This window comes from Streptomyces sp. NPDC058872 (assembly GCF_042743065.1).
Lineage (GTDB): Bacteria > Actinomycetota > Actinomycetes > Streptomycetales > Streptomycetaceae > Streptomyces.
Genome location: NZ_JBHYMK010000014.1, coordinates 1 through 56206 on the forward strand (window position 1 = coordinate 1; position 56206 = coordinate 56206).

Annotated in this window: 50 protein-coding genes and 1 pseudogene (1 of these 51 cut by a window edge); 24 read left to right on the plus strand and 27 right to left on the minus strand. The window is 72.7% G+C overall.

Annotated features, from left to right (window positions below; genetic code table 11):
* Window positions 1-889 precede the first annotated feature (889 nt).
* The gene (locus ACFW22_RS11250) at window positions 890-1915 is read left to right on the plus strand and encodes a LacI family DNA-binding transcriptional regulator (protein WP_386401649.1); all 1026 of its coding nucleotides are present in this window, start codon (window positions 890-892) and stop codon (window positions 1913-1915) included.
* Window positions 1916-2005: 90 nt separating this feature from the next.
* Here the strand turns inward: ACFW22_RS11250 and ACFW22_RS11255 are convergent, their stop codons facing one another.
* Entirely contained in the window at window positions 2006-4774 is a 2769-nt protein-coding gene (locus ACFW22_RS11255; protein WP_386401651.1) for a glycosyl hydrolase, read from the minus strand.
* A gap of 320 nt (window positions 4775-5094) precedes the next feature.
* On the opposite strand from ACFW22_RS11255, the gene ACFW22_RS11260 reads away from it, so the two are divergent.
* The 4 genes from ACFW22_RS11260 to ACFW22_RS11275 all read left to right on the plus strand — a co-directional run bounded on the left by ACFW22_RS11260 (window position 5095) and on the right by ACFW22_RS11275 (window position 9890).
* Complete coding sequence (locus tag ACFW22_RS11260; protein ID WP_386401654.1) at window positions 5095-6399, plus strand: extracellular solute-binding protein; 1305 nt, start codon at window positions 5095-5097, stop codon at window positions 6397-6399.
* A gap of 209 nt (window positions 6400-6608) precedes the next feature.
* Window positions 6609-7574, plus strand: a complete 966-nt coding sequence (locus ACFW22_RS11265) for a carbohydrate ABC transporter permease (protein WP_386401656.1) — start codon at window positions 6609-6611, stop codon at window positions 7572-7574.
* Complete coding sequence (locus ACFW22_RS11270; protein ID WP_386401659.1) at window positions 7571-8437, plus strand: carbohydrate ABC transporter permease; 867 nt, start codon at window positions 7571-7573, stop codon at window positions 8435-8437. The genes ACFW22_RS11265 and ACFW22_RS11270 overlap by 4 nt, the downstream gene beginning before the upstream one ends.
* A 49-nt stretch (window positions 8438-8486) precedes the next feature.
* Window positions 8487-9890, plus strand: coding sequence for a GH1 family beta-glucosidase (locus ACFW22_RS11275; protein WP_386401661.1), 1404 nt, complete (start codon window positions 8487-8489; stop codon window positions 9888-9890).
* A gap of 63 nt (window positions 9891-9953) precedes the next feature.
* Here ACFW22_RS11275 and ACFW22_RS11280 read toward each other — a convergent pair whose 3' ends face one another.
* From ACFW22_RS11280 to ACFW22_RS11290, 3 genes are all read right to left on the minus strand, one after another.
* Entirely contained in the window at window positions 9954-11345 is a 1392-nt protein-coding gene (locus tag ACFW22_RS11280; RefSeq protein ID WP_386401664.1) for a carbohydrate-binding protein, read from the minus strand.
* A gap of 127 nt (window positions 11346-11472) precedes the next feature.
* Window positions 11473-12423, minus strand: coding sequence for a LysR family transcriptional regulator (locus ACFW22_RS11285; protein WP_386401666.1), 951 nt, complete (start codon window positions 12421-12423; stop codon window positions 11473-11475).
* 393 nt (window positions 12424-12816) lie between these two features.
* Window positions 12817-13539, minus strand: a complete 723-nt coding sequence (locus ACFW22_RS11290) for a TetR/AcrR family transcriptional regulator (protein ID WP_386401668.1) — start codon at window positions 13537-13539, stop codon at window positions 12817-12819.
* 92 nt (window positions 13540-13631) lie between these two features.
* Here ACFW22_RS11290 and ACFW22_RS11295 point away from each other — a divergent pair, with 92 nt between their 5' ends.
* Window positions 13632-15266: an amidohydrolase gene (locus ACFW22_RS11295; RefSeq protein ID WP_386401670.1), complete on the plus strand. Its 1635-nt coding sequence runs from the start codon at window positions 13632-13634 to the stop codon at window positions 15264-15266.
* A 48-nt stretch (window positions 15267-15314) separates the two neighbouring features.
* Here the strand turns inward: ACFW22_RS11295 and ACFW22_RS11300 are convergent, their stop codons facing one another.
* Complete coding sequence (locus ACFW22_RS11300) at window positions 15315-16379, minus strand: LacI family DNA-binding transcriptional regulator (protein ID WP_386401672.1); 1065 nt, start codon at window positions 16377-16379, stop codon at window positions 15315-15317.
* A gap of 130 nt (window positions 16380-16509) precedes the next feature.
* On the opposite strand from ACFW22_RS11300, the gene ACFW22_RS11305 reads away from it, so the two are divergent.
* Genes ACFW22_RS11305 through ACFW22_RS11325 form a run of 5 tightly spaced genes read left to right on the plus strand, consistent with a single transcriptional unit; the run spans window position 16510 to window position 21764 of the window.
* Window positions 16510-18144, plus strand: coding sequence for an ABC transporter substrate-binding protein (locus tag ACFW22_RS11305; RefSeq protein WP_386401674.1), 1635 nt, complete (start codon window positions 16510-16512; stop codon window positions 18142-18144).
* The gene (locus tag ACFW22_RS11310; protein WP_386401676.1) at window positions 18141-19094 is read left to right on the plus strand and encodes an ABC transporter permease; all 954 of its coding nucleotides are present in this window, start codon (window positions 18141-18143) and stop codon (window positions 19092-19094) included. Before ACFW22_RS11305 ends, ACFW22_RS11310 begins: the two co-directional genes overlap by 4 nt.
* Window positions 19091-19960, plus strand: coding sequence for an ABC transporter permease (locus ACFW22_RS11315; protein WP_386401679.1), 870 nt, complete (start codon window positions 19091-19093; stop codon window positions 19958-19960). The genes ACFW22_RS11310 and ACFW22_RS11315 overlap by 4 nt, the downstream gene beginning before the upstream one ends.
* 5 nt (window positions 19961-19965) lie before the next feature.
* Window positions 19966-20967 carry an ABC transporter ATP-binding protein gene (locus ACFW22_RS11320; protein ID WP_386401681.1) on the plus strand — a complete coding sequence of 334 codons (1002 nt, stop codon included), beginning with the start codon at window positions 19966-19968 and terminating at the stop codon, window positions 20965-20967.
* The gene (locus ACFW22_RS11325) at window positions 20964-21764 is read left to right on the plus strand and encodes an ABC transporter ATP-binding protein (RefSeq protein WP_386401683.1); all 801 of its coding nucleotides are present in this window, start codon (window positions 20964-20966) and stop codon (window positions 21762-21764) included. Before ACFW22_RS11320 ends, ACFW22_RS11325 begins: the two co-directional genes overlap by 4 nt.
* A 136-nt stretch (window positions 21765-21900) precedes the next feature.
* Here ACFW22_RS11325 and ACFW22_RS11330 read toward each other — a convergent pair whose 3' ends face one another.
* The gene (locus ACFW22_RS11330; protein ID WP_386401685.1) at window positions 21901-23406 is read right to left on the minus strand and encodes an alpha/beta fold hydrolase; all 1506 of its coding nucleotides are present in this window, start codon (window positions 23404-23406) and stop codon (window positions 21901-21903) included.
* A gap of 144 nt (window positions 23407-23550) precedes the next feature.
* Between ACFW22_RS11330 and ACFW22_RS11335 the strand changes: the two genes are divergently transcribed.
* Entirely contained in the window at window positions 23551-24483 is a 933-nt protein-coding gene (locus ACFW22_RS11335; protein ID WP_386401687.1) for a MerR family transcriptional regulator, read from the plus strand.
* 141 nt (window positions 24484-24624) lie between these two features.
* A complete protein-coding gene (locus ACFW22_RS11340; RefSeq protein ID WP_386401689.1) occupies window positions 24625-25476 on the plus strand; it encodes a VOC family protein in 852 nt (283 codons plus the stop codon).
* 158 nt (window positions 25477-25634) lie between these two features.
* Here the strand turns inward: ACFW22_RS11340 and ACFW22_RS11345 are convergent, their stop codons facing one another.
* A complete protein-coding gene (locus tag ACFW22_RS11345) occupies window positions 25635-27080 on the minus strand; it encodes an MFS transporter (RefSeq protein WP_386401691.1) in 1446 nt (481 codons plus the stop codon).
* 117 nt (window positions 27081-27197) lie between these two features.
* Between ACFW22_RS11345 and ACFW22_RS11350 the strand changes: the two genes are divergently transcribed.
* Window positions 27198-27665 (plus strand): MarR family winged helix-turn-helix transcriptional regulator, encoded by a 468-nt coding sequence (locus ACFW22_RS11350; RefSeq protein WP_386401693.1) that lies wholly within the window; start codon window positions 27198-27200, stop codon window positions 27663-27665.
* A 96-nt stretch (window positions 27666-27761) separates the two neighbouring features.
* Here ACFW22_RS11350 and ACFW22_RS11355 read toward each other — a convergent pair whose 3' ends face one another.
* Window positions 27762-28160: a YrdB family protein gene (locus ACFW22_RS11355; protein WP_386401695.1), complete on the minus strand. Its 399-nt coding sequence runs from the start codon at window positions 28158-28160 to the stop codon at window positions 27762-27764.
* Window positions 28161-28703: 543 nt separating this feature from the next.
* Here ACFW22_RS11355 and ACFW22_RS11360 point away from each other — a divergent pair.
* The 3 genes from ACFW22_RS11360 to ACFW22_RS11370 all read left to right on the plus strand — a co-directional run bounded on the left by ACFW22_RS11360 (window position 28704) and on the right by ACFW22_RS11370 (window position 33302).
* Window positions 28704-30494 carry a S8 family serine peptidase gene (locus ACFW22_RS11360; RefSeq protein ID WP_386401910.1) on the plus strand — a complete coding sequence of 597 codons (1791 nt, stop codon included), beginning with the start codon at window positions 28704-28706 and terminating at the stop codon, window positions 30492-30494.
* A 210-nt stretch (window positions 30495-30704) separates the two neighbouring features.
* On the plus strand, window positions 30705-31607 hold the full coding sequence (locus ACFW22_RS11365; protein WP_384885957.1) for a diiron oxygenase: 903 nt from the start codon (window positions 30705-30707) through the stop codon (window positions 31605-31607).
* Between the two features lie 33 nt (window positions 31608-31640).
* Window positions 31641-33302 (plus strand): FAD-dependent oxidoreductase, encoded by a 1662-nt coding sequence (locus tag ACFW22_RS11370; RefSeq protein ID WP_386401698.1) that lies wholly within the window; start codon window positions 31641-31643, stop codon window positions 33300-33302.
* Between the two features lie 66 nt (window positions 33303-33368).
* Here ACFW22_RS11370 and ACFW22_RS11375 read toward each other — a convergent pair whose 3' ends face one another.
* Together ACFW22_RS11375 and ACFW22_RS11380 are read right to left on the minus strand one after the other, a co-directional pair.
* The gene (locus tag ACFW22_RS11375; RefSeq protein ID WP_386401700.1) at window positions 33369-33947 is read right to left on the minus strand and encodes a Type-2Aa cytolytic delta-endotoxin; all 579 of its coding nucleotides are present in this window, start codon (window positions 33945-33947) and stop codon (window positions 33369-33371) included.
* Between the two features lie 96 nt (window positions 33948-34043).
* Window positions 34044-34781 carry a LysR family substrate-binding domain-containing protein gene (locus ACFW22_RS11380; RefSeq protein WP_386401912.1) on the minus strand — a complete coding sequence of 246 codons (738 nt, stop codon included), beginning with the start codon at window positions 34779-34781 and terminating at the stop codon, window positions 34044-34046.
* 186 nt (window positions 34782-34967) lie between these two features.
* On the opposite strand from ACFW22_RS11380, the gene ACFW22_RS11385 reads away from it, so the two are divergent.
* The 4 genes from ACFW22_RS11385 (at window position 34968) to ACFW22_RS11400 (ending at window position 38055) form a co-directional block, all read left to right on the plus strand.
* Window positions 34968-35366 (plus strand): DUF5997 family protein, encoded by a 399-nt coding sequence (locus ACFW22_RS11385; protein WP_386401702.1) that lies wholly within the window; start codon window positions 34968-34970, stop codon window positions 35364-35366.
* Window positions 35367-35448: 82 nt separating this feature from the next.
* On the plus strand, window positions 35449-36387 hold the full coding sequence (locus ACFW22_RS11390; protein WP_386401704.1) for a universal stress protein: 939 nt from the start codon (window positions 35449-35451) through the stop codon (window positions 36385-36387).
* 269 nt (window positions 36388-36656) lie between these two features.
* Window positions 36657-37157 (plus strand): NUDIX domain-containing protein, encoded by a 501-nt coding sequence (locus ACFW22_RS11395; protein WP_386401706.1) that lies wholly within the window; start codon window positions 36657-36659, stop codon window positions 37155-37157.
* A 97-nt stretch (window positions 37158-37254) separates the two neighbouring features.
* Entirely contained in the window at window positions 37255-38055 is an 801-nt protein-coding gene (locus tag ACFW22_RS11400; protein ID WP_386401708.1) for a VOC family protein, read from the plus strand.
* 120 nt (window positions 38056-38175) lie between these two features.
* On the opposite strand, the gene ACFW22_RS11405 is transcribed toward ACFW22_RS11400, so the two are convergent.
* The 10 genes from ACFW22_RS11405 to ACFW22_RS11450 all read right to left on the minus strand — a co-directional run bounded on the left by ACFW22_RS11405 (window position 38176) and on the right by ACFW22_RS11450 (window position 47549).
* Entirely contained in the window at window positions 38176-38370 is a 195-nt protein-coding gene (locus ACFW22_RS11405) for a hypothetical protein (protein ID WP_386401710.1), read from the minus strand.
* 113 nt (window positions 38371-38483) lie between these two features.
* Complete coding sequence (locus ACFW22_RS11410; RefSeq protein WP_386401712.1) at window positions 38484-39149, minus strand: ABC transporter ATP-binding protein; 666 nt, start codon at window positions 39147-39149, stop codon at window positions 38484-38486.
* Window positions 39142-40137 carry an ABC transporter ATP-binding protein gene (locus tag ACFW22_RS11415; RefSeq protein WP_386401714.1) on the minus strand — a complete coding sequence of 332 codons (996 nt, stop codon included), beginning with the start codon at window positions 40135-40137 and terminating at the stop codon, window positions 39142-39144. The genes ACFW22_RS11410 and ACFW22_RS11415 overlap by 8 nt, the downstream gene beginning before the upstream one ends.
* A complete protein-coding gene (locus ACFW22_RS11420) occupies window positions 40134-40970 on the minus strand; it encodes an ABC transporter permease (protein WP_386401716.1) in 837 nt (278 codons plus the stop codon). Before ACFW22_RS11420 ends, ACFW22_RS11415 begins: the two co-directional genes overlap by 4 nt.
* On the minus strand, window positions 40963-41955 hold the full coding sequence (locus ACFW22_RS11425) for an ABC transporter permease (protein ID WP_386401718.1): 993 nt from the start codon (window positions 41953-41955) through the stop codon (window positions 40963-40965). Before ACFW22_RS11425 ends, ACFW22_RS11420 begins: the two co-directional genes overlap by 8 nt.
* Window positions 41952-43550, minus strand: a complete 1599-nt coding sequence (locus ACFW22_RS11430; protein ID WP_386401720.1) for an ABC transporter substrate-binding protein — start codon at window positions 43548-43550, stop codon at window positions 41952-41954. Before ACFW22_RS11430 ends, ACFW22_RS11425 begins: the two co-directional genes overlap by 4 nt.
* Window positions 43551-43660: 110 nt before the next feature.
* A complete protein-coding gene (locus ACFW22_RS11435; RefSeq protein ID WP_386401722.1) occupies window positions 43661-44746 on the minus strand; it encodes an acyl-CoA dehydrogenase family protein in 1086 nt (361 codons plus the stop codon).
* The gene (locus tag ACFW22_RS11440; protein ID WP_386401724.1) at window positions 44743-45927 is read right to left on the minus strand and encodes an acyl-CoA dehydrogenase family protein; all 1185 of its coding nucleotides are present in this window, start codon (window positions 45925-45927) and stop codon (window positions 44743-44745) included. The genes ACFW22_RS11435 and ACFW22_RS11440 overlap by 4 nt, the downstream gene beginning before the upstream one ends.
* On the minus strand, window positions 45924-46892 hold the full coding sequence (locus ACFW22_RS11445) for an NADPH:quinone oxidoreductase family protein (protein WP_386401726.1): 969 nt from the start codon (window positions 46890-46892) through the stop codon (window positions 45924-45926). The genes ACFW22_RS11440 and ACFW22_RS11445 overlap by 4 nt, the downstream gene beginning before the upstream one ends.
* A gap of 69 nt (window positions 46893-46961) precedes the next feature.
* Complete coding sequence (locus ACFW22_RS11450; RefSeq protein WP_386401728.1) at window positions 46962-47549, minus strand: helix-turn-helix domain-containing protein; 588 nt, start codon at window positions 47547-47549, stop codon at window positions 46962-46964.
* Window positions 47550-47616: 67 nt separating this feature from the next.
* On the opposite strand from ACFW22_RS11450, the gene ACFW22_RS11455 reads away from it, so the two are divergent.
* Complete coding sequence (locus tag ACFW22_RS11455) at window positions 47617-48594, plus strand: NAD(P)/FAD-dependent oxidoreductase (protein WP_386401730.1); 978 nt, start codon at window positions 47617-47619, stop codon at window positions 48592-48594.
* A 125-nt stretch (window positions 48595-48719) separates the two neighbouring features.
* Here ACFW22_RS11455 and ACFW22_RS11460 read toward each other — a convergent pair whose 3' ends face one another.
* From ACFW22_RS11460 to ACFW22_RS11470, 3 genes are all read right to left on the minus strand, one after another.
* Complete coding sequence (locus tag ACFW22_RS11460; protein ID WP_386401732.1) at window positions 48720-49472, minus strand: PIG-L deacetylase family protein; 753 nt, start codon at window positions 49470-49472, stop codon at window positions 48720-48722.
* Entirely contained in the window at window positions 49469-50401 is a 933-nt protein-coding gene (locus ACFW22_RS11465) for an SIS domain-containing protein (protein WP_386401734.1), read from the minus strand. Before ACFW22_RS11465 ends, ACFW22_RS11460 begins: the two co-directional genes overlap by 4 nt.
* Before the next feature lie 140 nt (window positions 50402-50541).
* Window positions 50542-51849: an alpha/beta fold hydrolase gene (locus tag ACFW22_RS11470; RefSeq protein ID WP_386401736.1), complete on the minus strand. Its 1308-nt coding sequence runs from the start codon at window positions 51847-51849 to the stop codon at window positions 50542-50544.
* A gap of 125 nt (window positions 51850-51974) precedes the next feature.
* Between ACFW22_RS11470 and ACFW22_RS11475 the strand changes: the two genes are divergently transcribed.
* Window positions 51975-52313: a DUF6531 domain-containing protein gene (locus ACFW22_RS11475; protein WP_386401914.1), complete on the plus strand. Its 339-nt coding sequence runs from the start codon at window positions 51975-51977 to the stop codon at window positions 52311-52313.
* A 23-nt stretch (window positions 52314-52336) separates the two neighbouring features.
* The gene (locus ACFW22_RS11480; RefSeq protein WP_386401916.1) at window positions 52337-52516 is read left to right on the plus strand and encodes a pentapeptide repeat-containing protein; all 180 of its coding nucleotides are present in this window, start codon (window positions 52337-52339) and stop codon (window positions 52514-52516) included.
* Here ACFW22_RS11480 and ACFW22_RS11485 read toward each other — a convergent pair.
* The 4 genes and pseudogenes from ACFW22_RS11485 to ACFW22_RS11500 form a co-directional block, all read right to left on the minus strand.
* Window positions 52473-52712 (minus strand): annotated as a pseudogene (locus tag ACFW22_RS11485) (IS5/IS1182 family transposase); the annotation flags it as partial. The gene ACFW22_RS11480 and the pseudogene ACFW22_RS11485 overlap by 44 nt on opposite strands.
* A 197-nt stretch (window positions 52713-52909) precedes the next feature.
* Complete coding sequence (nadE, locus tag ACFW22_RS11490) at window positions 52910-53740, minus strand: ammonia-dependent NAD(+) synthetase (protein WP_386401738.1); 831 nt, start codon at window positions 53738-53740, stop codon at window positions 52910-52912.
* 96 nt (window positions 53741-53836) lie between these two features.
* Window positions 53837-54988, minus strand: coding sequence for a sulfite oxidase (locus ACFW22_RS11495; protein ID WP_386401740.1), 1152 nt, complete (start codon window positions 54986-54988; stop codon window positions 53837-53839).
* 46 nt (window positions 54989-55034) lie between these two features.
* Window positions 55035-56206, minus strand: the 3' portion of a protein-coding gene (locus ACFW22_RS11500; protein WP_386401742.1) for an ATP-binding protein. The gene runs 1138 nt beyond the window's last position; the window shows 1172 of its 2310 coding nt (coding positions 1139-2310); its start codon lies off the right edge, out of view; it ends in the stop codon at window positions 55035-55037.

Below are 56206 nucleotides of genomic sequence, written 5' to 3' on the forward strand. Positions count from 1 at the left end.
AAAACGCTCGGCTGGAAAACCCCAGCCGAGCGCCTGCGTGATCTACTGACAACTACGTAAGCCATCAGGTGTTGCGAGGACCCCAAGAATCCGCCCTCGGCGTGCGGGGCACCGTCGTCAGCACCGCAATCGGTGCGCACGGCCGGGAACGATGTGCGCCGGCCGGACGGCCGCGTGGCACTGCAGGGTCCGGAAAGAGCCTGACCGGTGGAGTTCTCTCCCTCCCACGGTGGAGACCGTGACCGGAGGGACGGGTGAGGGCATGACATTCCGGATGTGCACCTACCGAGCCATCCGGACGCGACGGAAGCGCCGCCAACTGCCGTGCGCTGACGCCGGTGGTGACGAGTCGCCCGGGCCTGTGCCTCGGTTCCTGCCCGACGACCGGCGCTCGACCACCCACTATCGCGTCGTGCCCTGATTGCCCTTTCACGCGATCCGGAGGCATCGTGGTACCCCCTTCGCCGTCGCCGGGTTCCTGGTGACGGTCTTCCCCTGATCGCCCCCGGAGCCGGCTTGGCCCTCCCGGTTCCCCACGCCACCGACGGTGGCCACCACGAGGCTCTTCCCGTCGTCCTCGGCACCGTCACCGGTCTGCACGTCCACACCGCTCTCGTCGCAGCCGGCCCGTCGCCCCGGTCCTGCACTCCGCCCCGGCCTTCGGCGCCGTCCGGCGTTCGGCGCCCCGCGAAGGGCACGCACCCGCGCCGTGCCGCCCCGCGGCCCCGATCGGAGCAGCAGCGACGCGCGAGCGCAGCATCGAACTGGGAGCGCTCTCAGAGGGGTGGTCGCTACAGATATCCTGGTTCGCACAGGACCGCACACGCCCCACCGCGGGCGACCCGTCCGCACGACCCGTCCGCCACGCCCAGCCCGAGGAGCGCCCGTCTTGACCGAGCAGACCGCGGGGCCCCGCCCCACGCTGGAAGCCGTTGCAGCACGCGCCGGGGTGTCCCGCGCCACGGCCTCCCGGGTCGTGAACGGCGGTGCGGGAGTCCGGGCTCCGCTCGTCGAGAAGGTGCGCAGGGCCGTCGAGGAACTCGGATACGTCCCGAACCATGCGGCCAGGACCCTGGTGACCCGCCGCAACGGCGCCGTGGCCGTGATCATCGCGGAGCCCGAGTTCCGGATCTTCTCGGATCCGTTCTTCGAGCAGCAGGTTCGTGGGATCAGTCGCGAACTGACCGCACACGACTCTCAGTTGGTGCTGCTGTGGGTGGAAGGCCCGGGAGACCACGAACGGATCTCGCGGTATCTGGGCGGCGGGCACGTCGACGGCGCGCTGGCGTTCTCCCTGCACAGTGACGACGCGCTGCCGGCAGTGATCGAGCGGGCCCGGATTCCGGTGGTCGTCGGTGGGCGCCCGGCTCCGGGGACCGATCCGACCGTGCCGTTCGTCGACTGCGACAACCGCGGCGGGGCCCGGGAGGCCGTGCGCCATCTGGTGGAGCTCGGCCGGCGGGCCATCGCGCACATTTCCGGCCCCCCGGACCAGACCTCGGCGATCGACCGGATCCGTGGTTACCGGGACGTGCTCCTCGACGCCGATCCCGGGCTGCTGTGCCGGGGCGACTTCACCGAGGAGAGCGGGGCCCGCGCGATGGCGGAGCTGCTCGACCGGCGACCGGACGTCGACGGAGTGTTCGTCGCCAATGACCTGATGGCCTCGGGCGCGCTGCGGACCCTGCGGGAACGCGGGGTGCGGGTGCCGGAGGACGTGGCAGTGGTCGGCTTCGACGACATGGCCTCGGTGGTCGAAAGGACTTCGCCCGCCCTGACCACCGTGCACCAGGACATCGAGGGCATGGGCCGGTTGATGGTGAAGCTGCTCATGCGCTTGCTCGACGGAACCGGTCCGGAAATCCCCGGGTCGGTGATCACGCCCACCTCACTGGTCCGCCGCGCTTCCGCGTGAGGCGTGCGCGCCCCTCCGTGCGAGGGCGTGCGCGGGGCGGCGGGCCCGGAGGTGTCTCCGGGCCCGCCGCGGTCTTCCGTGAGGACGGGGTCAGTCGTACGGGATGACGACCACGGAGCGGTCGGTGCCGGTCTGGAGCCGTGAGTCGCCGTTGCCGATCGCGCTCCACACCTCCAGGCGGACCGTTCCGCCGTGCAGGTCGCCGAGCGTTCCGGTGGCGGACTTCAGGCCGCGCGCCTGGCCGTACTCCTCCCAGCCGTTGATCGGGTCGGTCGCGAAGTAGTGGTAGGTCTCGGTCCGGTCGAAGGTGCCGTCGCCGGTGAGGTCGTAGCTGATGCGGGCCTGCTGGCCGAGGCCGACGATCGTGCCGGCGTCCACCTGGAGGCGGAAGACGGTCGAACCACCGGGCTTGAGCGTGCCGTTGACGCCCCTGATCTCGTAGACGAGCGGCGCGTGCGGGGTGCCGTCGTGGTTGGCGCCCTGGGCGGAGGCGATCGTGTCGCTGCCGGCGGTCGCTCCGGTGGCGGTCGTCAGGATGCCGCCGGTACGGAGTTGGAAGGTGTTGCCGGTGGAGGGTCCCGGGCCCGGGTCGGTTCCCCCCGTTCCGGTGCCGGTCGCAGTGGAACGGGCCGGTACGGAAAGGGTCTTGCCGTCGGAGAAGGTCACCGTGCGGGCGGTGGCGCCGTAGTTGTGGGCGGCGTAGGTGCGGGTGGTGCCCTTGGCGAAGACGGCGGAGGTGGGGATCGATCCGGTGACCGTGGCGTCGGGGGCGCCGAGGCCGTCGAGGGTGGTGATCCAGTGGTAGGTGTGCGCCTTGGACTCCCCCGCCTCCGGGACGTAGCCGGCGTTCCCGGCATCCCACTTGGCCTTGGCTGCGGCGGGGTCGGCGAGGGACTGGAACTCCCAGAGGACGTCGCGCCATTCGACGGCGGGACCGCCGTTCTCGCGTTCCATCTCGGCGAGGTTCCGCCGGATGGCGTCCTGGTGTCCGCCGAGGTGCAGCGAGCCACCGGTCACCGGGAGGACGTTGATGCCGTGGATCTCTTCGGGGTTCGCGGTCCACCAGGTGGCGTAGGCGGCTCCGCTGCCCCACACCATCCCGGCGGTGTCGTGCTGGAAGGAGGCGGGGAAGACCTGCTGGTCGGCGTCGAACCAGTACTGGGCGATGGCCTCGCTCTCGGTGGTGAGCAGATAGGTGCCGAGGTCGCGCAGCGTGGTGTCGCCGGTGACCGAGCCCCAGAGGACGAGGGCCGCGCTCAGGTTGGTGGACTCCGAGGAGGATTCCTGGTTGTTTCCGGCGGCGAAGCCCTGATGACCGCTGGCCCAACTGTGGCCCGCATAGACGTCGAAGCCGCGCAGGAACGGGAAGGCGCCGTCCGCGCGACTGGGATTGGCGGTGTCGCGGACCAGGGTCTTGACCATGGTGCCCCAGGCCGGGTCGGCGGCCCAGGCCGGGTCGTACTGGGCGACGATCGCCGCCGCGTACACGTAGTAGCCGTAGTGGAAGTGGTGGTCGTTGAGTTCGGTGTCGCTGCCGTAGGAAGCCGGGTAGCCGGTGAGGGTCTTCCAGGTCCGGTCGTAGGAGAACTCGTTGGCCCCTCCGGCCGTGAACCACTCCTGGAGCCGCCCCTTGATCAGGCCGAGCAGCTTGTCGCGGACGGCTCCCTCGCCGATCTGGTCGGCGAGCGGAACGAGTTGGGCGAGCTTGCCGAGGGCCTTGCCGGTCCAGTAGGTGTCGACGGCACCGGAGAACGGGTCGGAGGAGTTGGCGACCTCGTTGAGGTATCCGCGCAGTCGGGCCGGGTCCACTCCGGTTCCCGGGAGGCCGGGCAAGGTGGCGGCGGCCGGCTGGGAGGTCGTGAAGGAGGTCGCTTCGCGGACCTTCATGGTGCCGCGGGGCGAGACGTAGGAGTACGGGGTGAGCGGGTCGGTGGTGTGCAGCCACTGGTGGCGGTAGAGCGCCTGGAGGGTGCCCCGTTCGGTGCCCTCCTTCGCCTCCGTGGTGAGCGCGTAGGTGGCCCGGACGGTCCCGGCGTCATAGCTCCAGTTCACCGTGGACCCGGTGACGAAGCTGTACGCGTACTTCCGGTAGGTCGCGAGCGCGCCGGTGGAGGGCAGGACGGCGACGGAGAAGTAGTCCTTGCCGCCGAGACCGGTGGTGATGGTCGTGCCGGTGACCTTCCAGTCGGTCCCGCTGGGGGCGAAGAGCGCGTAGTGGTGGCCCGCGACGGTGATGCCGAGGACGTTGCCCTGGTCGGCGAAGACGGCGGGGACCTGGGCGGTGGTGATCCGGGCGTCGCCGCCGGTGCCCTTGGCGTACACGAAGGGCAGGCCGTGGCCGATCGTGGTGCGCAGGGTCCGCGCGCCGTCGGACCAGTAGGGGGTGACGGTCCAGTCCGACCAGGCGTCCGCCTTGGTGTCGGGCGAGTTGAGGCCGGTGAGGCCGAGGGTGAGGTCCCGCTTGTGGGCGAACTCGTACTGGCGGCCGTCACCGACGATCGCCGGGCTGGTCGGGTAGCCGATCTCCAGGCCGCCGGCGACGGCCTGGTAGGTGAGCGGGTGGCCGTACATGGGAGTGGAGTACGGGTTGTCGCCGTACCGCTGGAAGGCGAGGGAGGACCACCAGTCGTTGGTGGGGACCGGCTTGCCCTGGGCCGCGGAGGTCACCTTGGGGGTGACCGGCGCACCGGTGTTGGTGGTGGGTCCGGAGGTGCCGGGAGGCCTGGTGTCGGAATAGCTACCGGCGCCGGCGGGGACGGTGGCCGCTGCCACGGGGGCGGCTGCGGGGCCGAGCCCCAGGGCGGAGAGGGCGGAGACCAGGACCAGCACTGCGGCCGGTCTGCTGCGGGGGGTTGGCATGAAGGAGCACCTCATGTCGTCGCGGCGGATGGGGGGAAGAGGTGGCACGGGGACACCGGTGAGAGCGCTCTCAAATTGTCGGAAACGTAAAACCCGCGAAACGGCCGTGTCAATAGATTGAACACGGAAGGGAGTTGACACCTCCTTCCGTCCGATGTGCCTTCGAGGCTTGACGGATGCCCCTTCCGGGGGGCACGCTCCCTGCGCAAGATTGAGAGCGCTCTCAAGCATGGTCGACCGCTTTCGAACGCCGTGCACTGCTGTCGCTCGTCCCGCTCGTCCCGCTCGTCCCGCTCGTTCCGGAGCCAAGGAGGCTTCCCATGCCCATCGCCCGAGCCGCCAGGAGAACCACCGCCCGACTGGGAGCGGTCGTTCTCGCCGGGGCACTGCTCGCCGCCTGCGGAAATTCAACGGACACCGCGTCCGGGGACGGCGCCGGGGGCGAGGTCACGATCACCGTGGACCTGTTCGGCTCCTTCGGATACAAGGAGGCCGGACTGTACGCGGAGTACGAGAAGCTCCACCCCGGGGTCACGATCAAGCAGACGGACACCGAGGACGAAGCCGACTACTGGAAGTCCCTGCAGACCCGACTCGCCGGCGGCGGCGGCCTCGCGGACGTCCAGGGCATCGAGGTCGGGCGGATCGCCTCCGTCGCCCAGCAGCAGGCCGACCGGTTCGAGGACCTCAAGAAGTACGGGGCGGACGCGCTCAAGGACCAGTTCGCCCCGGCCAAGTGGGCCGCCGCCACCGGCAAGGGGGGCGAGGTCCTCGGCCTCGGCACCGACGTCGGTCCGGAGGCCCTGTGCTACCGCACGGACCTCTTCGAGCAGGCCGGACTCCCGACCGATCGCCAGGAGCTCGCCGCGAAGTGGGCCACCTGGGACGGCTACCTGGAGCTCGGCAAGCAGTACAAGGCGAAGGCCCCCGCCAAGAGCACGTGGATCGACAGCGTCGGCAGCCTCTACTCGATCATGATCGGCCAGGAGGAGGAGCGGTACTACGACGCCTCCGGAAAGCTGATCTGGGAGGACAACCCGGCCCTGCGCAGCGCCTGGGACCACTCCGTCGAAGCCGCGCAGGCCGGCCTCAGCGCCAAGCTCGACCAGTGGTCCCCGCAGTGGAACCAGGCCTTCGCCGCCGGCTCCTTCGCCACCATCCCCTGCCCCGCCTGGATGCTCGGCTACATCAAGGGCCAGGCGGGCGAGGCCGGGAAGGGCAAGTGGGACATCGCCGCGCTTCCCGGTGGCGCCGGCAACTGGGGCGGTTCCTACCTCGCCGTACCGAAGGCCGCGAAGCACAAGGAGGAGGCGTACGAGCTGATCAAGTGGCTGACCGCTCCCGAGCAGCAGGCCCGCCTCTTCGAGAAGCAGGGCAACTTCCCCTCCTCCACCGGAGCGATCGAGAAGGTCACCGGCGCCAAGGACCCGTACTTCTCCGACGCGCCCATCGGCAAGATCTTCGGTGACGCCGCGAAGGCCGCCCCGGTGCAGGTCCTCGGGGTGCACGACCAGAACATCGCCCAGCAGATCACCAATGCGCTGAGCGAGGTCGAGAGAAAGGGCACCTCGCCCGAGAAGGCCTGGTCGAACGCGAAGAAGGGCGTCGCGAACACCATCGGTTGACCTCCTTCTCCCCACGGGCCCGACTCCCCTCGGGCGCTTCCGGCACGGACGGGCCCCGACTCCCCTCGGGCGCCCGTCCGGCGCGGCGCCCCGCCTTCGGCCCCGGTCGACACCGACGGTCCCGCCCTCGGACGCCCCGTTCCGCACCGCAGGTGCCCCTCCGCACGTCCCGCTCCCCGACCCACCCCCCAAGAACCGAAGGGCCGACCGTGACCCTCACCGCACCGCAGGCACCGGCCGCCCCGCCGCGCGCCGCCCCACCGCCCCGACCGGGCCCCGTGCGGCGGGCCTGGCGGACGATATCGCCGTACGCCTACCTCGCCCCGTTCTTCACCCTGTTCGCCGCCTTCGGCCTCTTCCCCCTGCTCTACACCGCCTTCGTCTCCCTGTACCGGGTGGAGCTCCAGGCTCCCGACGACATGGAGTGGCGCGGCCTCGGCAACTACACGGCGCTCCTCGGCGACGAGTACTTCTGGATCGCGCTGCGCAACACGTTCACCATCGGCGCCCTCTCCACCGTGCCGCAGTTGGTGATGGCCCTCGGACTCGCGCACCTGCTGAACTACCGGATGCGCGGACGCACCTTCCTGCGGACCGCGGTGCTGCTTCCGTACGCGACCTCGGTGGCCGCCGCCACCCTCGTCTTCGCCCAGCTCTTCGGCCGGGACTTCGGGCTCGTCAACTACGCCCTCGGCCTGATCGGTATCGGTCCCGTCGACTGGCAGAACGACACGGTCGCCTCGCAGATCGCGGTGTCGACGGTCGTCATCTGGCGCTGGACCGGCTACAACGCGCTGATCTACCTCGCCGGCATGCAGTCGATCCCCGACGAGCTGTACGAGGCAGCCGCCATGGACGGCGCCTCGCGCTGGAGGCAGTTCTTCCACGTCACGCTGCCGGGGCTGCGGCCCACGATCCTCTTCACCGTCATCGTCTCGACGATCGGCGCGACGCAGCTCTTCGGCGAGCCCCTGCTCCTCGAAGGGTCGATCTCCGGCGGCATCTCCCACCAGTACCAGACCCTCGGCCTCTACATGTACGAGCAGGGCTGGGGCTTCTTCCACCTCGGGCGGGCAGCCGCCATCGCCTGGGCGATGTTCCTGCTGATCGTGGTGCTCGTCGGGATCAACGCCCTGATCGTGCACCGCCGTTCCCGCAAGGAGGCCGGCCGATGACCGTGCCCACCCGATCGGCGCGGCGCGGCCCCTCCCGGGCCGGCCGCACCCTGCACGCCGGACCGCTCGCCTACGCGATCCTGATCCTCGCCGTCCTGATCTCGGCCTTCCCGTTCTACTGGACGATCGTTGCCGCGAGCCGCTCCAACGCCGACCTGGCCCAGGTCCCACCGGCCCTCCTGCCCGGAGCGCGCCTCATGGGCAACTTCGAAGCGGTCCTCGAAGAGGCGGACATCGGCAAGGCACTGGTGAACTCGCTGCTGGTTTCCGGCTCGATCACCCTGGGCACCGTCCTGTGCTGTACCCTCGCCGGCTTCGCCTTCGCCAAGCTGCGCTTCCGCGGTCGCGGTGCGCTGCTCGCGCTCACCGTGGGCACCATGATGATCCCGCCGCAGCTGGGCGTGATCCCGCTGTTCATGCTGATCGCCGAGCTCGGCTGGGTGAACCAGCTGCAGTCGGTGATCCTGCCGGGTTTGGTGTCGGCGTTCGGCGTGTTCTTCATGCGGCAGTACTTGGTGCAGTCCCTGCCCGACGAGCTGATCGAGGCGGCACGCGTCGACGGGGCGTCCACCGCACGGATCTTCTGGGCCATCGTGGTGCCGATCGCCCGGCCCGGGATGGCCGTGCTCGGCCTGCTGACCTTCATGGCCGCCTGGAACGACTTCTTCTGGCCCGTCGTCGCCCTCTCCTCCTCCGAGCCCACCGTCCAGGTCGCACTGCGCCAACTCGGCGGCGGTTACGTCCACGACCAGTCCGTGATCATGGCCGGCACGCTGCTCGGCACCCTGCCCGTGCTCCTCGTCTTCGGCCTCCTCGGCCGGCAGATCGTCGGCGGGATCATGCAGGGCGCGGTCAAGGGCTGACAGCCGCCCCCTCCTTCTCCAGACCTCTCACCGCAGGGAGCTCCCCTCCATGACCGCGCTCGACACCCACACCGACGCCACGGCCGTCCACCGCTTCCCCCAGGGCTTCCGGTGGGGCACCGCCACGGCCGCCTACCAGATCGAAGGGGCCGCTGCCGAAGACGGTCGCACCCCCTCCATCTGGGACACCTTCAGCCGTACGCCGGGCAAGGTGCGCAACGGCGACACCGGCGACATCGCCGCCGACCACTACCACCGGGTCGACGAGGACGTCGCCCTGATGCAGCGCCTCGGAGTGACCGACTACCGGTTCTCCATCGCCTGGCCCCGGGTCCAGCCCACCGGGCGCGGACCGGCCGTCCGCAAGGGCCTGGACTTCTACCGACGGCTCACCGACACGCTCCTGGAGGCGGGCATCCGGCCCGTGGCGACGCTCTACCACTGGGACCTGCCACAGGAGTTGGAGGACGCGGGCGGTTGGCCGCACCGGGACACCGCGCACCGGTTCGCCGAGTACGCGGACATCATGGCCGACGCCCTCGGCGACCGGGTGACGACCTGGACCACGCTCAACGAACCCTGGTGCGCGGCCTTCCTGGGCTACGGCAACGGCGTGCACGCACCGGGCCGCACCAGCGACCTCGCCGCGCTGCGCGCAGCACACCACCTGAACCTGGCGCACGGCCTGGCGGCCCGTGCGCTGCGCGGGGCGCTGCCCGGGACGGCGGAGGTGTCCCTGACGCTGAACCTCCACGTGGTGCGCGCCCTTTCGCGGGCTCCGGAGGACCTGGACGCGGCACGCCGGATCGACGCGGTCGGGAACCGGATCTTCCTCGACCCGGTCTTCCACGGTCGGCTCCCCGAGGACCTGGTCCGGGACACGGCATCCGTCACCGACTGGTCCTTCGTCCGGGACGGTGACCTGGAGACGGCAGCCGCGCCGATCGACTCGCTGGGCATCAACTACTACTCGCCCGCCGTGGTCACGGCCGGCGCCTCCGAGTCGCCCTCTCCGTGGGCGGGCGCCGAGCGGCACGTGCGCTTCGAGCCCGTGCCCGGACCGCGCACGGCCATGGACTGGCCGGTGGACGCGAACGGCCTGTACGAGCTCCTGGTGCGGCTGCGCGACGAGCTGCCGGACGTACCGCTCGTGATCACGGAGAACGGGGCGGCGTACGACGACTACGCCGACCCCTCGGGAAACGTGAAGGACCCGGAGCGGGTGGACTACCTGCGCGCGCACTTGGAGGCCGTGCACCGGGCCCTCGGGGCCGGTGTCGACGTGCGGGGCTACTTCCTGTGGTCGCTGCTCGACAACTTCGAGTGGGCGTACGGGTACAGCAAGCGCTTCGGGATCGTCCACGTGGACTTCGCCACGCAGCGCAGGACCTTGAAGGACAGTGCGCGCTGGTACGCGGACGTCATCGCCCGGGGCGGCCTCGGAACGGACTGACGGCGTCCGGGGCGCCGTGCCCCCCCTCTGGGTCACGGCGCCCCGTTCCTCATCCGAACCGGGTCACATGCGTCCCCACAGGGCGGGGACGTTCGGCGGCTCCCAGCCGGTCTGGGCCTGGTGGCCCTGGATGCAGCGGTAGCTCGCACCGCCGTACGTCACCACGTCACCGGCCGTGTAGACCTTGCCCGCCGCCCAGGTGCCGCCGGGCTCCGGGTCACCGGGGCCGGGGCCCGGGTCGCTTCCGGTGGTCCGCAGGGTGAGGCCGTAGTTCTGCAGCAGCGGGTTGAGCGGCTGGAAGAAGGTCGTGCCACCGCTGGAGCAGTTGCCGGAGCCGCCGGAAGTGACGCCCTGCGCCTGGCTTCCGGAGATGTACGAGCCTCCGGAGTCGCCCGGCTCCGCACACACCGTGGTGCGGGTCACGCCCGAGATCGTGCCCTCGGGGTAGGTGACGCTGGTGTTGTGCTGCTGCACGGTCCCGCAGTGCCAGCCGGTGGTGGAGCCGGAGCGGCAGATGGAGGCGCCGACCGGCTGCAGGACCGATCCGGTCACCTGGACGTTCGCGCCGCCGGCCCCCTTCACGTACGGGGTGGACGTCCAGCTGCTGTTGGCGGCCACCCAGGCCATGTCGTTGCCGGGGAAGATCGAGCCCTGGAAGCTGCCCTGGGACACCTGGTTGAAACCGCTGGTGGTGGTGCCCGCGCGGCCGCAGTGACCGGCCGTCGCGAAGCCCTGGGTGGTGCCCCGGGTGACGGCGAAGCCGACCGAGCAACGGCCGCCGCCGCCCATGTAGTACGCGTCGCCGCCCCGGATGTCGTACAGCGGGCGGGGCGCCTCGGAGGTGCTGACGACGCGCACCAGGTCACGGGGGACGCCGGTGGCGGCGACGAGCCGCGCTCCGGCACCGGCCTTCGTCTCCTCGACGACCAGGACGTTGGCCCGGACGTCCACGTACCGGACGGGCGCCTCGGCGGTGGCGGCCCGGTCGAGGGCCTCCTTCGCCCGTTCCAGGGCGGTCAGACCGTGCGTCACGAGCCGGGCCTTCGCGCCCGTGGCCCGTATCGCAGCCGCGTCGGCGGGACGGGTGGTGGCGACGGTGAGGGTACCGGCCTCGGTTCCGTCCACCCAGGCGCCCGCGAAGGCGGCGCCCAGGCCCTGGCGGAGCCGGGCGGCGGTGGCTCCGGCCTCGGCCTCGTTGGCCAGCCTGGTGAGGGCCTGGGTCCGGGTCAGCCCGAGGTCCCGCTGCATCGCCCGGAGGACCTCGGGCTGGGCGGCGTCGGCACCGAGCGCTTCGGCGGCGGTCTTGGGAGCGGGGGCGGCGGTCCGCACGGTGGACGGCGGCGTGAGGTCGCTCGGTTGCGGGGCCGCGCCGGCGGACCCGGACTGGAGGCCGGCCAGTGCCATTCCGGCGGCGGCCAGCACGGTACACGCCGCGCGGGCGTGTCGTCGGAGCATGAGTGTCTCCTCGGTTCTCGGTGGGGGATCTGCGAGAACCGTAGGGAGCCCGACGGGGCTGCGGGAGTTGTCGCTCGGCCCCTGCCACCGCGTTATGGCCGGGCGGCGGGTGCCGGTGCCGCCGCCGTCACCGCGGGCTGCCCTCGGGCCTGGGCTCGACCGTCGCCGTCCGGCCGGCGCTGCGGGCGAGCGCCTCGCCGTGGGCGGCCCGGGTGTGGCCGAGCACGGCGGTGGCCCGGCCCGCCGCACGGCCCTCCGGATGCCAACCCAACAGGTGTCGCCACACCAGGGGGGCGCCGGTCAGCGGTCGGGCCACCAGGCCGGGGGTGGCGGGGAAGGTGGCCCGGCACAGTCCGACGGCCCGGCCGACCTGGACCAGGTGCACACAGGAGGCGGTGTCCGTCTCGTACACGCAGGCAGGGGTGAAGCCGGCCCGGACGCACGCTGCCGCGAAACAGTCGCCGAAGCAGCCGTCGCCGGGCACGTCGGTCCAGGCCTCCGCGGCGAGTTCGGCCAGGTCGATCTCGCCGCGGGGAGCGAGCGGATGATCCGCCGCCAGCATCACGTGCACGGGGTCGCGGGCCACCTCCGCCCAGGTCAGCCGTCCCTCCTCGGGCGGACGGCTCTCGCCGCAGACCCCCACCAGGGCGAAGTCCAGTCTGCCGCTGGTGACCCCACCGGCGATCTCGCGCTCCGACCACGAGGTGTGGGTGGTCACCGGGGTTCCGGGGTCCGTGCGGGCGATCCGGTCGACGAGGCTGCCGAGCAGCGGACCGTGCGTGCTGCCGAGTCGGTAGCCCTCCGCTCCGGAGCGGGCGAAGCGCACCGCCTCCTCTTGGAGTTCGCACACGGCGGGCAGCACCACTCGGGCCCGATCGAGGACGAGGTCGCCCAGCGGGGTGGCCCGGACTCCCTCGCGGCCCCGCTCGAACAGCGCCCCTCCGAGGGCCCGTTCGATCCGCTTCAGCTGTGCGCTGAGCGCGGGCTGCGCCAGCCCCAGCGCGGTCGCGGCACGGGTGAGACTCCCCGCGTCCGCAATGGCCCGGATCGTCTTGAGGTGCCTCAACTCCAAGTCCATGTGAAGAGCTTGACGTGCCTTGCCAAAGAGGTCCAGACCAACGAACCGGGTAGGGGGATAGTCTGCTGGCCCTTCGAAACGCGCGCCCGATCTCTTCAGGGAAGCGAGCGAGACACGGGCTACGCGGGCGCGCACGCGCGGGCCAACCGGGCGGGCGACGGCGCGATCGTCGGGATGAGCAGCAATCCGGACACGCGGATGGCGGGGGTGTTCACCCACCCCTGACGGGGGTTTCCCGGCGGTGCCCGCTCGTCTCCGGCGGATCCGGCACGACCGGGGCGGATCCGCCGGTGGGTTCCCTGCTTCTTCCCCGGTCCCGGCTCCGGGCTTCTCCCCCTCGCGTCGTGGTCGGGTTCCGGTGCGGCCGCGACCGGGGCCGCACCGGGCCCTGCGTCACGCCGGGTCCGCCGGGGGCGTGGCGTCCGGTCGCAGTGCGGACACCGCGCCGAGCAACAGTTCCAGGGCGAACGGGTACCCGCTGTCGCGCATCTCGGCGGCGAGCAGCAGGAAGGTCGCCGCGACGTTCGGGTGGCTGTCGGGCGAGAGTCGACCGTACACGGCGTGCCAGACCTCCGCCTCCTTCTCCCGGGCGGCCGGCGGCAGGGCGAGTGCGGCGGCGTCCTGGGCGGCGAAGGCGAGGGCCTGGTCGACGAAGGCGTGGTAGATCCGCACGGCGAGGCCGTCCGGGAAGCCGGCGGAACGGAGGACGCCGAGGATCCGTTCGACGGCCCGGGTCTCGTACGGCCGTCCGGTGGTGCGGTGGGCCACGAGCGCCGCCACCCGGGGGTTGGTCTGGTAGCAGCGGTGGATGCGCAGGCCCAGTTCGCGCAGATCGGCGCGCCAGTCGCCGGTGGCCGACCAGCCCTCCTGTGCACGGCCGATCATCTCGTCGGCAACGGCGAGGAGCAGGGCGTCGGTGTTCCTGAAGTAGCGGTAGAGGGCGGTGGGGTCGGCGCCGAGCGCGGCGCCGAGCCTCCGTACCGAGAGGGCTTCGGCACCGTGCTGCGCGATCAGTCGCAGCGCCGTTTCGACGATGAGCCCCTCCGAGAGGACCGCGCCCTGCTTGGTGGGGCGGCGGCGACGTCTGTTGCCTTCGGGGACCACGCGTTCGGACATGGCGGGCACCTTACGTCAACACCATTGACCTGTAAACGGCCCGCCGGGTTCGATGGCGCCCGTCAACCGCCACCACATGCTCTGGAGCTCCCATGGTCACGGCCGATCTCGTCTTCACCCGTGGTCCCGTCTTCACCGCGGACCCGGCCCGCACCCGGGCGACCTCCCTCGCCGTCGTCGGCGAGCGGATCGCAGCGGTCGGCCACGACGAGGTGCGGGACCTCGTCGGACCGGCCACGGAAGTCGTCGACCTGACGGGGAAGCTGCTGCTGCCGGGCTTCCAGGACGCGCACGTCCACGCAGTGTCCGGCGGAAAGGAGTTGGCGGAGTGCGATCTCGCCGGCACGGTCGGCGTCCGGGAGTACCTCGAACTGGTCCGCCGGTACGCGGACGCCCACCCCGACCGTGCGTGGATCACCGGTGGCGGCTGGTCGATGGAGAGTTTCGACGGCGGACTGCCCACCCGGCAGCTGCTGGACTCCGTCGTCCCGGACCGACCGGTCCTGCTGTCCAACCGGGACCACCACGGAGCCTGGGTCAACACCCGGGCCCTGGAGCTCGCGGGGCTCACCGCCGACACTCCCGATCCCGCCGACGGCCGGATCGAGCGGGAGGCGGACGGCTCGCCCAGCGGCATGCTCCAGGAGGGTGCGATCGAGCTGGTCGCCCGGCTGCTGCCGGAAACCACCCCGGAGGAGCGGCTGGCCGCTCTGCTGCGGGCGCAGACCTTGCTGCACTCGCTGGGCATCACGGCCTGGCAGGACGCACTGCTCGGTTCCTTCGGGGGAATGACGGACCCGTCGGAGGCGTACCGGACGGCCGCCGACGACGGATCGCTGACCGCCCGGGTGACCGGTGCACTGTGGTGGGACCGGGAGCGGGGCGCCGAGCAGATACCCGAACTGGTCGCCCGACGGGAGAAGTGGAGCGGAGGGCGGTTTCGGGCGGGCTCGGTGAAGATCATGCAGGACGGCATCGCGGAGAACTTCACCGCCGCCCTGACCTCCCCCTACCTGGACGGCTGCGGCTGCGCCACCGCCAACAGCGGTCTCAGCTTCGTCGAACCGGAAGCCCTGCGGGGGTACGTGACCGAGTTGGACGCCCTCGACTTCCAGGTCCATTTCCACGCCCTGGGCGACCGGGCCGTCCGGGAGGCCCTGGACGCGCTGGAGGCGGCGATCGCCGCCAACGGGCGCCGGGGCAACCGCCACCACCTGGCCCACCTGCAGGTCGTCCACCCCGCGGACCTGAAGCGCTTCGCCGTGCTCGGCGCGATCGCCAACATCCAGCCGCTGTGGGCCGCGCACGAGCCGCAGATGGACGAGCTGACCATCCCGTTCCTGGGCCCCGAACGCGCCTCCTGGCAGTACCCGTTCGGCGATCTGGTGCGCGCCGGGGCGACCCTCGCCGCGGGCAGCGACTGGCCGGTCAGCAGCCCGGACCCGATCGAGGGCATCCACGTCGCCGTCAACCGCCGGGAGCCCGGGGCGACCGAGGAGCGCGTCTTCTTCCCCGAGCAACGGCTGGACCTCAGCACGGCGCTGGCGGCCTACACCGCGGGCACCGCCCATGTGAACGGCCTCGACGACACCGGAAGCCTGCGCCCCGGTCACCTCGCCGACCTCGTCGTCCTGGACCGGGACGTCCTCACCGGCCCGCCGGAGGAGATCGCCGAGGCCCGGGTCGAGCGGACCTACGTCGGCGGGCGGCTGGTCCACTCGGCCTGACCGGCCCGGGTGCCGTGCCCGCTCCGCCCGACCGTCCCTCCGGCGTCCTCATCCGGCCCGGGGCGACCTCAGCGAGGAGGCCCGGACGTCCAGTCGGGTCGCCACGAGCGTCCCGGCAGGCTCCCGGCGACCTTGCTCCAGGACCGCGACGAGGTGCTCCACCCCGGCCTCCGCGACCGCCTCGGGCCGGAGGCTCAGCGTGGTCGTCGGCGGGTCGGTGTGCAGGGCGGTGGCGTCCTCGCTCACCAGGACGACCAGCAGGTCGTCCGGAACCCGGTACCGGTGGCGGCGCGCCGCCTCCAGGACGAGGGGCGGGCTGGCCTCGGCGACCACGAAGAGGGCGTCCGGCCGTTCGGTTCCGTCCGCTACCGCGAGGGCGTGCTCGACGGCCTCCACCACCGGCCCGTTGCCGGGCGCGTCGACGTGCACGAGCAACTCCGGCAGGCCGTGCGCAGCACACCAGGCGCGGTGGGCGGCACGGACCTCGCGGTGGAAGCGGGTGCTGCTGTCCGGCACCACGAGCACGGGTCGTCCGGCTCCCTGTCCGTGGAGGTGGTCGAGGACCTCGCGCACGGCGGCGTCCGCGTCGACGTCCACCCAGGAGGCGCCGGCCCTCCCCTCCACGGAGCGGTCGCTGAAGACGGGGATGCCGGCGGCGAGGAGGTCCTCGACGACCGGGTCGTCCGCCACCGGGTCGGCGACGACCACCGCGTCGAGCGACAGGTCGACCCACTCGCCCTGCAGCGTGCCGGCGGGCAGCAGCACCACGGCGTAGCCGCGGCGCAGCGAGGTCGCCGCGGTGGCACCGGTCAGCCGGGCGAAGTACGGCGACTCCAGGAAGGTCCAGGGGGCGTCGGCGAACTCACCGACCACGTATCCGATCAACCGGGCCCGTCCCGCACGCAGCCGGCGTGCGGTGGCGTTGGGCCGGTAGCCCATCCTGCGGGCGGTTTCGCGGGCCCTCTCCCGCACCTCGGGAGAGAGCCTTCCGGTGCCGTTCAGCGCCGCCGAGACGGTCGTCTTGGAGAGGCCCGCTTCGCGGGCCACGTCGACGAGGCGGACCCGCGGGATGGGCGGCGAGGGCTGCCCGCCGGGCCGTGAAGCTTCGGTCATGAAGGTGATGCTGCCACCCTCGCACGCTCTGCAAAACCGTTCCCGCAAAGTCTTGTGCGGGAACGTTCCCGCACCAATACTCGCTCCATCCCCCCGAGCCCGTCACTACACCCGTAAAGGGGTGCGTCCCATGCGCATGCCCAGAACCCTCGCCCTCGTGCTGTGCACCGCCGCCCTCGCAGCCGCCAGCAGCGCCTGTTCGGGAGCCACGAACCCGCCGACCGGCGGCGCCGCGGACTTCACGGTCTCCCCGACCTCGCCGGCCGCCCGCGGACCGCTGGACTCCTTCACCTGGTCCTTGTACGCAGAGCCGTACACGCTCGACTACGCCCTCGCGTACGACTACCCGCCCAACACCGTGCTCGCCAACGTGTGCGAGCAGCTCCTCCGGGTCACCCCCGACATGAAGGTCGAGCCCGGACTCGCCGTGGCCTACGACCGGCCGGACCCGCGCACCCTCGTGTACACCCTGCGCCCCGGCGTGAGGTTCCACGACGGCACCACCATGACCGCCGACGACGTGGTCGCCTCGCTCACCCGGCAGATGGACCCGAAGACCGGCTCGCCCTGGGCCTCCGCCTTCAAGAACGTCGACGCGATCGAGAAGACCGGCCCCCTGGAGGTGACGGTCCGCCTCGGCAAGCCCGACGTCCTCTTCCACGAGTTGATGGCCGCCTCCCCCGGCACCGTCGTGAGCGCCGCCTCGCTCAAGGAGGCCGGCAAGGACTACGGCACGCCCGGGACCGGACTGAACTGCACCGGCCCCTACGCGCTCGACACCTGGGCGCAGGGCGACAGCATCACCCTCAAGAAGCACACCGCCTACTGGGACGAAGAGCTGGCCCCCGCATCGGAGCGGGTGAAGTTCACCTTCGTCGAGGACCCCGCGGCCCGCTCCAGCGCCTTCCTCTCCGGCAGCGTCGACGGCGGCTACCTCCTCCCCTCGTCCTCGCTCGCCCAACTGCGCTCCAGCGACAAGGGCACGGTGTTCTTCGGACCCAACACCGCTGCCGCGAACCTCGCCGTCCTGGACTTCCACGGTCCGCTCGGCAAACCCGAGGTCCGCAGGGCGCTGTCCATGGCCCTCGACCGGAAGAACATCATCAGGGCCGCGGCCGGCGGTGTCGGCGTGCCCGCCAAGGCCCCTGCCGCACGCGGCGCCTGGGCGCTCGCCCCCGAGAAGACCGCGCTGCTCTTCGACACCCTGCCCGAGCCGGTGTACGACGTCGCCGCGGCGAAGGAACTCGTCCGGAAGGCGGGGGCGAACGGGCGGACGATCACCCTCGCCACCAGTTCGCTCGCGCCCGAGATCAGCGTCGTGGCCAACGCCGTGCAGGCCGCGGGTCGTCAGATCGGGCTGGACGTCCGGTTGAAGCCGGTCTCCCCCGACGCGTACAGCAGCATCTTCGTCGACCCGAGCGCCCGCACCGGCCTCGACCTGGTCATCACCAACGGCTACGACAACACGCCCGACCCGCTGGAGTTCTACCAGTACCTGCGCACCGGCGACTTCGGGAACTACGGCAACTGGTCGAACCCCGCCTTCGACCGCGCCTTCGACCGCGCCAACTCCGAACCCGATCCGGGGAAGCGGGCCGAACTCACCGCGGAGCTCCAGCAGATCGCGCTCGACGAACTACCGGTCATCCCCGTGTACGAGGCGCCCTACTCGGTCTTCCTCGGCGAGCGGATCACCGGCGCTCCGACCGGCATCGCCCAGCTCTACTACCCGTGGGCCGCGACGATCGGGGCCAACCGGCGATGACGCGCTACCTCTTCGGACGGCTCCTCGGTCTGGCGGCAGTGCTGTTCGTGGCCTCGCTCGTGGTCTTCGGCTCCGTCCGCCTGGCCCCCGGCGACCCGGTGTCCTTCCTGCTGCACGGCCGCCCCGCGACCCCCGAGACCGTGGCGGCCCTGCGGGCGGAGCACCACCTCGACGATCCGCTGGCCGCCCAGTACGCCCAGTGGCTCGGCGGGGTGCTGAGCGGGGACCTCGGCCGCTCGGCCCAGTACCACCAGGACGTGACCTCCCTCGTCGGCTCCCGGCTACCCGGCACCGTCCTGCTCGTCGGCTATGCCGCCGTGCTCGTCCTGGTGCTCGGGGTCGCGGCGGGCGTCCTCGCCGCCCTGCGTCCCGGCCTCCCCGACCGGATCGTGCTGATCGGCACCGGTGTCGCGACCGCCACTCCCCCGTTCGTCACCGCCATCGCGCTCGTCTCGCTCTTCTCCGTGCGGTTCGGTTGGTTCCCCGGACCGGGCGGCGGCGTCCCGACGGGCCTGCCCGAGCGGCTCCACCAATTGACGCTCCCCGCCATCGCCCTGGCACTGTCCTTCGCGGGGCTCCTCGCCCGGGTGACCCGCTCGGCCATGCTCGACGAACTCGGACGCGACCACGTCGAGGTGGCACGGGCCCGGGGCGTCGCGGCCCGGTCGGTGATCCGCCGGCACGTGCTGCGCAATGCGCTCGGCCCGGTCGTCACGGTCGGCGGCACCCTGCTCGCCGGGCTCCTCGTGAGCACCTCGATCGTCGAGACCGCCTTCGACGTCCCCGGACTCGGCTCGCTGCTCGTGCAATCCGTCACCGCGAAGGACTTCGCCGTCGTGCAGGCGATCACCCTCCTCAGCGTCGCGGCCTTCGTGCTCGTCAACCTCGTCGTCGACCTGCTCGCACCGCTCATCGACCCCCGTCTGTCCCTCGGGGAAGGCTCCTCATGACCTCCACCACCTCCGCGGCTCCGTACCGCAGACCGGGGATGCGCGCCCTGCGCCCCCTCGGCCGGGGCCCCCTCTTCGCGGTCGCGACCGCGGTCCTCGCCGCGCTCGTCCTGGCCGCCCTGCTCGCCCCCCTCCTCGCCCCGTACGATCCGGAGGCGCTCGACCTGTCGGCAAGTCTGGTCGGAACCACCGGCGACCACCTGCTCGGGACCGACCAGTCGGGCCGCGACGTGCTGTCCCGGTTGATCCACGGCGCCCGCACGGGGCTGCTCGGGCCGCTACTCGTCGTCGGCGTCTCCACGCTCTCGGGCACCTTCCTGGGCGTGTTGGCCGCCTGGCGGGGCGGTTGGGTGGACGCGATGCTCTCGCGCTCCATGGACCTCGCCTTCGCGCTCCCGGGGCTCCTGCTCGCGATCCTGTTGGTGTCGGTCCTCGGTCCGGGGCTCACCGCGCCCGTGCTCGCCATGTCCGTCGCGTACACGCCGTACGTGGGCCGGCTCGTGCGGGGCGTGGCACGGCAGGAGAAGGCGAGGCCGTACATCGAGGCGTACCGGGTGCAGGGTTGGTCCGGCTGGACCGTCTGCGTGCGCCGGCTGCTGCCCGGCATCGCCCCGACGGTCTTCGCCCAGTCCGCGATGAACTTCGGATACGCCCTGATGGACCTGGCGGCGCTGTCCTTCCTCGGATTCGGGGTGCAACCGCCGACCGCCGACTGGGGAGCCATGATCAACGAAGGGCAGGCGGCCGTCCTGCAGGGGGCGATGCTGCCCGCCCTCGCCCCCTCCGCGTGCATCGTGCTCGCCGTGGTGGCGTTCGGCACCGTCGGCGAGGGACTCGCCGACCGGATCGCGAAGCGGGAACGGTGAACACGATGACGACGCCCCTTCCTTCCCCGCCCCCGGGAACCGCACCGGTCCTGGAGATCGACGGGCTCAGCGTGCACCTGGCCGGTGACCGGGCGGCCCGCCCCGTCCTCGACCGGATCGGCCTGACGGTGCGGCCGGGAGAGACCGTCGGCCTGGTGGGCGAGTCCGGCTCCGGCAAGTCAGTGGCCTGCCGCAGCGTCCTCGGGCTCCTGCCCGCGGGCGCCCGCACCACGGGCGAGGTCCGGGTCGCCGGCCGTGACGTGCTCGCCATGGACCGCGCCGAACTCACCGCACTGCGCACCCGACGGGTCTCCATGGTGTTCCAGGACCCGCGCGCCTCCGTCAACCCGCTGCGCAGGGTGGGCGACTTCCTCACCGAAGGACTGCGCGCGGCGGGAACCCCCGCCGCCGAAGCGACCGCCCGTGCCGAGGAGCTCCTCGACGCGGTCGGCATCCGCGACCCGCGCGGCGCGCTGCGCCGCCGACCCCACCAGTTCTCCGGCGGCATGCTCCAGCGGGTCGTCATCGCGGCGGCGCTCGCGACCGAGCCGGTCCTCCTCGTCGCCGACGAGCCGACGACCGCCCTCGACGTCACCACCCAGGCCGAGGTCATCACGCTCCTGGCACGGCTGCGGGCCGAGCGGGGCACGGGCATGCTCTTCGTCACCCACGACCTGGAGCTGGCCTCGTCCGTCTGCGACCGGGTGTACGTGATGTACGCGGGCAGGATCGTGGAGACCCGGTCCACGGAGGAGCTGTTCGACCGGCCGCGCCATCCGTACACGGCGGGGCTGCTCGCCTCCACCCCCCGCCTCGAACCGGGGTCACCGGCTCCGCGGCCCGTCCCCGGACGCCCCGTCTCCCTTGCCGAGGCCCCGCCCGGCTGCTCCTTCGCGGCGCGCTGCGCCCATGCCCTGCCGCGCTGCACCGAAGAAGCACCCGCACTCGTACGTCACGGCGACGGGTTCGCCGCCTGCCACCGCGCCGAAGAAGGGATCACGGCATGAGCGTCTCGTCCGCCCCGCCCCGGAAGGGACTGGTCGTCGACGGCCTGCGCAAACGGTACGGGGACCACACGGCGGTCGACGGCGTGTCCTTCGCGCTGGCGCCGGGGACGTCCCTCGCCCTCGTCGGCGGGTCCGGCAGCGGCAAGACGACCACGGTCCGGATGCTCGTCGGCCTGGAGCGCCCGGACGGCGGCACCGTCCACCTGGACGGGCGGGACCGGTCCGGCTCCTTCCGGGGGCGGACCGAGCGGCTCGCCCGGGCACGGGGGATCCAGATGGTCTTCCAGGACCCCTATCTGTCGCTCGACCCCCGGGTGACCGTCTCCGACTGCCTGGAGGAGACCCTGCGCCTGCACTCCGGGCGGGACCTGGCGGGTCGCCGGGCCAGGGTCGCCGAGCTGCTGGAGCAGGTCGGGCTCGGCACCCGCGAGGCGTCCTCCCTTCCTCGCGGGCTGTCCGGCGGGCAGCGCCAACGAGTCGCGATCGCAAGGGCGTTGGCGGTGGAGCCCCGGGTCCTCGTCCTGGACGAGGCGGTCGCCGCGCTCGACGTGTCGATCCAGGCCCAGATCCTCGAACTCCTCGGTGCGATCCGTCGCGAGTCGGGGATCAGCTACCTGTTCGTCACCCATGACCTGGCGGTCGTCCGGCACGTCGCGGAGGAGGTCCTGGTCCTGAAGTCCGGCCGGGTCGTGGAGACGGGTCCGACCGCTCGGGTCCTGGACGCGCCCGAGGATCCGTACACCCGACTGCTCCTGGACTCCGTACCGCGGCGCGGCGGGCGCCGGGCCGTCCGGTGACGGGCGGGGCGGGACGGCAGGTCCGTCCGAGGACGGCGCCGCCGTCACCGCTGCTGCCGCGGGGGCAAACCGGGCAGCCTGCCGGGCCCGGTCACCGCCCCGGGAACCGGGCCTCGTCCCCGGGTCGGAGCCCCGGTCAACCCGTCAGGTGCGCGTGGACCGCGGCCATCGCCCGTGCCACCGCTTCCCGGGACGCATCGGTGGGGTCGACGAGTTCGAAGCCGTGCCGGGCGTCCGGTGCGTCGATGACCTCGACCTCCGCCCCGCGCTCGGCGGCTGCGGCCAGGAACGCTTCGACGGTCGCTGCGAAGACCGGCTGTTCGAGACCGGCCCGGGTCAGGACGATCGGTGGCCCATCGGCCGTCCCCACGACGTCGGCGGGACGGAAGCGGGGGTCCACCGCCCTCCATCCGGGCAGCGCTGCCAGGACGGGGTAGTTCGCCGCGAGGCAGCGCAGCCAGGACGGGGGCGCGGCGAGCCAGTCCGTCGTGAGCAGTCCACCGGCGGAGAAGAACCAGAGCGCGATCCGTTCCCCGTCGACGGCGGGATGGGCCCGGACCGCGTCGACGGCTTCGGCGAGGTCCCGGGCCGCCTGCGGATAGTCCGCGAGGTCGTGCAACCGGTGGTCCAGGGTCACGCCGACGATCCCCGTGCTCGCCGCGTAGCGGCCGTATCCCAGGAAGAACGGGGAGTCCCGCGGGGTGGGACGCTGGTCGGGAGCGACGGGCCCGCCGTGGACGAAGACCACTGCGGGCCGGGGCCCGTCTGCCTCCGGGAGGTGGAAGTCGACCCGACCGATCCGCTCGCGGGGACGCTCGGGCGGGTCGAGGAGGAAGGGCAGGAGGTGTGACGGCTGCTGGTGCTCGCGCACCGGAGCGGTCAGCCGGCGCCCCCCGCCGGCCGCCGCACGGAGCAGCACATCGGCCAGTTCGGCGGGGGCGGAGAGCATCGGCCAGTGTCCGGTGCCGAGTTCGAAGAAGCGGAACCGCTCTTCTGCGTACGTCTGCATCCGGGGCGGACCCGACTCCATCAGCATCTGGATCAGGTCGATGCTCGTCCCGTTGACGGTGCAGAGGATGCCGGTGCCGGGCAGGGCGGAGGCGGCTCCGGTCAGCCGGAGCGGCTCCGTGAGGGTGCGTGCCGGTTGGGGCGATGCGAGGCGCTCCAGGCGGTCGAGGGCCTCGGCGGGAATCCCGTGGAGGCTGCCCCAGCGCGACCAGGTGCCGGGGGCCGGCGCCGGGACCCATCCGTCGTCCCCGGCCGGGCCGGCTCCGCCGACGAGTCGTTCCCGCACGTCGGGATCGGGCACCGAGCGCACGGCCGGCTCGCCGTCCTGCGGGAGGTCAGTGTCCACGGAGACGATCCGGGCGACGCGCCCGGGCCGCCGGTCCGCGGCGCCGAGCACCGGGTGCAGACCGTATCCGTGTCCCACCAGGACCACCTCGGCCGCCTCGATCCGGTCGACGCACCGAACGACCTCCTCGACGTGCGCCTCCAGGTCGACCCCGGGGGCGGACCGGGCGCCCGTCCCGGTCAGGTCCACGGGATGCGCCTCCGCGCCCGCCTCCGCCAGCCGCGCCGCGGTTTCCTCCCACACCCAGCCTCCGGTGAAGCCGTCCGACACCAGTACGAACGTCGTCATCGCCGTCTCCTCGCCACTCTCGGGGTCGCTTCGCGGCCACGCTAGGAACTCCCCCTGGGGGAGGTTCAAGACGGAGCTCCGCGCACCGGGCGTCAGAATGGGAGGACCCGAGCGGGTCCGCACCGGCCCAAGGAGGTTCACCTCGTGTTGCCCGACGGCCTGTGGAGCATCGGCGAGCTGGCAGCCCGCGCGGACGTCACCGTCAAGACCGTGCGGTTCTACTCGGATCGCGGCCTCCTTCCGGAGGCGGGCCGCAGCTCGGGCGGTCACCGGAGGTACGGGGTCGAGGCCCTCGACCGGTTGCGCTTCATCCGATCCCTACGCGCCCTTGACCTACCGGTTCCCGAGGTGGAGCGGGTCCTCGACCGGGACGCGGCGGACGAGGCGCTGGAACGGGCCGTGGCCGGGCAGTTGCGGGAGGTGGGCTCCCAGCTGCTCGCCCTGCGGTGGAAGGAGGCCGCGCTGCGGTCCCTCCGGGACTGTGCACCGGACGAGCGCGCGGAGCGGCTGCGGCTGTTCGGCGCCCTGCCCTCCCCGCCCAGCACGGATGCGCTGGCCGGGTTCTGGCGCCGGCTCCTGCCGGCCCGGCTGCCGGGGCGACTGGTGACCCTGGTCCTCGACTCGGTGGTGCCGCTCCTGCCGGAGGAGCCGGTTCCGGACCAGGTGCTCGCCTTCGCCCGACTGCACGCGCTGGTCACCGATCCCCGCCTCGGCCTGCCGGGACTCCGGCCCGCGGCGCCGCTTCCGAACGGCACCTACCGTCCGGCCGTGCTCTACGAGGGTCTCGCCGAGGCCTACACGCTCTCCTCGGACGGGGTGCGGGCGGGACGGGCGCCGCAGGACGGCGGAGCCCTGGACTGCTTCGTCTCGGCCTACGCCCGTGCGTGCGGGGAGTCGGACACCCCGGTCTTCCGCCGCCGGCTCGTCGACCTGCTCGCGCGGGACCAGAGTCTCGTGCTCCCCCGCTACTGGAAGCTCGCCGCCGGTCTGTTCGCTCCGGGGGAGCCGGCGCTCGGCGCGCTGCACCACCACCTCTCGGTCGCCCTCGGGGCCGAGGTCCACGGTCGACTCCCCTGACGCCGGTCGCAGTGGTCCGTCGACCCGCTGCGGCACACCCGGGGGTGTGGTGATCGGAGGCACGTGGGTGAGTGCGTGCGTACCCGGTGAAGGGGCGGGGAAGGGGCGCACGGCGCAGGCTGGTGTGAGGGCGCGGGCTCGGTGCCCCGCGCGCGGGACGACGAGGAGGTGGTGCCGGTGTCGGCGCCGACGACCGGGAACGCGGTGGGAGCACCGTGCTGGCTCAATCTGTCCACGGGCGACCTGCGGGCGGCCGAGCGCTTCTACGGCGCGGTGCTGGGGTGGACGTTCCGGCGGGTCGCCCCCGACGACGCGTATCTGGTGGGCGAGCGGGACGGGGTGCCGGTGGCCGGGATCACCGCGGTGACCGTCGAGCCGGCGGTGCCGGTGGCCTGGACGGTGTTCTTCGCGGTCGACGACGCCGATGCCGCGGTGGCGCGGATCCGGGAGCGCGGCGGCACGGTCGGGGTGGGGCCGATGTCGTATCCGCCGCGGGGGCGGGCGGCGCTCGCCACGGATCTGGAAGGTGTGGCGTTCGGCATCTGGGAGGGGCCGCTGGCCTCGCGCTGGCACATGGGCGGGCGGCAGGCCCCGGCAGGGGTGGAGCTGCACACCAGCAATGCGTTCGACGCGGCCGTGTTCTACGGCGGGGTGCTGCGCTGGGCCGACGGGAGCCCGGGCTGCTGCGAGGTGTCGTACGAGCACGACCAGGTGGTGCTGCGGCGGGACGGTGAGGCCGTCGCCCGGTTGGACAGCGGCCCGGTCGAATCCACCTCGCCCCGGCCGCAGTCGCGGCCCCGCTGGTTGGTGCGCTTCCGGGTGCCGGATCTGATGGCGGCCCGGGCAGCGGTCGAAGGGCACGGCGGATCGGTGGTGCCGGGCGGCGAGTGGGCCGGGGCGCGCCCGGCGGACGGCGCCGACGGGCGGCGGGTGGTGGTCCGGGACCCGGAGGGTGCTCTGTTCACCCTGGAGGCGGAGGCCCCGGTCGGGTGATCCGGTCAGGTGATCCGGTCAGGTGATCCGGTCGGGTGATCCGGTCAGGTGATCCGGTCGGGTGATCCGCTCCGGCCTGGAGGGCGGTGCGGTCGCCCGGAGGCCGTGCGGGCCCCGGGCCACCGCTCGGGCGCCGGCTTCGACCGCGTTCCGTACCGTCACCCGCGGGGCAACGATCCCTGCAGCTCGGAGGGGGCCGCAGGGGCCTGCACCTGGCCCCTGGTGGGGATGAGCGCGGCAATCACGGCAGCGGCGAGGCCGACCCCGCAGCCGACGAGCATGGCGACCCGGAAGCCGTTCTCGGAAGGCAGCACGCGGCCACCGAGGGTGGTCGTCATCTGGGCGAGGACGACTCCGATGACGGCGGCCGCGACGGAGGTGCCGATCGAGCGCATCAGGGTGTTGAAGCTGTTGGCGGAGGCCGTCTCCCGCTGCGGGACCGCCCCCATGATGAGGGCGGGCATGGCGCCGTAGGCGAGTCCGACTCCGGTGTTGCAGATGAGGGTGACGACCAACAGGCCCCAGGTGGAACCCATCAGGGCGAGGGAGGAACCGTATCCGGCGGAGATGACGAGCGCACCGACGGAGAGCGTGGTCTTGGGGCCGCGGGCAGCCGAGAGCTTGGCCCCGAGGGGGGCCAGGAGCATCATCATCAGGCCGGCCGGGGCCATCCAGAGCCCCATGGCCATCATCGACTGTCCGAGCCCGTAGCCGGTCGCCTCGGGCAACTGGAACAGCTGGGGAACGACCAGCGACTGCGCGTACAGGGCGAATCCGACCAGGACCGAGGCCACGTTCGTCATCAGGACGACCGGACGGGCGGTGATGCGCAGGTCGACGAGCGGGTCGGCGATGCGCAGCTCCCAGATGCCCCAGGCCAGCAGGACGACGACCGCCGCGGCGAACAGCCCGAGGGTGGTGCTGCTGCCCCAGCCCCAGGCCGCTCCCTTGGAGACGGCGAGCAACAGGGAGACGAGCCCGATGCCGAGGCCGAGGGCGCCCGGCAGGTCGAAGCGGCCGGGAACGGCGTCCTGCCGCCCGGCAGGGACGACGCGCCCGATCAGAACCCCGACGAGGAGGCTCAGTCCGGCAGCGACCCAGAACAGCACGCGCCAACTGGCGTGTTCGGCAACGGCGGCGGAGAAGGGGAGGCCGAGCGCTCCGCCGACCCCCATGGAAGCGCTCATCAGGGCGATGGAGCCACCCAGCTTCTCGGGCGGCAGGACGTCGCGGAGCAGGCTGATGCCGAGCGGCACGACCCCCATGCCGAGGCCTTGGAGTCCACGACCGATGACCATCGGGGTGACCGAGGAGGCGAGGGCGCAGACGATCGAGCCGAGGACGAGGGGGACCACGGAGGCGAGCAGGACCCGCCGCTTGCCGAGCATGTCCCCGAGCCGGCCGGCAACGGGGGTGGCGACCGCTCCCGCGAGCAGAGTGGCGGTGATCACCCAGGAGGCATCGGCGGCACGGGTGCCGAGGAGCTTCGGCAAGTCGCCGATGAGCGGTACCACCAGGGTCTGCATGAGCGCGGCGACGATGCCGGCGAGCGCGAGGACGCCGACCACGCCTCCGGGTCGGGCATCGGTGGGGGAGCCGTCCACGTGTTCTCCTCGGTCCTTCGGGGTGACGCCATCATGTTTGTGCATCATGCATATTAATAGCCTCATACACAAGCCGTGCATGATGCACATGTACGGATCGCGGGAGAGAATGGCGCCATGGACAAGCCCGTGGACAAGCCCACCCATCTGGTCGAGTTCGAGACCATGCTGCTCGGCCGGCACTCCCACCTCTACGCGGCGCGCTCGCGCGCGGCCGGCGGCAACCTGGACCGCAGCGCCTACGTCCTGCTGAGCCGCATCCGCATGCACGGTCCGATGTCCATCGGGCAACTCAGCGAGGCCTTCGGCCTCGACGCCTCCACCCTCAACCGGCAGACGGCCGCGATGCTCCGCTCCGGAGTCGTGGAACGCATTCCGGACCCGGACGGCGGCATCGCCCGCAAGTTCCGGATCACGAAGGAGGGAGAACGCCGCCTCCAGGCCGACCGGAACGCGAACATCGAGGGCCTGGAGCGGGTGATGGAAGACTGGTCACCCGAGGACGTGGACCGCTTCGCCGGCTACCTGGAACGCTTCAACCGGGACATCGAGCGCCTCGAAGGCCGCCCCTGGCCGCGCCCTTGAGCTCCGCCCGACAGAGGACGACCACGGCACCCAAGCCCGCCACCCGAAGCCCCCTGCCGACCGCCCCGAAGGCCGGCTCCCCGACCGGGGCCGCGCTCAGCCACCGCGGTGCATCGCGGCCCGACGGTCCACCGACGCCAGGGCGGTGTTGAGGAGCGCCACGACGGCGAAGGCGACGGCCCACTCCGGCCGACCCAGCCCGTGGAGCGCGACCGCCGCCGCGCCGAAGACCAGGGCCTTCACTGCCAGGACCCCCGCAAGGGGCAAGGCGAACCGGGCCTTGGGCGAGGCGAACAGGCCCCAGAGGAAGGCCGCCGCCGCCGGCGCGGCGAACGCCGACGACAGTCGGAGCGGCAGGCCCTCCGGGACGCTCCACCCCCACCAGGCCAGGACGGCCAGGGCGGCGAGTTCCAGCACGAACGCCAGGCCTTCGTTGAGGACGTGCAGCGGACCGGGCAGCTTCACGGGAAACCCTTCGACGTCGATCACGCACACGACGGCCCGATCGTAGACGCCCCTTCGACGGACGTCCGCCCCACCGGCTTCGGCGGTGACGACCCGCTTTCGGAGCGAGGCGCTTCGGTTCGCGGGCAAGGCACTTCGGGAAGCGGCTCCCGTACGGACGCACCCGACCGCTCCCACCGACTCCCGCGGCAAGCGCCGCGCCCGGAGGACCCCGACCGGCCGACGCGGGCGGCCCCGCGCCCGCAGGGGGGCGCCCGAAGGACGCGAACACCCCTTATGCCGAAGCGCCGTCCGTCCGAACAGCACCCGGAGCAGGGCGAGAACGAACGGGACGAATCACCAATCCGTTCACCTTCTCGACCCGAAAAGATCAACAGTGCATCACATGAACAGGCTTTTCGGACAGAACACTTCCCTCCGCACGACGAGTCTGGGATCTTGCCTCCACCCCACACATCACAGGGCCCGGCAGGCGTCACACACGTCACCGGGCCATCGGAGGACGCATTGTTTTCCCTCATATCCACCCGGTCGATGACCTCGACCCTCGCCGTGACGGCCCTCGGGACGACCATGGCGCTCGCCGGCCCCGGCGGATTCGCCCATGCAGCACCGTCGGACACCGCGCCCGTCGCGGTCACTTCGGCGGGGGCGACGACGGTGACGACGAACACCGCCGCACCGGCAGCCGGCACGGCCGCCGCCAAGCCCGCGGCGCAGACCGCCTGGGCCGCCGGCACCCGCGCGTACCTGGTGATCACCGCTCCCGGCGGAACCTCGGCCGTCAGCAGCGCCGTGGCGGGCAACGGCGGTTCGGTCTTCGCGACCTATGACGCGATCGGCGTGATCGTGGCGCACTCGACGTCCGGTTCGTTCGCCGCCTCGATGCGGACGGTCAGCGGTGTCCAGCAGGTCGGCGCGACCCGGACGTCCGACGTCCCCGCCGACGCCTACAACCCGGCGCTCCCGGCCAATCCGGCGCAGTCCACGACCACGCTGACCGAGTCCAACCGCTGGGACATGACCCAGATCAAGGCCGACCAGGCCTGGGCGGTCACCACCGGTTCGTCGTCGGTGAAGGTCGGCGTCCTCGACACCGGCGTGGACGACCAACACCAGGACATCGCACCCAACTTCAACGCCGTCGACTCCGCCTCCTGCGCCTACGGCAAGGCGGACACCCGTACGGGCGCGTGGCGCGACGTCGGCACCCACGGCACGCACGTCGCGGGCACGATCGCGGCGGCGAAGAACGGCAAGGGCGTCGTCGGAGTCGCTCCGGGCGTGAAGATCTCCTCGGTCCGCATCGCCGAGCCGAACAGCAGCCTGTTCTTCGCGGAGAACACCATCTGCGGCTTCATGTGGGCCGGTGACCACGGCTTCAAGGTCACCAACAACAGCTACTACACGGACCCGTGGCAGTTCAACTGCCCGGACAACCTGGACCAGGCCGCCATCATCGAGGGCGTCCGCCGGGCCCAGGAGTATGCCGAGGGCAAGGGTTCGCTCCAGGTGGCCGCCGCCGGCAACTCCAACTACGACCTGGCGAACAAGACGACCGACTCCGAGAGCCCCAACGACTCGACCCCGGTCACCCGCACCCTCACCAACGCCTGCATCGACATCCCGACCGAGCTGCCGGGCGTCGTCACGGTCGCCGCACAGGCCAGCGGCGGCGCCAAGGCCTCGTACTCGAACTTCGGCAACGGCGTCATCGACATCGCCGCGCCGGGCGGCGACGGATCCACCCAGGTGTACTCCACGCTCCCGGGCGGCAAGTACGGCAGCAAGAGCGGCACTTCGATGGCCTCCCCGCACGTGGCCGGCGTCGCCGCCCTGATCGCCAGCGTGAACCCGACCTTCACCCCGGCGCAGATCCGCGACCAGCTCGCTGCGCAGGCCACCGACCGGGCGTGCCCCTCGGACTCCCGCTGCACGGGCACCACGACCAAGAACGGCTTCTTCGGCGAAGGCGCGGTCGACGCCCTGAAGGCCGTCGGCGGCTTCACCCCGCCCGCCGGGAGCTACTTCGAGAACCTGACGGACGTCGCGATCTACGACAACACCACGGTCGAGAGCGCGATCACGGTGAGCGGCGTGGCGGGCAACGCCCCGGCCGACCTCAAGGTCGGCGTCGACATCAAGCACACCTACATCGGTGACCTGAAGGTCGACCTGGTGGCTCCGGACGGCACCGCGTACACCTTGCACAACCGCTCGGGCGGCAGCGCGGACGACATCGTCCAGACGTACACGGTCAACGCCTCGTCGGAGGTCGCGAACGGCACCTGGAAGCTCCGCGTGAACGACAACGCGAGGCAGGACACGGGCCGGATCGACGCCTGGAACCTGACCTTCTCATAAGCACCTTCCGCATCGCGTGACCCCTGAGACGGGGCCGGAGCCACCAGGGCTCCGGCCCCGTTCGCGCGTCCGCTGCGGGTCCGGGAGAAAAAGTCCGTACCGAGGGGTAGGCCTCCCCCGGGAGCTTGCTATACGTTCCGTCTAACAAGCTTGCTAGACGCGATGTCTAACAAGAGCCCGAGCCGCACGCGCGACCCAAGGAGCCGCACCATGGCAAGCAGCACCGTTCGCCCGGACAACGAAGACCACGACGTCGCCGCGCGGCTGCTCCTGTCGGCCGCCAAGCTCTCGTACGACCCCGCCGTCGAGGTCGACTGGGACACCCCCCTCGACAAGGACTTCCACGGTCAGAGCCCGGAGTGGAACAGCCTGTACGGGACGGCCTACTGGAACGAGATGACCGAGGAGCAGCGCAAGGAGCTGACCCGCCAGGAGTCCGCGTCGGTGGCCAGCACCGGCATCTGGTTCGAGATGATCCTCCAGCAGATGGTGCTGCGCGACATGTACGCCAAGGACCCCACCGACCCGCGGTTCCAATGGGCCCTCACCGAGATCGCGGACGAGTGCCGACACTCCATCATGTTCGCCCGCGGCGCCCAGAAGCTCGGCGCGCCCGCCTACCGCCCCAAGCGCGCGGTACTCGAACTGGGCCGGGCCTTCAAGACCGTCGGCTTCGGGGAGGCCGCCTACGCCGGCATCCTGGTCGCCGAAGAGGTCCTCGACGTCATGCAGCGCGACTGGATGCGCGACGAGCGGGTCGTCCCCTTCGTCCGCACCATCAACAACATCCACGTCGTCGAGGAGTCCCGGCACATGAAGTTCGCCCGGGACGAGACCCGCCGCCACCTGGCGCACGCGGGCCCGGCGCGCCGTCACTTCCACGCCCTGGTCATCGCGATCGCCTCGTACTACATCGTCACCAGCCTGGTCAGCCCCGAGGTGTACGCACGGGCCGGCCTGGACCCGGTGCGCGCCCGCCGCGAAGCGGCTGCCAACGAGCACTACAAGGCACAGATGCGGGCCAGTTGCGCCGGTCTCATGGAATTCCTCGCCTCGGCCCGTCTCCTGACCCGGCCCGCGCTCTTCTTCTACAAGCGCGCGAACCTCATCTGATCCCCTCCCGAAGATCCGAGCTGAGCCGACGACATGACCTACGCCATCACCCAGACCTGCTGCAACGACGCCACCTGCATCGCCGTCTGCCCGGTCAACTGCATCCACCCGACGCCGGACGAACCGGACTTCGGCACCACGGAGATGCTCTACATCGATCCGAAGAGCTGCATCGACTGCGGCGCCTGCGCCGATGCCTGCCCCGTCGACGCGATCTTCCCCGCCGACCGCCTCACCGGTCGCCTGCGCGAGTACGAGGCCGTCAACGCCTCCTACTACGCGGACCGCACGCCCGCCCCGGTCCTGGCCTCGCCCAACTTCCACGCCTGGGGCGAGCCGGCCTTCGACCGCTCGATCCCCGCCGACTTCGCACCGATCCGGGTCGCGGTCGTCGGCACCGGACCGGCCGGCATGTACGCCGCCGAAGACCTCCTGCTGCACACCAATGCCGAGGTGACGCTGATCGACCGGCTGCCGGTCGCCGGCGGACTGGTCCGCTACGGCGTGGCACCGGACCACCCGGCGACCAAGGGAGCCGGGGAGGCCTTCGCCCGCTTCCACGGCCACCCCCGGGTCCAGGTGCGCCTCGGGGTCGAGGTCGGCCGGGACGTCACCCCCGAGGAGCTCGCCGCCCACCACCACGCGGTGGTCTACGCAGTGGGCGCGTCCTCCGACCGACGGCTCGGCATCCCCGGCGAGGACCTGCCGGGCAGCGTCTCGGCGACCTCCGTCGTCTCCTGGTACAACGCGCACCCGGAGACGGAGGCGGACGCCGTTCGGTTCCCCACCGAACGGGTCGTCGTGGTGGGCAACGGCAACGTCGCCCTCGACGTCGCCCGCGTCCTCGTGATGGATCCCGAGGACCTCGCCCGCACGGACATCGCCGACCACGCCCTCGCCGCCCTGCGCGACGCGCGGGTCCGCGAGGTGGTGCTGCTCGGCCGCCGGGGCCCCGAGGACGCCGCGTACACCACCTCCGAACTCCTCGCCCTGAAGCACCTGCCCGGGGTCGACCTGGTCGTCGACGACGCGGACCCCCGTACGGGCGCGGCGATCGACGCGGCGGGGCCGCGCGCGAAGGCGGCGCTCCTCCGGGGCCTGGAGCGGGAGGCCGTGGACTGGACTGCGGCCCCGCCGCGGGACCGGCGCCGGATCGTGCTCCGCTTCCACTCCGCCCCGGTCGAGGCGCTCGGCGACGACGCCGTACGGGCGGTCCGGGTGACGGAGGAGGGGGCGACCGCCGGCCGCGAGATCGGTACGGGGCTGCTGGTGCGGGCCGTCGGTTACCGGGGCCTGCCGTTGGCGGGGCTGCCGTTCGAGGAGTCGACCGGCACCGTGCCGCACGCGGCCGGGCGGGTGGCCGGGGCACCCGGCAACTACGTCGTCGGCTGGATCAAGCGCGGCCCTTCGGGCGGCATCGGAGCCAACCGGTCGTGCGCGGAGGAGACGGTCGGAACGCTGCTCTCGGATGCGGTCGCCGGGAGGCTGCCGGCGCCCACGGGGACCTCCCGGGACTTCCGGCGGCTTCTTCGGCAGCGGGTCGGGCGGGGGCTCGTCGACGCACGCGGCCTGGCGTCGATCGAGCGGGTCGAACGGGCGCGGGGCCGGAAGGCGGGGCGCCCCCGGGTGAAGCTCGCCACGGTGCCGGAGCTGGTCGCGGCGGCGGGCGGCGGGCGGCTGCGACTGTCGGGCTGAGCAGGAACGGCGGGACCGCTGGGGTCCGGCCCGGGACGGCGGGCCGGTGCGAACGGGCCGCTCCGGTCAGACGGAGACGCTCAGGGCCTGGCGGAGCACGATCGCGTTGAGCCGCACCGCGAACGGCACGACGTCGGTCAGTTCGAGCGCGAGCACCTCGGCCTTCGGCAGCTCGACGGTCACGTCGACGCAGAAGGCCAGGGCGTACAGGTGCTCCCCGGTCTCCTCGTCCTGGAGGGCGAAGAACAGGTCCCGGTAGAAGCGGGTGCGGTCCTCGGACTCTTCGTAGAAGGAGAGTCCGGGTTCCCCCTGTCGGCCGGTGAGGCCGGTGAAGGCCCGGACGAGCTCCTGCTCGACGGTGGCCCAGAACCCGGCCTCCGCGCACTCCGCGGGCAGTGCCTGGCGGACGGCCTCCTTGAGGGAGAGGACCATCACGAGGACGGGGGCGTGTTCCTGGAGGCCCCACCCCCGGACCATCCGCACCACATCGCTGTCCGGGACGGCCGAGGCGGCCTCCCGGATCGCCTCGAAATCGAAGTTGACGGTCGCCGGGGCGATCGCCTCCTGGAACACCCGGTCGATCGACCGGGCCTGTTCGAGGTGGTCCGGTCCCACCTCGACGACGGTCCTGAAACTGGCGGCCAAAGCTCCTCCTGCACGATCTGGACGATCAGGAGCGGTCAGTATGCCGAGGCAGGTGCGGATCGGTGGCGCGCGTCCGCCGTGCGGACACCCGGAGGGTCAGCCGCGTCCCCGCCGGGGCTTGCCGGCACGGCCGCGCCCCGCGCCACCGGTGCCCTTGCGGGAGGGTGCGGGCTTCCCTCCGGTACGGGAGCCGCCGCCCGGCTTCCCCGACCGCGGCGGCTTGGCGGACTTCTGCTCCCTGGGCTGCTTCTGCCCCTTCTTCTCCTCGGCGCGGCGGCCCCGGGTGCTGTTCACCGTGCGGCCCCGCACGATGCCGATGAACTCCTCCACCAAGTCGGGGGCCTCGTCGGCGGCCGGCCAGGACAGCGCCACGCGTGACTGCGGGACGTCGACGAGGGTCCGGTAGGTCAGGTCCTTGCGGTGGTGCAGGCGCGCGAGGGACTGCGGGACGGCGAGCACGCCGACTCCCGCCGCGACCAGCTCGATCGCGTCGGCGGTCGTCCCGGGGCGCTGCAGGGCGGGGCGGCCCGGCGGCCGGTCCCAGCCGAGGGTGTCGTCGAGGGGGTGCAGGACGAGCTCGTCCGCGAGGTCCTCCGCCGTCACTTCCTCCGCCGCAGCGAACAGGTGGTCCTTGGGAAAGACGACGACGGTCGTCTCCGTGTAGAGCGGGATGGCGCTGAGGTCGTCCCCGTCCACGGGAAGCCGGAGGAGGCCCGCGTCGGCCGCTCCCTCCCGGAGCATCCCGAAGGCCTCGGCAGGCGTCACGGCGTGGAGGGTGAGCGGAACGTCGGGCAGGCGCTCGTTCCAGATCCGGACCCACTTCGAGGGCGTCACTCCCGGGACGTACGCGAGCCGGAACGAAGGGGTGTCCGCAGGAGGGTCCGCGGGGGTGTTCGCGGGGGTGTTCGCGGGGGAATCCGTGCGGGAGTCCGAGGAAGAAGCGTCCGTGCCTGTCACCCCGCCAGGTTACCGGTAGCCGCCCTGGTCGGAGCTCGCCCGTGCGCTCGATACCCTTGACCCATGACGTCGCACCAGAGCACCCAGACGATGAAGCCCGCGACCGCGGCGAAGAAGCTGGGTGTGTACCTCGAGGCCACCCCCGCAGAGTTCCAGGAGGGTGTCGTCTCGCGCACCGAGCTGAACGAGCTCCAGGCCAACCCTCCTGCCTGGCTCCAAGAGCTGCGCAAGAACGGCCCGCACCCCCGACCGGTGGTCGCGTCGAAGCTGGGCGTTTCCATCGCCGGCCTCGCCCGGGGCGGCATCACCGAACCGCTCACCACCGAGCAGATCGACGCCCTCAAGCAGGAACTCCCCGAGTGGCTCCAGAAGGAGCGGGCCACCCAGGTGGAGGTCCGCAAGGAGAACGTCCGGATCAAGGAGCGCAACGAGGAGCGGGCGCGCAGCCAGCAGGACGCCTGATCGTTTCCCCGCGCCGGGCCGGACCGAACTGCTTCGGTCCGGCCCGGCGTGGCGTTCTCCCGGGTGCGGGAGTCATTCCCCCATGAGTGAGACCAGCACCGCGTACGAGCCGCCGGTCGTCGTCGGCGTGGACGGATCCGAGCACAGCCTGCGGGCCCTGGAGTGGGCCCTGGGCGCTGCGGAGGACGTGGGCGCGCCCCTGATCGTGGCGCACGTCCGGTCGGAGGCGCTCCAGCTCGGTGCCGCCCGCATCGCCTCCCTCGGCGCGACGCCGGAGCTTCCCGACACGGTCGCGCGGACCGCACGGACGGTGGTCGAGGAGCGGGGCCACCGGGTCCCGGTGCGGTACGACTCCTTGGACGGAGCCGTGACCGACGCGCTTCCGGCGGCGGCGCGGGACGCACGGCTCCTGGTCACCGGGTCCCGGGGACACGGGGGCTTCAGCAGCCTGCTCCTCGGCTCGACCAGTCGCACCTTGGCCATGACGGCTCCCTGCCCGCTGGTCGTCGTCCCGCACGAGGCACGGGCCGCTTCCCTGAAGGGCGGGACGGAGGCGGGACGGGTGCTGCTCGGACTCCATCCGGAGGAGACCGCGGACGGGGTGGTGGACTTCGCCTTCGAGGCGGCGCACCACCGGGGCGTGCCCCTGGAGGCCGTGACCTCGTTCCGGTTGCCGCCGCCGCAGGGTGCGCTGCTCGCCGTGCCCTCGCCGGCGCTCCAGGTGCCCCCACCGCTCCCCCTGGCGGACGACGCGAAGGCGCTGGTGTCGGAGGCCGAGCGGGAGCAGGAGGAACGGTTGCGACCGTTCGTCGCGCGGTGGCCGGGGGTGGAACTGGTTCCGGTGGTGGTGCCGGGGGACGCGGCCGGGCGGCTCGTCACGGGCTCACAGGATGCGGGGCTGCTGGTGGTGGGTCGGCACCACCGGCACCACTTGGGGTCGCTGCTCATCGGTTCCGTGGCGCACGCGGTGCTGCACCACGCGCACTGCCCGGTGGCGGTGGTGCCGCCCGGGGAGTCCTGATCATGACAGTCCCCGGCGGTCCGGGTCGGTTCGCGCGGTCGTCGGCCGTCGCCGACGGCTCCGTGCCCGACCGGCCCCGCCGGGGGCCTGGCCAGAGCCGAGAACAGGGTCACGCGGGCCTTCGGACGTCTCCGTCGGCGAGTGCGGCTCTCTCCGGTTGTCCGGTGTAAGGACGAGTCTCCTCCCTTTTCCGCACATTTCAAGGGTTTGTTCGGTTTTTCCGCAGGACGTCAGGGGCGGGTGTCAGAGCGGCCTGCTACACAAGGGGCATGACGACCGCAGAACACGCCGCCACCGCCCGCCGTAACGTCCGCCCCCCGTCCCCGGGGGCCGCCCTCGGCGCGGGGGTCGTGGTCGTCGACGACCGCGGCCGGGTCCTCCTCGGCCTGGACCGTTCGGGGGTGTGGGAGCTTCCCGGCGGGGGCGTCGAGCCGGGTGAGTCCATCGAGGCCGCGGCGGTGCGCGAGCTGGCCGAGGAGACGACGCTCCTCGCCGACGCGGCCGAGGTGGAGGTGCTCGGTTTGATCATGGACACGATCACCTCCTCGGAGCTGACCCGGATGACCGCGGCAACGACCGTGCGCGGCTTCCGGGGCACCCCCACCGTGGCCGAACCGGACAAGATCGAGCGCTGGGAGTGGACGGAACCGGGCCGCCTGCCGGAGGCCTTGTTCCTGCCGTCCGCGCAGGTGCTGCGGATGTGGCGCCCCGACCTCCCGCTCCCCGGCGGACCGTTCCACCGCTACGCGCTGGGCCGGCTTCCGGGCTGACCGGATCGGCGCCGGTGCGTCACCGCGCGGGTCCCGGTGAGCGTGGCTAGCGTGATCAGTGGAACACGTCATCGAATCGGAAGCGGGAGTCATCGTCATGGCCGTACGACCCGAAGGCACACCGGTCTGGACCGACGCGATGTTCACCGACGTCGAGGGCGCCAAGACGTTCTACGACGACGTGCTCGGCTGGACCTTCGGCGAGTCCTCCTCGGAATTCGGCAACTACACCCAGGCGTACAAGAACGGCAAGGCGGTCGCGGCCATCGTTCCGCCGATGCCGGGCCAGGACGGGGAGCCGCAGTCCGCCTGGTGCCTCTACTTCGCCTCGGCCGACGTCGCGGCGACGGCGGAGAAGGTCCGGGGCGCGGGCGGCACCGTCCTGATGGAGCCGATGCAGGTCGGCGACTTCGGCTCGATGTGCATCGCACGGGACCCCTCGGGCGTCTCCTTCGGCCTCTGGCAGGCGGGGACCCACGAGGGCTTCGAACGGGAAGGCGAGACCGGCTCCTTCGTCTGGGCCGACGTCTTCACCCGGGAGCCCGACCGGACCGATGCGTTCTTCACCGAGGTCTTCGGCTACGGCTCCAAGAAGATGCAGGACGAGCAGATGGACTACAAGGCCTTCGACCTCGGTGGCTCGCAGCCGGTGCTCGGCCGGATGGCCATGACCGCGGCGGACTTCCCGCCGGAGGTCCCCCCGTACATCCAGGTGTACTTCGCCGTCGACAACTGCGACAAGGCGGTCGAGGCGGCCGGACGCCTGGGCGGCCGGAAGGTCTTCGGCCCGATGGACAGCCCCTTCGGCCGGTTCGCGGCGATCGTGGACCCCCAGGGTGCCGCCTTCGCCGTGATCGACGTCAGGACGACCGTCGGGGACATGCCCGAGTTCGCGTGAGCGGTGCGGTGCGGAGTCCCCCTCGGGCCCCGTCCGCGTGCCGTGCCGGCGGTGGGTGCTGGAACCGAGCGCGCGAAGTGCGCCCGGAAGCACCCGCCCTCCACGGGCGGATCACGGCGATCACGGGTTGAGGCTGGAGACCACGTTCGCGGTGGCGGCCACGCCGTTGTGGATGGTGGGCGCCATGCTGGTGCCGGCGAGGAAGAAGCCCAGCAGGGCGCAGACGAGGGCGTGGGTGAACTTCAGACCGCCGCTCCGCAGGAAGATCACGGCCAGCACCAAGAGGAGCACCAGGACAGAAATCGAAACGGCCATTGCTCTCACGTCCCTCCGTCGCCGCACCGGAATTGCGGCGTTCGGCGGACAGTGTGGCGGAATGTACGGTCCGTCCGGGCGTACGGCATGACGGCCATACGGGTGAGATTCGCTCAGGATCCGGCGGACAGGCAGTCCCGCCACTGCACCGTGCGGTCGCACCAGCGTTCCAAGAGGACGCGGTCGTGGCCGACGGCGAGGAGACCGGCCCCCGTGTCGGCGCGGTAGCCCTCGACCACGGCCACCAGGGACGCCGTCGTGGAGGCGTCGAGCATCGCCGTCATCTCGTCACAGATCAGCCAGCGCGGCCTCAGGCTCAGTGCGCGGGCCAGACAGGCCCGTTGGAGTTGCCCGTCGCTGACCTCGTGCGGTCGGCGGTCGAGCAGGTCGGAGGTGAGGCCGACGGCCGGAGCCAGGGCGCCGACCCGGGCCGGCGCCTCGGCACGGCGGCCGGTGGCGCGCAGCGGTTCGGCGATCAGTTCGGCGAGGGTGAGACGGGGATCGGCGGCCGTGCGCGGCTGCTGGAAGACGACGCCGACGGCCGTGCGCTGCTCGCGCGGGGCGCGGTGGCGCCAGGCCCGCACCTCGACGCCGTCGAGGAGGAGCCGGCCGGCGTCGGGGCGGTGCAGGAGGGCGGCGACCCGGGCGAGGGTGGACTTGCCGCAACCGCTGGGACCGAGGAGTCCGACGGCTTCGCCGGGGGCGATGGTGAGGGATGCCTCCCGGAAGACGGGGACCTCGCGCTCGTACCCGGCGGTGATGGACTGGAGTTCAAGCACGGGGCTGCTCCGGGTGGTGGCAGGCCACACCGGCCCGGGGCTCGGGGCGGGTGGCGCAGAGGGGGGTGACCCGGGGGCAGCGCGGGGCGAAGGCACACCCCGCGGGCAGGTCGGAGAGTTCCGGCGGCAGGCCGGGGAGCGGGGTGAAGGCCCGTTCGGGCAGGGCGTCGAGGAGCCCGCGGGCGTAGGGGTGGCGCGGCCCGGTCGGGCCGAAGAAGCGGTGGGCGGGGGCGACTTCGACGAGTCGACCCGCGTACATGACGGCGACGCGGTCGGCGATGCGCTCGGCGGCGGCCAGGTCGTGGGTGATGAGGAGCAGGGCACGCCCTTCGTCGGCGTGCCGGCGCAGTTCGTCGACGGTGCGGTCGACGAGGTCGCGGTCGAGCCCCGTGGTCGGTTCGTCGGCGAGCAACAGACGGGCACGGCCGATGAGCGCAAGGGCGGTGGCGGCCCGCTGGGCGAGGCCGCCGGAGAGTTCGTGCGGATACCGGTCGAGGTGATCGCTCGGGAAGGCCGCCCGCTCCGCGGCTGCTTCGGCGGCCTCTCGCCGTGCCCGACGGGGGACGGCGGTGAGCGCCCGGACGGTCTCCTCCACGTGTGCGCGCACGGTGCGCACGGGCGTGAGGTGGGCGGCGGGGCTCTGGGGTACGAGGCCGACGAGCCGGCCCCGTACCGTGCGGGCAAGGGTCCTCTCGTCCGCGGCGAGCAGGTCCTCGCCGTCGAGGTGCGCCGTGCCGGAGGTCTCGGCGTTACCGGGAAGCAGGCCGAGGAGGGCGGAGGCGAGGACGGACTTGCCGCAGCCGGACTCGCCGACGAGGGCGAGGCACTCCCCCGGCGCCAGGTCGAAGTCGGCGTCGCTGACGGCGGTGGCGGTCCGACCGCCGCGCAGTCGGAAGCGGACGGTGAGGCCCCGCACGCTGAGGACGGCGTCCTCGGCCCGCTCGGCGGTCACCGCCTCCAGCGCGCGGAGGAGGCGCTCGGCCTTCACGACATCAGCTCCGATCGGCGGCGCGGGCCCAGTCGGTCGCGCCAGACGCCTGCGAGCCCGGCGACGGCGAGGGTCGCCGCGATGAGCAGCAGGCCGGGGAAGAGGGTGGGCCACCAGGCTCCGGCGAGGAGCGCGGAACGGGCGTTCTGCACGAGGTTGCCGAGACCGGCGCGGTGGCTGGGGAGGCCGAGGCCGAGGAAGGAGAGCGCGGACTCGTGCCACATGGCGTGCGGGACCATCAGGACCGCGGAGAGGACGGCCTGGGGCAGGACGGCGGGCAACAGGTGCCGGACCGCCACCCGCCACCGGCCGGCGCCGCCGGAGATCGCGGCGTCCACGAAGGGCCGGCCGCGCAGCGAGAGGACCTCGGAGCGGACGATCCTGGCGGTGGAAAGCCAGTGGGTGACGGCGACGGAGGCGATGACGGGCCAGACCCCAGGGCTGAAGAGCGCGACGACGAAGATGCCGAGCAGCAGGTGCGGCACGGAGGAGAAGACGTCGACGAGGCGCATGAGGACACGGTCGCACCAGCCGCCGAGCGCCCCTGCCGCGGCGCCGACGGCGGTGCCGACGACCGTGGCCACCAGGGCGGCGACGAGTCCGACCAGGAGCGAGATCCGCAGGCCGTGGACGCAGCGCAGGAACAGGTCGCGGCCGAGGTCGTCGGTGCCGAAGGGGTGCTCCCACGAGGGGGACAGGAGTGTGCGGGAGAGGTCCACGGTCTGTTCGTCGAAGTGGGCGAGCGGTGGCACCAGGAGGACGACGAGCAGGACGACGCCGACCGTGAGTGCGGAGCTCCACAGCCGGAGGCGGTGGGACCGGGGGTCAGCCATCGAAGCCCACCCTCGGATCGGCGAGCCCGTACAGCAGGTCGGAGAGGAGGTTGCCGAGCAGCACGGCGACCGTGGCGAGCACGGTGAGCGCGGCGAGCAGCGGGAAGTCGACGGAGGTGGCGGCCGTGACGGTCGCGGCGGCGATGCCGGGCCAGCTGAAGACGGTCTCCACGAGGAGCGCGCCGGTGATGAGCTCGGGGACGCGGGATCCGATGAGGGTGAGCACGGGGAGCATGCCGGAGCGGAGGGCGTGGCCGGTGAGCACGGTGGACTCGCTCAGGCCGCGGGCTCGGGCGCCCCGCACGGGGTCCTCGTCGAGGGCCTCGCCGACGCCCTGGCGGACGTACAGGAAGAACCAGGGCAGTTGGGAGGCCCCGAGGACCGATGCGGGCAGGACGAGGTGGCGGGCGACCTGGTCGGCGGTGACGGTGTCGCTCGCGGTGTCGGTGAGGCCGCCGGCGGGCAGGACGCCGAGCTCCAGGGCGAAGAACCAGATGGCGAGGAGGCCGATCCAGAAGGCGGGGGCGGCCTCCAGGATGTACGCGAGGGGGGTGACGGCCCGGTCGAGGAGGCCGCCGCGGCGCCGGCCGGCGAGGATCCCGAGGACGGTGCCGAGGACGAGGGCGAGGGCGAAGGCGGTGGCGGCGAGGAGGGCGGACCACCCGAGGCGCTCGCCGATGACCTCGGCGACGGGCCGGCGCAGTACGGCGGAGTCCCCGAGGTCACCGGTGAGGGCCGAGGTCAGCCAGTCCCACCAGCGGGTGGGGAAGGGACGGTCGGCGCCGAGGTTGGCGCGGAGCTGGTCGAGGTTCTCCTGCGAGGCGGTGAGTCCGGCAGTGCCGGCGTAGGCCTTGACGGGGTCGAAGGGGGAGACGGCGGCGAGGGCGAACACCGCGAGGGTGACGGCGAGGAGGACGGGGACGGCGGCCAGGGCGCGCCGTCCCGCCATGCGCGCCACGGCTCTCCGGGGAAAGCGGCGGCTCACCTGGCGGCCTCCTTGGGCGCCCAGGCCTCGACGTTCCACCAGGGTCCGGAGGCGAGGCCGTGGTCGTGGGGTTCGGTCTGGGTGGTGAGGCCTTCCCAGCGGTCGTCCAGGACGTACAGGTGGTCGATGTGGGTGAGGAAGGTGTAACCGGGGTCCTTCGCCAGTTCGCGCTGGACGGTGTCGTAGGCGGCGCGCCGCTCGCCGGGGTCGTTGCTGCGGCGACCGTCCTCCAGGGCCCGGTCGACGGTCTCGTTGGCGTACCGGGCCATGTTGTTGAAGCCCTCGCCACCGAGGGTGGACTTCAGGAGCAGGTACTGGTCGAAGTCGGGGTCGCCGGGCGAGCCGCCGCCCGCGAGGACGGCGTCCGTCTTCATCCGGGGCTCGATGACCTCCCAGGTGCCCGCCCGGGTGGTGATGTCGATGCCGATCTCCTTCGCGTCGGACGCGTAGGCGAGGGCGTGGTCCTGACGGAGCTTGTCACCGGAGGGGTACCAGAGGGGGAAGGCCGCACGGACGCCGTTCCTGACCCGGATGCCGTCGGGCCCCGGCTTCCAGCCGGCCGCGTCGAGGATCCTTCGTGCGCCGGCGGGGTCGTGGCGCCGTTCGGTGCCCTTCGCGAACCAGGGGCTGTCGGTGGGAACGGGCCCGTAGGCGGGCTCCCCCGCACCGTCGAGGATCTTGTCGACCATGGCCTGCCGGTCGACGGCGAGGTCGAGGGCGCGGCGGACCGCGGTGTCGCCGGTGACCCGGTGGTGCGTGGGGAGCGTGACCGTGCGGTAGTCGAAGGTCTTCGCCGTCCAGGTCTTCTTGCTCCCGTCGTGCGCGAAGGCGGCGGCGAGGTTGGGGGGCAGGACGGCGCCGTCGAGGTCGCCGGCGCGCAGGCGGGTGGCCCGGACGTCGTCGTCCTTGACGATCGCCATGGTGAACTTCTTGACCCGTGGGGCGCCGCCCCAGTACGCGGGGTTGGCCGTGAAGGTGAGCTTCTCGCCGCGGGACCAGCCGGTGAGGACGTAGGGGCCGGTGCCGATCGGCCTGCTGGTGAAGGAACCGGCGTTGACGTCCTGTCGTGCGGCGACGTGCTCGGGGGCGATGGCGTGGACGGTGCGCTCGGCGAAGGGCGCGTAGGGGTACTTGAGCCGGAAGACGACGGTGTCGTCGCCGACCGCCTCGACGCTCCGGAGGGCGTCGAGTTCGGAGCGGGAGGGGTTGTTCGTCTTCGGATCGAGAATCGTCCGGTACGTGAAGACGACGTCGTCGGCGGTGAAGGGGACGCCGTCGCTGAAGGAGACCCCGTCACGGAGGGTGTAGGTGTAGGTGAGGCCGCCGTCGCTGATGCGGGGCAGCGCGACGGCGAGGGCCGGCTCCAGCTCCATGTGCTCGTCGAAGGCGAGGAGCCCGTCGAAGATCTTGGAGTTGCCGTCCTTGCCGTACCCGAGGAGGGGGCTGAGGCTCTCGGGCTCGTGGGCGATGCCGACGACCGCGGAGTCCCGGGGCGCGCCGGTGGCGGCTCCCGGGTTCGTGCAGGCCGCCGTGGCGAGGGCGAGCACCCCGGTGAGCGTCGCGACGGACGCGCGACGGACGGATCGGGCGACCATCGTGCCCACACCCCTCTTGAAGATCGAATGCTATTGCGAACAGCTCGCAATTAAACAGCACGGAGAGGGGTGCAGGCATGGCGGCCCCTTGCCCGGAGCCTTCTGCTCCGCTACGCCGGGGCCGGGAGGCCCATGAGGGCGGCGACCACGTCCTGGTGTCGACCTGCCGAACCCAGCGCGAGCTGGTCGGACTTGGCCCGCTTCAGTGCCAGGTGTGCGCCGTGTTCCCAGGTCATGCCGATCCCGCCGTGCAGCTGTACGCACTCCTCGGCGGCACGGACCGCCACCCGGGAGCAGTAGGCCTGGGCGACCGCCACGAGGAGCGGGGCGTCCGGGCCGTCGGTGGCGAGCGCCGCCGCGGCGGCGCGGGCCGCCGCCCGGGCTCCCACGAGGTCCAGCCAGAGCTGGGCCATGCGGTGCTTCAGCGCCTGGAAGGAACCGACGGGCCGATTGAACTGGTGGCGCTCGCGGGTGTGCCGCACGGTCTCCTGCAGACACCACTCGGCGAGCCCGAGCTGTTCGGAGGCGAGGAGGCCGGCGCCCGCGAGCAGTCCCCGACGGACCGCAGCACGCGCCTCGTCCGGAGCGGCGAGGAGGACGCCGCTGCCGGGCGCCGTGGTGACGCGGGCGAGCGGGCGGGTGAGGTCGAGCGGGGTCAGCGGTTCGACGGCCGCCGCTGCGGCCGGCACGGCGTACAACCCGTCGGCGCGCGGGACGAGGAGGACGTCGGCGACGGCGGCATCGGCGACGCCGGTGACCGTGGGCGTGAGCGGCGGCCGCGCGTCGGGCGCGGTCGACAGCGGCACCGCGAGGACCGCGACCGTACGGCCGGCCGCGAGTCCGGCGAGCAACTCGGCCGCCGGGCCGTCCTCCCCCGCGAGGCCGAGCAGCACTTCGGTGGCCACCACCGCGCTGGTGAGGTACGGCACCGGCACCACCGCGCGCCCCAACTCCTCCAGGACCACGGCGGCCTCGCGGTGACTCGCGCCCTGGCCGCCGAGCTTCTCGGGGACGAGCAGTCCGGCGGCGCCCATGTCCGCGGCGAGGGTCCCCCAGAGACCGGGAACGTACGGATCGTCCGTCTCGATCCGGTCGAGCAGCACCCGCTGGCCGGCCCGGTCGGCGAGCAGGGCCCGAACGGCCGCCCGCAGGTCTTCCTCGGTCTCGGAGTAGAGCAGGTCCGGCTGTTCGCTCATCGGGCGAGGTCCTTCCAGGCGACGTCCTTGTCGTTGCGGGGCTCCGGGGGCAGGCCGAGCACGCGCTCCGCGACGATGTTGAGGAGCACCTCGCTCGTCCCGCCCTCGATCGAATTGCCCTTGGAACGCAGGTAGCGGTACCCCGCGTCACGACCGGTGAAGTCGACCAGTTCGGGGCGGCGCATCTCCCACTCCCCGTACAACAGGCCCTCTTCGCCGAGTAGTTCGACCTCAAGGCCGCTGATGGCCTGGTTGAGCCGGGCGAAGGCCAGCTTCATCGCGCTGCCCTCGGGGCCGGGCTGTCCGGCGACGAGCTGCTGCCGGAGGCGCTCGCCGGTGAGCCTGGCGACCTCCGCGTCGACCCAGAGGTCGAGGAGGCGGCGGTGCAGGTCGTGGGTGCGCAGTTCGGGACGTTCGCGCCAGGTCGTGGCGAGCTTCCCGATCATGCCGCCCTCGCGGGAGACGCGGGCGCCGCCGATGGACACCCGTTCGTTCATGAGGGTGGTCTGGGCGACCCGCCAGCCGTCCCCGACCTCGCCGAGCCGATGGGCGTCGGGGATGCGGACGCCGTTGAGGAAGACCTCGTTGAACTCGGCCTCTCCGGTGATCTGGCGCAGCGGCCTGACCTCCACCCCGGGGTCGGTCATGTCGCAGATGAAGTAGGTGATGCCCCGGTGCTTGGGCGCGTCCGGATCGGTGCGGGCGATGAGGATGGCCCAGCGGGCGAGGTGGGCACTGGAGGTCCACACCTTCTGGCCGTCGACCACCCAGTCTCCCCCGTCGCCGCGCACGGCACGGGTGCCGAGGGCCGCGAGGTCCGAACCCGCACCGGGCTCGCTGAAGAGTTGGCACCAGACCTCTTCACCGACCCAGAGGGGGCGCAGGAAGCGGGCGGCGACCTCTTCCGGGGCGTACGCGAGGAGGGTGGGCGCGGCCATGCCGAGGCCGATGCCGATCCGGCGGGGATCGTTGTCGGGAGCATCGGCGGCGGCGAGTTCGGCGTCGACGACGGCCTGGAGCGCACGCGGCGCGCCGAGGCCGCCGAGGCCCACGGGGTAGTGCACCCAGGCGAGCCCCGCGTCGAAACGGGCCTTCAGGAAGTCGGTGCGCCCGGTGGTGGCGGGCGGGTGCTCGGCGAGCAACGCGCGCGTGCGGGAGAGGAGCCTTTCCGCGTCGATCACGACCGGCTCCCTTCCGGCAGGACGACGAGACGGCCGACGGTGGTGCCGTCGGCCACGCGCTGCACGGCGTCCGCCGCTCCGGCGAAGGGGACGCGTTCGCCGATGAGCGGCTTGATCAGCCCCTTGGCCGCGTGGGTCGTGAGGACCTCGTGGCAGCGACCGATCGAGGCCGGGTCCTTCGCCGCGTACAGGCCCCAGTGGAGTCCGAGGACCGAGTAGTTCTTCACCAGGGCGTGGTTGAGGGCGGGGGCGGGAACGGTGCCGCTCGCGAAGCCGACGATCACGATCCGCCCCTCGAAGGCGACGCACTTGGCGGACTGTTGGTACGCCTCGCCGCCGACGGGATCGTAGACGACGTCGACTCCCCGCCCTCCGGTCACGGCCTTGACGGTGGCGACCACGTCCTCGGAACGGCGGTCGATCACCACGTCGCAGCCGAGGGCGCGGGCGACCTCGGCCTTCTCCGGACCCCCGACGACACCGATCACGGTGGCGCCGGCCGCCTTGCCGAGCTGGACGGCGGCGCTGCCGACGCCGCCCGCCGCGGCGTGCACCAGCAGGGTCTCCCCCTCCTGGAGGGCGGCCCGGCGGTGCAGACCGAACCAACCGGTCTGGTAGCCGATGTGCAGCGCGGCGGCCTCGGCGTCATCGAGCGCCTCCGGGGCGGGCAGGAGCCCGGCGGAGTCGGCGAGGACGTACTCGGCGAAGCCGCCGTGCGGGAGGGCGGCCGTGGTGACGACCCGGCGCCCGTCCTCGGTCTCGGCGCACACCTCCACGCCCGGCGTGAAGGGCAGCGGGGGGCGCACCTGGTAGTGGCCGCGGCAGAGCAGGGCGTCCGGAAAGTTGACGTTCGCCGCACGGACCCGGAGGAGGACCTGGCCGTCACCGGGGACGGGTGGCTCCACTTCCTCCCGGCGCATCACCGCGCCCGGTTCACCGTTCTCGTACACACGCCATGCCTGCATCCGGAATGCCTCCTCCGTACCGAGCGGTCGGTGGCATACTAAGCGGTCGCTTGCCCTCGATGGAACGGCTCAGCCGGACTTCTTGGGACGCGCCCTCACGTGCATGCGCTCTCCCTGGGGACCGAAGAGGCTGAGGAACTCCACCGGCCCCTCGTCGGTCGGCCCGAACCAGTGCGGGACGCGCGTGTCGAACTCGGCCGCCTCACCGGCCGCCAAGACGACGTCGTGCTCCCCGAGCACGAGCCGGAGCCTCCCCGAGAGCACGTACAGCCACTCGTACCCCTCGTGCACACGAGCCTCCGGAGCCTCGTGCGCCTTCTCCTGCACCACCTTGTACGCCTGGAGCCCGCCGGGTTGGCGGGTCAGCGGGTACATCGTCCGGCCGTGGCGCACGATCGGCTTCGCCTTGACCCGGGGATCGCCCACGGGCGGGGCACCGACGAGCTCGTCGAGCGGGACCTGATGGGCGCGGGCCAGCGGAAGGAGCAGTTCGAGGCTGGGTTTGCGCTGCCCGGACTCCAGTCGGGAAAGGGTGCTCACGGAAATCCCGGTGGCGGCGGAGAGCTCCGCCAGGGTCACCCCCCGGTCGCGACGGACGCGGCGGAGACGGGGGCCGACCTCGGTGAGCACGGCTTCGATGCGGTCGTCTTCTGTCATGGGTCAAGTCTTGCAGAAACGGCAAGATTCCTTGCAGCCCGTTGCATCCATGGCGGAGCCTCGCCCCATGAACGCACGGACGACGAGCAAGACGGACGAAACGAACGACGGGTACGACGCGGTGGTGGTGGGTGGTGGCGCCGCCGGCCTCAGTGCCGCGCTGATCATGGGCCGCTCCCGGCTGCGCACCCTGGTGGTGGACGCGGGCGAACCGCGCAATGCCCCGGCGGCCCACATGCACGGGGTCCTGTCCCGGGACGGGGAGAGCCCGGCCGCCTACCTGGAAACCGGCAGGAGCGAACTCGCCGCGTACGGCGTGGACGTGCGGAAGGGGCGGGTGACCGCAGCGGCCCCGGACGGTGAGGACGGCTTCGTCGTGTCCCTGGAGGACGGAACGCGGGTGGGCGCGCGCCGGCTCGTGGTGGCGACCGGACTCGTCGACGAACTCCCGCGGATCGACGGGGTGGCCCGGCGTTGGGGGCGGGACGTGGTGCACTGCCCGTACTGCCACGGCTGGGAGGTCCGGGACCTCCCGCTCGGCGTGATCGCGCACCCCGCGATGCCCGCGCACCAGGCCCTGATGGTCTCGCGGTGGTCCCGGGACGTGACGCTCTTCCTCCACACGGTCGACGAGCTGCCCGCCCGGGACGCGGAACTGCTGGACGCGGCCGGGGTCACGGTCGTGACCGGAACGGTCACCGGTCTCGCCGTCGAGGACGACGCCCTGACCGGGGTGCGGCTCGCCGACGGCCGGACCGTGCCGCGCTCGGTGGTCTTCGTCGGGGCCGAACGGCTCGCGCCCCGGGACGGGGTGCTGCGACAGCTGGGCGCGAAGCTGCGCACGACCCCCTTCGGGGAGTTCGTCGCGGTGGACGAGACCGGCCGGACGAGCGTTCCCGGGGTCTGGGCGGCGGGAAACGTGACGGGCCCGCAGGAACAGGTGGTCAATGCGGTGAGCCGGGGGTACCGGGCCGGGGTGGCGATCAGCAATGAACTGCTGCTCGCGGACCTGGAGGAGGTCGTGGTCCGTCGAGCCGCCTCCTGAGCGGAGGTTCCTCTCCCTCCCTGCCGACGTCCCCGACGTCGGCCGCATCACCGGGCTCGCCGACCCCGCCGGCGCGACCTTCGCGGTGCTGAGGCCCGTGCCGACGGGATGAGGAAAGACCGCCGTCAGCGCGCGAAGAGTTCGAACGCCACCGCCGGACGGCCGCCGAAGCGGGTCGAGACCCGGCTCGCCGTCGAGGCCAGGAAGGCACGGACGTAGTCCTCCGGCGGTTCGTCCGTGAGCGCCTCGATGTAGGCACGGTGGCAGAGCAGGGAACGGATCGCACGGTCCATTCCGGGGCTCGCGTCGATCGCATGGGTGGGGGTGCTGGAGGCGGCGACCGCGACCCATCGGACGCCGTCCCAGGGCTCCAGGCCCTGGTCCTCCAGCTCGGGGAAGATCCAGCGGTTCCCCGCGTCGGCCGCGGCGTCCAGCACGGCACGCCCGACGGCCAGGTGGTCCGGGGTGTTCCAGGCCGCCCCCGGTCCGTCGCCCCAGGTGTCACGGTGGTTGAGGGTGACGAGGAGTTCCGGGCGGTGGCGGCGGATCGCGGCCGTGACGTCGCGCCGCAGCCCGGTTCCGTACTCGACCACTCCGTCCCGGTGGTCGAGGAACTCGACGGTGTCCACGCCGACCACGGCCGCGCTGTCCCGCTGCTCCTGCTCGCGCAGCGGGCCGCAGACGTCCGGGGCGAGGGAGTCGATTCCGGCCTCCCCCCGGGTGGCCAGGACGTAGACGACGTCCTTCCCCTGGTCCGTCCAGGCAGCAACGGCGGCCGCGCAACCGTACTCCAGGTCGTCGGGATGGGCGACGACGGCGAGGGCACGCACCCAGTCGTCGGGCATCTCCAGGAGGTCCGTGGCATGACTGTCGCTCATGACCGCAGGATACGGGTCGTCTCCGTCACGGTCCGGCGAAAGCCCCCGGCGAGGATCACCGACCGCGAGACGTGCCGCGGACGGTCCGGGTTGAGACCGCGCCGGCCCGCGAGCGCGACCGCGAGCCGCTGGGCGCGGACGAGGGCCGCGACCGGATCGATGGCATCGGCGGCGAACAGCGCCCCCGTGGACTCCACTTCGTCCCGGAGCCCGGACGGCGCGGGACCGAAGCAGCAGACCAGGCTCGCCCGGTCGCTGATGCTGATCGGACCGTGACGGTACTCCATCGCCGCGTACGACTCCGTCCAGGCGCGGGCGACTTCACGGAGCTTGAGCGCCGCCTCGTCGGCGAGCCCGACGGTCCAGCCGGTGCCGAGGAAGGTGAACTGGCCGCGCCGCTCCCAGGCCGCGGGGAGCCTTTCATACAGGACCAGTTCGGCATCGGCGATCGCGGGTCCGAGATCCACCCCGAGCCCGGCACGCAGGAGTTGGAGGGCAGTGGTGGCGAACCGGGTCTGGACGATCGAGCGCTCGTCGGCGAAGCCGAGGTCGACGATCCGGTGGGCGAGCCGGCCGGCTGGACTCTCGGGGACTCCGGTGACGACGAGCGTGGGGACGCGTCCGGCGGCCCCGGCGAGCAGGTCCACGACCTCCGTGGTGGTGCCGGAGCGGGTCAGGGCGACGATCCGGTCGTAACCGCGGCCGAGCGGGGTCGCGTCAGAAGCGGGAAAGGCATCGGTCTCCCCCGCCCCGAGGGACTCCCGCAGGGCCGCGTAGGCGCGGGCGATGAAGTACGAGGTGCCGCAACCGACGACCGCCACGCGCTCACCGCGGGCCGGCAGCAGACCGGCGTCGCGGTCGGCGATCTCGGCGGCGCGGCGCCAACAGTCGGGCTGGCCGGCGATCTCCGCGCTGACGTGGGTGCTCATGGTCCGGATCCTCTCCTCCAGGGTCCCGCACGGGTCCGGACCGAGTTCTACCGGTGGCCGTGCAGAGCGCGCCATGAGCAATCCTCACCCGCTCCTTGGACTTTTGCGCGGCGCCCCGTGCCCGTCCTGCGCCGTGGCGGTCAGATCTCGTCCCTGGCGAGGGCGAGGAGCCGGTCGAGGACGCGCGGCCCGCCGGCCCGCACCCCGTCGTGCTCGAACTCGTCGGTCACCCAGGTCCGCAGACCACGCACCGCTCGTGCGGTCTCCAGGGAGTGGGCGGTGTCGACGTACATGTCGTCGTGGTAGACGGCAGCCGCCACGGGAACCCGGTTGGCGGCCAGGCGCTCCGGGTCGTAGAGCGGGGGCCAGTCGACGCGCGCCGCGAGCAGTTCCGCGGTCTCGCGGAGCGGACGCAGGGCCGGATCGGTGGTGAAGTGCCAGGGGTGGACGGTCTCTCCGGTGAAGAGCAGGGGACCGCCCCCGGCGAGTGCGGTGCGGGCGTCGAACTCGGGGTGCTCGGCGCGGATCCGCTCGGCGGCCCAGCCGGTGGCCCCCTGCCCCTGGGCGTAGATCGCCTCGTGGAGCACGGCGTACAGCGGGTGCCCCGCGTACGAGAGGTGCGCCTGCACCTGCTCCAGGAAGGCGTCCGAGAGTTCGGGCCCGCCCGGGGTGGGGACGAACGCACCCTCCAGGAGCAGGTGGAGCTGGTGGGTGCCGTCTCCGGAGCCGAGCAGGATGCCGAGGGACTGGAAGGCCTCGACGGTCAGCAAGCCGCCGCCGGGGAGGGTGACCTCGCGGTCGACGAGGTGGGCGGCGATCGCGCGGGCCCGCTCGGCGTCCTGCGGATGACGGGCGAAGTGCGCCTCGTTCTTCCGCCGGATCCGGGGGTAGGCGGCGCGGTAGACCTCGTCGGCGGTGGCTTCGAGGGAGGGGAGGCCACCGGTGACGAGGACGGCGTCCAGTCCTTCGGGGGCGGTGGAGAGGTAGTGGGTGGCGCAGAAGCCGCCGAAGCTCTGGCCGAGAACGGTCCAGGGGGCGCCGCCGGTGAGCCGGCGCCGGATCAGCTCGCAGTCCTTGACGATGGAGTCGGCACGGAAGTGGGCGAGGTATTCGGCCTGTTGGGCGGGGGTGCCCCGGAGCGGCAGGGTCTGGCGGTTCGCGGGAGTGGAACGGCCGGTGCCGCGCTGGTCGAGCAGGAGGACCCGGAACTCCTTCACGGCACGGCCGAGCCATGCCTGCGGGCCGATGAAGCGGCGGGCGCCGAAGCCCGGCCCGCCCTCCAGGTACACCAACCAGGGAAGCGTCTCGCGACCCGCGCGGTCCCCGTCGCTCGCGACGACCTCGCGGCCGAAGACCTCGATGCGCTCTCCGTCGGGGCGGGCGTGGTCGAGGGGGACGGGGAAGCGGTGGTCGGTGAGGACGAGGCCCGGCTGACGGTAGGTGGTCACGCTGTTCCTGCTCCTGTTCTCGTTCGCTGTGCCGTTGTTCAGCCCCTCGGCGGCTCCCGGCAGTCCGGGCGCTTCGGCCCGGAGGGTCCGTCTCATCGCCGAAGCCCGAGGGGTTCGGCTTGAGTATGGCCCCTCTCTTCTTCCCGCACCCGTTGCGGCAGGGCTTCGTCACCTGCCCGCCCCGCGTCGCCCTCCCCGGCGCCCTCCCGTTCGCCTTCGCCCGGCGCGTCGGGTCCGGCCACACCGCCGGACGCTTCTTCGGGCCGTCGTGGTCCTCCACCGTCGACGAGCACCTGGAGATCGACGTGCGGGGCGTCGTCCACGTCACCGACGATGGCCTCCTGCCCGCACCCCGCCCCGGCCTCCCCACGCTCCCCGAGTCCGACATCAGCAGCCGTCCCCCGCCCGCGACTACACGCTCACCGATCCCGCCGCCGGCGTGGGCCTCGGCAGCGTCGACCTGAGCGGCGCGAACGCGGACGACGCCGTGTTCTCCCGAGCGCGCCTCGTCGGCACCCGGCTGTCCGGCGCCTCCCTGCGACGGGTGAAGTTCGTCGCGGCCGAACTCGGCGACGCGGACTTCTCGGACGCAGACCTCTCGGACGCCGTCCTGGTCGCAGCCGGACGCCCGTCTCGGTCCGGTCCCGCAGCCGCCGCCAGGCACTGACTCCGGAGCAGTGCGCGCTATCGGCCGGACCATCGCGTCAGGCGACGCCGATCCGCAGGACGTACGTGATGCCGACGAGGGCCGCCCGGTCCGGCACGCAAAGCCGCCCGGGATGCCGGCGGCGGCGTTCGGGAGTGGGCGGCAGCAGCGGGGGCCTGCCGGTCTGCCGGTCGAGGAGCCGGCTGGGGCACGTCATCCGGAGCTCCTCCCGCCCGTGCGACAGCACCCGTGCCTCGTCGCACACGAGTGTGCTCGTCACCTGACCGTCGCCCATGCACACCCCCACGGGTCACCCCGCCCTCGACCACACGGACCTACCGGCCCACGACCTCGACCAGACGCACAGACCCCACGGGACGGCGGACGGGTCGGGCCGGTGAGGTACGGGGTCGGTCAGGGAGCGATCGGCAGTTGGCGCTTGTGCTCGGTGAGCTCGTAGCGACGGGTGATCGAGGCGTGGGCGGCTTCCCCGACCGGCTTGCCCTCCAGGAAGTCGTCGATGTCGTCGTAGGTGACGCCGAGCGCGTCCTCATCGGGCTTGCCGGGGTCGAGGGTCTCCAGGTCGGCCGTGGGGGTCTTCCACACCAGCTCGGTCGGGGCGCCCAGCTCGTCGGCGATCGCGCGGACGCGCCGCTTGGTCAGTCCGGTCAGCGGAACGACGTCGGCGGCGCCGTCGCCGAACTTGGTGAAGAAGCCGGAGACGGCCTCGGCGGCGTGGTCGGTGCCGACGACGAGGCCGTCGTGGGCACCGGCGACGGCGTACTGGGCGATCATCCGCTGGCGGGCCTTGATGTTGCCGTGCACGAAGTCCTGGTGATGGGCGTCCCGGAAGGTCACCCCGGCGGCGAGGCCGGCCTCCAGGGCCGCGTCGCTGGCCGCCTTCACGTCCACGGTGAGCACCCGGTCGGCGCGGATGAAGCCGAGGGCGGTCTGCGCGTCCTGCTCGTCGGCCTGGACGCCGTAGGGCAGGCGCATCGCGTAGAAGGTGGCGTCGTGGCCGGCGGCGCGGGCGCGCTCCACGGCGAGCTGGCAGAGCCGGCCGGTCGTCGTGGAGTCGACGCCGCCGCTGATGCCGAGGACCAGGGCGCGCAGCCCGGTGGAGGTGAGCCGTTCGGTGAGGAAGGCCACCCGGCGCTCGATCTCCGCCCGCGGGTCGAAGGTCTCGGAGACCTGGAGGTCCCGGGCGATCTGCTGCTGGACGGCGTGGGGCGCCGGGTCGGTCACGGAAGTCTCCTCGTCAGGGGGTGGTGGACGGCGCGCCGGGGCACACGGGGACGCACGGCGGTGTGCGGGGTGTGCGGGGATGCACCGGGGTCGACTCTACGCGTCGTCCGATCCGGCGGTGAAAGCGTCCGGGGTGCACAGCACCTCGACCCGTTGGACCAGGTTGTTCGCGAAGCCGCCCCGGTTCCACGGCGCGCTCAGCGGTTGGACGTTCCCCTCGGCGTCGGTGGCCCGCACGGCGAGGTGGCGCAGGCCCGGCGTGGCGGTCCAGGTGGTGTGCCAGCGGGCCCAGGCCCACGGGTGGGCGGGGTCGCGGTCCACGACGGCGTCCGTCCAGACGGCCCCGCCGTCCTCGCTGACCTCGACGCGGGTGACCGGGCCGTACCCGGACCAGGCGCGCCCGGTGAGCGGCACGGGCCCGGGACGCACGACGCGGCTGCGGGACATGAAGTCGGGGAAGCCGGGCGGCGCCATCAGGGCCCGGGGCGCGATGAGGGTGACGGGCTCCCCCGGATCGCCCGCCTCCTGGCGCAGCCGGTAGGCGACGCTCTGCTGGAAGCCGGTGTACGGGGCGTCGGTGAGCGTGATGTCGTGGAGCCACTTCACGTGGGCCATGCCGTACCAGCCGGGGACGACGAGGCGGAGCGGGCTGCCGTGCTGCGGGGGCAGGGGGGCTCCGTTCATCGCGTAGGCGACCAGGACGTCGCGCGCGGGGTCGGCGGCCGTCTCCAGGGGAAGGCTGCGCCGGTAGTCCTGCTCGATGCCCCGCTCCACACCGTGGTCGGCCCCGGTGAACACGGCCTCGACGGCGTCCTCCGCGATGCCCGCCTCCGCGAGGAGGGCGGCCAGGGGGACGCCGGTCCAGTCCGCGGTGCCGACGGCTTCGACCAGCCAGGGCTGGCTGACGGGGCGGGGGCTGAGGCGGGCCCGGCCGTTGCCCGCGCACTCCAGGGTGACCCGGCGGGTGACGGCGGGCCGGGACCGGAGCTCTGCCGGGTCCAGGGCGAGCGTCCGGAGCACCCGGCCGCCGATGGTGAGCCGCCAGCCGTCGGGGTCGGTGGCGGGGATGTCGTAGTGCACGAGGACGTAGTGGAGGCCGGGTGGGGTGACGTCGTAGCGCAGTGCTTCCAGCGGCAGTCCGTGGTTGCGCGTGGCGAGGGCGAGCTCCTGCGCGGTCACGCCCTCTTCGGGGCCGGCCACCCGTCCCGGTGCGCTGATGTCGCCCAGCCCATTCGGGGTTCCGTCCATGCCCTCATGGTGCGCCCGGGGCGGGGGCCCGGCACGTCGAGCTCCGTCACGCCCGTCGGGAGCCGCGCAGGGCGCGGTCGAGGCCGTCCTGGGGAGGACCGGTGAGGGCCCGGAGGAAGATCTCCTCGTAGACGGGGCCGCCGATCGTCGCCCGAGCGGTTTCGGTGTGCTTCTCGTGCAGGGCCCGCAGGCCGGGCAGACCGCGCCGGGGCTGGCCGGTGGAGCGCCAGTACGCCTCGCCCGTGCCGGACGCGTCGGCCGCGCGCTCGCCGTCGCCGCCCGCCGCGAGGGCCGTGGCGAGCACGTCGAGCCCGAGGGCGGTGCCCAGGCTCGCGCCGAGGCGTCGGGTGCCTTCGAGCATGGCGCGGGCGTGGGCGGCGGCGGCCGTCGGGTCGCCCTCCAGGAGGCCGGTGAGGGCGAGCTGGTACTCCAGGGCGGTGCGGGTCCAGTGTTCGTCGAGTCGGGTGCAGAGGGCGTGCAGGTCGAGGGCCTCGGCCCGGGCCTCGGCGAGCCGGCCTAGGCCGGTGAGCGCGAAGACGCGGACGAGGTGGCAGCGGAGCCGGGCCGCGGAGTCGCCCGGGCCGCCCCGCCCGTCGTCGAGGACGTGGCCCACGACGACGTGGGCAGCCATCGGCCGGCCCGTGGTCAGGGCGAGGAGACCGGCGAGGGCGGCGGCGTCGAGGGTGAGGTCACCGGGCCGGCGGCGGGCGGGGACCGCCCCCGGCCCGGCGGGAGCACCCTCGTGCGCCGGGAGCCGGCCGTGCCCGAGGGGGCGGCCGGGGCCCGGTGCCTCATCGCGGGGTGAGCGCCGGGCGTGTGGGACGCGCTCGGTGCGCCGGTCCTCCGCGTGCTCGACGTGCTCGACCTGTTCTGCGTGTTCCGCGCGTTCTACGTGCTCGACCTGTTCCGCGCGTTCTGCGCGTTCTACGTGCTCGACCTGTTCCGCGCGTTCTGCGTGCTCTGCGTGCTCTGCGTGACGGGCTTCGCGGGCGCACTGCTCGCTGACCTCCTGGGCGGTTCCGAACTCGCCCTGCAGGACCAGGGTGACGCCGAGCGCCCACAGGGCGCGGGCCCGGGGGCGGCCCCGGGCCGTGCTGAGCAGCAGGGCCTGTTCGAGGCCGTCGCGGGCTTCGCGCAGGCGGCCCCGGCAGGACCAGGCGAAGGCGACGGAACCGACGAGGTCGAGGGCGGCGTCGGGGTCGGTGCGCAACAGCCGGT

Coding starts and splice junctions, on each gene's coding strand:
- ACFW22_RS11455 (WP_386401730.1), top strand. CDS start 47,617: ATGAACGCACGGACGACGAGCAAGACGGACGAAACGAACGACGGGTAC.
- ACFW22_RS11295 (WP_386401670.1), top strand. CDS start 13,632: ATGGTCACGGCCGATCTCGTCTTCACCCGTGGTCCCGTCTTCACCGCG.
- ACFW22_RS11330 (WP_386401685.1), bottom strand. CDS start 23,406: ATGACGACGTTCGTACTGGTGTCGGACGGCTTCACCGGAGGCTGGGTG.
- ACFW22_RS11400 (WP_386401708.1), top strand. CDS start 37,255: ATGGCCGTACGACCCGAAGGCACACCGGTCTGGACCGACGCGATGTTC.
- ACFW22_RS11280 (WP_386401664.1), bottom strand. CDS start 11,345: ATGCTCCGACGACACGCCCGCGCGGCGTGTACCGTGCTGGCCGCCGCC.
- ACFW22_RS11255 (WP_386401651.1), bottom strand. CDS start 4,774: ATGCCAACCCCCCGCAGCAGACCGGCCGCAGTGCTGGTCCTGGTCTCC.
- ACFW22_RS11285 (WP_386401666.1), bottom strand. CDS start 12,423: ATGGACTTGGAGTTGAGGCACCTCAAGACGATCCGGGCCATTGCGGAC.
- ACFW22_RS11405 (WP_386401710.1), bottom strand. CDS start 38,370: ATGGCCGTTTCGATTTCTGTCCTGGTGCTCCTCTTGGTGCTGGCCGTG.
- ACFW22_RS11310 (WP_386401676.1), top strand. CDS start 18,141: ATGACGCGCTACCTCTTCGGACGGCTCCTCGGTCTGGCGGCAGTGCTG.
- ACFW22_RS11450 (WP_386401728.1), bottom strand. CDS start 47,549: ATGACAGAAGACGACCGCATCGAAGCCGTGCTCACCGAGGTCGGCCCC.
- ACFW22_RS11305 (WP_386401674.1), top strand. CDS start 16,510: ATGCGCATGCCCAGAACCCTCGCCCTCGTGCTGTGCACCGCCGCCCTC.
- ACFW22_RS11370 (WP_386401698.1), top strand. CDS start 31,641: ATGACCTACGCCATCACCCAGACCTGCTGCAACGACGCCACCTGCATC.
- ACFW22_RS11260 (WP_386401654.1), top strand. CDS start 5,095: ATGCCCATCGCCCGAGCCGCCAGGAGAACCACCGCCCGACTGGGAGCG.
- ACFW22_RS11475 (WP_386401914.1), top strand. CDS start 51,975: ATGGCCCCTCTCTTCTTCCCGCACCCGTTGCGGCAGGGCTTCGTCACC.
- ACFW22_RS11275 (WP_386401661.1), top strand. CDS start 8,487: ATGACCGCGCTCGACACCCACACCGACGCCACGGCCGTCCACCGCTTC.
- ACFW22_RS11270 (WP_386401659.1), top strand. CDS start 7,571: ATGACCGTGCCCACCCGATCGGCGCGGCGCGGCCCCTCCCGGGCCGGC.
- ACFW22_RS11360 (WP_386401910.1), top strand. CDS start 28,704: ATGGCGCTCGCCGGCCCCGGCGGATTCGCCCATGCAGCACCGTCGGAC.
- ACFW22_RS11395 (WP_386401706.1), top strand. CDS start 36,657: ATGACGACCGCAGAACACGCCGCCACCGCCCGCCGTAACGTCCGCCCC.
- ACFW22_RS11495 (WP_386401740.1), bottom strand. CDS start 54,988: ATGGACGGAACCCCGAATGGGCTGGGCGACATCAGCGCACCGGGACGG.
- ACFW22_RS11445 (WP_386401726.1), bottom strand. CDS start 46,892: ATGCAGGCATGGCGTGTGTACGAGAACGGTGAACCGGGCGCGGTGATG.
- ACFW22_RS11365 (WP_384885957.1), top strand. CDS start 30,705: ATGGCAAGCAGCACCGTTCGCCCGGACAACGAAGACCACGACGTCGCC.
- ACFW22_RS11460 (WP_386401732.1), bottom strand. CDS start 49,472: ATGAGCGACAGTCATGCCACGGACCTCCTGGAGATGCCCGACGACTGG.
- ACFW22_RS11465 (WP_386401734.1), bottom strand. CDS start 50,401: ATGAGCACCCACGTCAGCGCGGAGATCGCCGGCCAGCCCGACTGTTGG.
- ACFW22_RS11290 (WP_386401668.1), bottom strand. CDS start 13,539: ATGTCCGAACGCGTGGTCCCCGAAGGCAACAGACGTCGCCGCCGCCCC.
- ACFW22_RS11350 (WP_386401693.1), top strand. CDS start 27,198: ATGGACAAGCCCGTGGACAAGCCCACCCATCTGGTCGAGTTCGAGACC.
- ACFW22_RS11420 (WP_386401716.1), bottom strand. CDS start 40,970: ATGGCTGACCCCCGGTCCCACCGCCTCCGGCTGTGGAGCTCCGCACTC.
- ACFW22_RS11435 (WP_386401722.1), bottom strand. CDS start 44,746: ATGAGCGAACAGCCGGACCTGCTCTACTCCGAGACCGAGGAAGACCTG.
- ACFW22_RS11300 (WP_386401672.1), bottom strand. CDS start 16,379: ATGACCGAAGCTTCACGGCCCGGCGGGCAGCCCTCGCCGCCCATCCCG.
- ACFW22_RS11315 (WP_386401679.1), top strand. CDS start 19,091: ATGACCTCCACCACCTCCGCGGCTCCGTACCGCAGACCGGGGATGCGC.
- ACFW22_RS11320 (WP_386401681.1), top strand. CDS start 19,966: ATGACGACGCCCCTTCCTTCCCCGCCCCCGGGAACCGCACCGGTCCTG.
- ACFW22_RS11325 (WP_386401683.1), top strand. CDS start 20,964: ATGAGCGTCTCGTCCGCCCCGCCCCGGAAGGGACTGGTCGTCGACGGC.
- ACFW22_RS11385 (WP_386401702.1), top strand. CDS start 34,968: ATGACGTCGCACCAGAGCACCCAGACGATGAAGCCCGCGACCGCGGCG.
- ACFW22_RS11430 (WP_386401720.1), bottom strand. CDS start 43,550: ATGGTCGCCCGATCCGTCCGTCGCGCGTCCGTCGCGACGCTCACCGGG.
- ACFW22_RS11390 (WP_386401704.1), top strand. CDS start 35,449: ATGAGTGAGACCAGCACCGCGTACGAGCCGCCGGTCGTCGTCGGCGTG.